Genomic DNA, 55605 nt, shown 5'->3' on the forward strand with positions numbered 1-55605 from the left:
GCCCAATTCACCGCAGCCGACGTCCACATGGAGGTCCTGCGCTAATGGAAGTCCTGACAAGTTTCTTCGCCAACATCGACTGGTTCGAAATCTGGCTGGCCACCGGCGATACCTTGCTGATGCTCTTCGGTTCGCTGTTGTTTACCGTGCTGCTGGGCCTGCCGCTGGGCGTATTGCTGTTCCTCTGCAGCCCGCGCCAATTGCTGGAAGCCAAGGGCGTCTATGCGATGTTGTCGCTGGTGGTGAACATCCTGCGTTCGCTGCCGTTCATCATTCTGTTGATCGTGATGATTCCGTTCACGGTGTTGATCACCGGTACTTCGCTGGGGGTCGCCGGTGCGATTCCACCCTTGGTGATAGGCGCCACGCCATTCTTCGCGCGACTGGTGGAAACCGCTTTGCGTGAAGTGGATCGCGGCATCATCGAGGCGACCCAGGCCATGGGCGCGACGACGCGACAGATCATCACCAATGCCTTGCTGCCGGAAGCTCGCCCAGGCATCTTCGCCGCGATTACCGTGACCGCCATTACCCTGGTGTCCTACACGGCGATGGCCGGTGTGGTCGGCGCCGGCGGCCTGGGTGACCTGGCGATCCGTTTCGGTTACCAGCGTTTCCAGACCGATGTGATGGTGGTCACCGTGGTGTTACTGCTGGTGCTGGTGCAAGTGCTGCAAACCGTTGGTGACAAATTGGTTGTCCACTTTTCTCGTAAATGAGCTTTTTAATGCATGAGCCGGCCATTCGCTGGCAGGCGCCGAAGACAGGCGTCTCACATGGAGTTAGCTGAATGAAAAAACTACTCGTCGCATTCGCTGCCGTTGCAGCCTTTTCCGCCCACGCTGCCGACACCCTGACCGTCGCTGCCACCCCGGTCCCGCACGCGGAAATCCTCGAATTCGTCAAGCCGGCCCTGGCCAAGGAAGGCGTGGACCTGAGGGTCAAAGTGTTCACCGACTACATCCAGCCGAACGTGCAGGTGGCCGAGAAGCGTCTGGACGCCAACTTCTTCCAGCACCAGCCGTACCTCGATGAATTCAACAAGGCCAAGACCACCAATCTGGTGGCCGTGACCGGCGTACACCTCGAGCCGCTGGGTGCTTACTCCAGCAAGTACAAGGCGCTGACCGAACTGCCAGGCGGTGCCAACGTCGTGATCCCGAACGATGCCACCAACGGCGGCCGTGCGCTGTTGCTGCTGGCGAAGGCCGGCCTGATCAAGTTGAAGGATTCGAACAACATCCTGTCGACCGTGAAGGACATCACCGAAAACACCAAGGACCTGAAATTCCGCGAACTGGAAGCCGCGACCATCCCCCGCGTGCTGACCCAGGTCGACCTGGCGCTGATCAACACCAACTATGCGCTGGAAGCCAAGCTTGATCCGGCCAAGGATGCGCTGGTCATCGAAGGCAGCGATTCGCCTTACGTGAACATCCTGGTAGCCCGTCCGGACGACAAGGACAGTGTTGCCATGCAGAAACTGGTGACCGCACTGCACAGCCCGGAAGTGAAGGCGTTCATTCTCGAGAAGTACAAAGGCGCGGTAGTGCCGGCGTTCTGATCTGAGGCTGTAACGAAAAATGGGGCGCATTCAATGCGCCCCATTTTTTTATGCCTGAAACACCAACCCTGTAGGAGCCGGCTTGCCGGCGAAGGCGATCTCAACGGGCGCCTTCGCCGGCAAGCCTGGCTCCTACAGGGGGCCGTGTCGTGTTTATTTGCGGTTAAGCATCACCGGCAACTGCGCCACCAACTTCACATTATTCAACGGCGCCCGAATAAACCCGCGCTGCGTCCCGTCCGGCCCGATCACCGCCAGGTTGCCACTATGATCGACCGTGTAATTCGGCTTGCTGGTGTCCGCCGGAATGAACGGAATGCTCACCGCATTGGCCAGTTTCTGAATGTCTTCGACCGAAGACGCGGTCAGCCCTATGAACTGCGGATCGAAGTAGCCCAGGTACTGCTTGAGCTGCTTGGGCGTATCGCGGTTCGGGTCGACGCTGACCAGCACGATTTGCAACTTGTCCACCGCCTCGGGTGGCAGCTCGCTTTTGATCTGGCGCAGCTGGGCGAGGGTGGTCGGGCAGATGTCCGGGCAGAAGGTGTAGCCGAAGAACAGCAGCGACCATTTGCCTTTCAACTCGTTGACCGTGACCGGCTTGCCGTCCTGATCGGTCATCGTCACATCCGGCAGGTTGCGGCTCTGCGGCAGCAGGATGATGCCGGCGTCGATCAACGCGGTCGGATCGCCCTGGCCTTTTCCGGACAGGACTTTGTTGATGGTCAGGCCCAGGACCAGCGCGATCAGGGCGACGAGGATGAAGACGGTTTTCTGGGTTCGAGTCATAGGTTCAACAGTAAGTAGTGGTCTACGAGCAGCGCGATAAACAGCAGGAACAAGTAGTAGATAGAGTACTTGAAGGTGTTGATCGCCGCGTGCGGCCGAGTGCCACGGTACAGCACCACGGCCCATTGCAGAAACCTCGCGCCCAGGCCCAGTGCGCAAATCAGGTAGAGGATGCCGCTCATGTGGATCACATACGGCATCAGGCTCACGGCCAGCAGCGCAAAGGTGTAAAGCAGGATGTGAACCTTGGTGTAGTGCTCGCCATGGGTCACCGGCAGCATCGGAATGTCGGCCTTGGCGTATTCCTCTTTGCGGTGAATGGCCAGGGCCCAGAAGTGCGGCGGAGTCCAGGCGAAGATGATCAGCACCAGCAACAGGGGTTCGGCGCTGACGTGACCGGTGGCGGCGGTCCAGCCGAGCAGTGGCGGGGCGGCGCCGGCCAGTCCGCCGATGACGATGTTCTGCGGCGTCGCGCGTTTCAGGAAACCTGTGTAGACCACCGCGTAGCCGAGCAGCGAGGCAAGAGTCAGCCACGCGGTCAATGGGTTAGTGAAGGCCAGCAACAAGGCCTGGCCGAGCAGTGCCAGCACGAGGGCGAAGGTCAGCGCGGCGGCAGGTGTTACCCGGCCCTCGGCCAGCGGTCGTTTATGCGTGCGCGCCATGACCGCGTCTATCCGCCGGTCCACCACATGATTGACCGCCGCCGCGCCGCCGGCGCACAGGGCGATCCCGAGGTTGCCGAACACCAGCACCGTCCATGGCACCCCGGCGCGGGTCGCGAGGAACATGCCGACCAGCGAGGTGATCAGCATCAGCACCACCACTTTCGGCTTGGTCAGCTCCAGATAGTCGCGCCAGATGGCCTGGCTGTGACGTTCGCCGATCAGAGTCGCCATGGCATCTCTCCTTTTATTGTTATGGGCCCGGCCGAATGTTTACGCGGGCTGAAGCGCCAGCGTGCAGGGGTTTGCTGCTTGACCCGAACCAGACTGGTTCGCGCGTGATAATTGACCAGCACCATCGTCAGCAAGAGTGCTGCGCCGCCGGCGTTGTGGGCGACAGCCACCGGCAATGGCAGATGAAACAGCACGTTGCTGATGCCGAGGGTGATTTGTGCGGCGAGGGCGATCAGCACCAGCCCGGCCAGGCGCGTCATGCCGACCACCTTCAGTTGCCAGGCCAGGCCGAGCAACGCCAGGGTCACCAGCAGGGCACCGATACGGTGAGTCAGGTGAATCGCGGTGCGGGCATCGCTGTCCAGTTGCCCGCCGAGGTAATTCGGGCCGATGTGCTGGGTCAGGTGAAAGCCGTTGGCGAAGTCGGCAGGCGGCAGCCATTGCCCGTGGCAAGTGGGAAAGTCGATGCAGGCCACCGCCGCGTAGTTGGAACTGACCCAACCGCCAAGAGCGATCTGCCCGATGACCAGCAGCAACCCGGCGGTCGCCCAGTGCTGTAATCGACGCGGTACCGTCAGTGCTGGCAATACGCCGGACAGGCGCAAGGTCAGGAGAAACAACAGGCTCAAGGTCGCGAAGCCGCCGAGCAAATGCCCGGTCACCACTTGCGGCCAGAGCTTGAGCGTCACCGTCCACATACCGAATGCCGCCTGGGCGATTACCACGGCCAACAGAAACAGCGGCAACTTCACCGGTTGTCCCGGCTGGCGCCGATGCACCCAGGCACGGCCGGCCAAGACCGAGATCAACAGCCCGAGAGTGCCGGCGAAGTAGCGATGGACCATCTCGTTCCAGCCCTTGTGGGCTTCGACGGGCGCATCGGGAAAGTGCAGCTCGGCATGGGCCAGTTGGGCTTCGCTGTTCGGCACGCTGATAAATCCGTAGCACCCCGGCCAGTCCGGGCAGCCGAGGCCGGCGTGGGTCAGGCGGGTGTAGGCGCCGAGCAACACCACAATCAGTGCCAGCAAGGTGGCAAACAGCGCGAGGCGAAATCCAGGTTTGGCCATGACGATGCCCTTATCCGATGTTCGACAGTTTCAGCAAATGGCGCAGGTCGTTGAGCAGGTCCTTGCCTTTGACCGACGGGTCGTAGCGCAGCACCAGATTGCCGTGAGGGTCGATGATCCACAGCTGCGGCACGGTGGCGTCCCCGGTCGTCTTGCTGAAGGTCGTCAGGTCCATGGGGTAACGTTGCAGTTGGGGGTACTCGTGCGTCAGCCTGGCGTCGTAATCGCTGTTCAGCGGTTGCGCCGCGGCCAGGGCGTGACTGGCGCGCCCCGCATCACGGCCGAGGCCGATCTGGACTTGCCGCGCCAGGTACACCAGCTGCTGGCAATCGACCGAACACTCCTTGGGGGCGGTGACCAGCAACTGCCAACGGTCCTCCTGCGCTTGCACACCAATGTCCGCGCGGGTCTGGCCGTTGCCGATCAATTCGCCGTGATAACTGCGGCCTTCCGGCACCCAGAACTGAAATTTGTACATGCCGGTGGCAAGGATCATCGGGCCGATCACCCCCAGCAGGATCAGCAATAACTGCACGCGACCCTTGCGCCGACTCGCCGGGGTTTTCGCCTCAGACATGTTGGGTGGATTCATGGCCGCTCCCATGGTGTTTCTCCTTTGCGTTGTGCCAGCCGAGATAAAGGTAAAGGCCGAACAGGGCGATCGACATCGCGAACCACTGCACGGCATAAGCCAGGTGTTTTTCCGGGCCCATGGCCACCACCGGCCAATCGGCCTGGTAAGTCGCGGGGCCGCTTTCTGCGCGTAATTCGTAGGCGAAGCCGTCACGGTCCAGCGTGGTCCAGAGCCTGGCCGGTTCGACGGCGGTCACCAGCTGTGGCCAGGTCGTGGTGTTCGGGTCGGCGTGCAGTTGAAAAGTGGCGCCGGGGGAGACGTAGACCCAGGCGTCGAGACTCAATGCCTCTTTGGGTGTGGTGAATTGCGGCGGGGTGCGTCGGTCCGGCCATGGCAGCCAGCCGCGATTGACCAGCAACCACAGTCCGGTCGCCTGATCCTGAAAGGGTTGCAGCAGCTCGACGCCGACCTTGCCGTCGCGCTGGCGGTTATCCAGCAGCAGGCTGTGCGCGGCATCGAACTGGCCGTGCAAGCGAACGCGGCGGAACGCCGGATCCTCGGTGCGTTGCAATTCAGTACTGGCCATCGGTTCGGCGACCCGGCGTTCGGCATAGGTTTGCAGCAGCGCGCTTTTCTCCGCGCCCCGGCTCAACTGCCAGAACCCGAGTGAAACCAGCAGGGGCAGCAACAGCGCGACCACCAGGGTCGGCACGATGCCCGGCCGGAAGCGCTTCATGGCATCGCCAGAAAGTCATGCGTCGCGATAGCTATACTCAAGTGCATCGCCTTACCCCCGGAGTTCCACCATGCTCAAAGCAGCCATCGTCCTGATGCTGATTGCCACGGTTGTCAGCCTGTTCAGCGGCCTGTTTTTTCTGGTCAAGGACGACAGCAGCTCGAACCGCCTCGTCATTGCCTTGAGTGTCCGTGTCGCTCTGGCCGCCATCACCGTCGGCTTGATTGCCTGGGGTTTCTTCAGCGGCCAGCTGGTGTCCCACGTTCCGTGGTAGCTGTAGGAGCAAGCTCGCTCCTACAACACATAGACGAAAACGAACAGCCCGATCCACACCACGTCCACGAAGTGCCAGTACCAACTCGCGGCTTCAAACCCGAACTGGTGCTCGTTATCGAAGTGCCCACGCATGATGCGCATCAGCATCACAAACAGGATGATGGTGCCGATGGTCACGTGGGCGCCGTGGAAACCGGTGAGCATGAAGAAGGTGGCGCCATAGATGCCTGAACCCAGGGTCAGGCCCAGTTCATGGTAGGCGTGGATGTATTCTTCGGCCTGAAAGCCGAGGAACGCGCAGCCCAGTAGCACGGTGATCGCCAGCCAGATTTTAAGCGCGCCGCGATGGCCCTTTTTCAAGGCGTGGTGGGCGATGGTCACGGTGACACTGGAGCTCACCAGCAGCACGGTATTGAGCAGCGGCAGGCCCCAGGGGCTGATTACGTCCTTGGGGGCAGGGAAGAGTTTCGGGTCAGGGTTATTCAGCAACGGCCAGGTGAATTCGAACGCCGGCCACAGCATGTGGGCGATGCCTTTGACGCCTTCACCGCCCAGCGCCGGGCCAGTGACGTTGCGCACATAAAACAATGCCCCGAAGAACGCGATGAAGAACATCACCTCCGAGAAGATGAACCAGCTCATGCCCCAGCGAAACGAGCGATCCATCTGCGGGCTGTACAACCCTTGGCGACTTTCCTTGATCACCGTCCCGAACCAGCCGAACAACATGTACGCCAGCAACAGGCTCCCGACGAAAAAGATCAGCGGGCCATGGGAGTCCGGCCGCGCTGCTTTCAGGTCGTTGAACCAGGTGGCCAGGCCGAACACCGTGATGAACATGCCGACCGTGGCGATGATCGGCCATTTGCTCTGGGCCGGAACGTAATAATGCTCATGAGTTGCCATTTATTGTTCTCCTTATCGGGCACGCTCAGCCGCCAGTATTTACAGCCACCGGTGGATGTCGGGCGGTGATGTCGAACAGCGTGTAGGACAGCGTGAGGTGCTTCACATCCTTGGGCATGTCGCGATCAACGATGAACCGTACCGGCATCTCGATCCGTTGACCTGGCTGTAGCACCTGCTGGGTAAAGCAGAAGCATTCGGTCTTGTGGAAATACGCCGCCGCTGCACTGGGCGCGATGCTCGGTACCGCCTGGGCACTCATCGGGCGATCGGTCGGGTTGTGGGCGATGAAGATCATCTCGTTCACCGCCCCCGGGTTGGCCGTCAATTCATCGCTCTTGGGATAGAAATCCCAGGACATGTCGGCGGAGTTGGTCGACAGAAACTGCACGCGCACTTGCCGCGAGGTGTCGACCGTTTGTTCACCCTCATACTGCCCGGCAGTCTTGCCGTTGATGCCGAACGCCTGGCACATCACGTCGTAGATCGGCACCAGGGCAAAGCCGAAGACAAACATCGTCACCACCACCAACAGCAGGCGCGTGACCAACTTCTTCGTCGAAATCGAGTCAGCCATGATTTTTAACCCTTACGCATAACCCTGTAGGAGCTGGCTTGCCAGCGAAAGCGGTATGTCTGACACACCGGGTTGAATCCTTCGCTGGCAAGCCAGCTCCTACAGGATCGAGGCGTTTCATTTCACTTCCGGCGGCGTGGTGAAGGTGTGATACGGCGCCGGTGATGGAATGCTCCATTCCAGGCCTTCGGCCCCATCCCACGGTTTGGCCGGTGCCGGCGTGCCGCCGCGAATGGTCTTGATCACAATGAACAGGAAGAAGATCTGCGTGGCACCGAACATGAACGCACCGATCGACGACACCATGTTGAAGTCGGCGAACTGCAGGTTGTAGTCCGGAATCCGCCGCGGCATTCCCGCCAGTCCGACGAAGTGCATCGGGAAGAAAGCCATGTTCATGCCGATGAACGACAGCCAGAAATGCAGCTTGCCGAGGGTTTCGTCGTACATGTGGCCGGTCCATTTCGGCAGCCAGTAGTAGGCCGAGGCGAAGATCCCGAAGATCGCTCCCGGCACCAGCACGTAGTGGAAGTGCGCGACCACGAAGTAGGTGTCCTGATACTGGAAGTCTGCCGGGGCGATGGCCAGCATCAGGCCGGAGAAGCCACCGATGGAAAACAGGATCACAAACGCCACCGCGAACAGCATCGGCGTCTCGAAGGTCAGCGAGCCTTGCCACATGGTGCTGGCCCAGTTGAACACCTTGACCCCGGTGGGCACCGCGATCAGCAGCGTGGCGTACATGAAGAACAGCTCGCCCACCAGCGGAATGCCGACCACGAACATGTGGTGCGCCCAGACGATGAACGACAGGAACGCAATACTGGCGGTGGCGTAGACCATCGAGGTGTAGCCGAACAGCGGCTTGCGCGAGAAGGCCGGAATGATCGAGCTGACGGCACCGAAGGCCGGCAGGATCATGATGTACACCTCGGGGTGGCCGAAGAACCAGAACACGTGCTGGAACAGCACCGGATCACCGCCACCGGCGGCACTGAAGAAGCTGGTACCGAAGTGGATGTCCATCAGCATCATGGTCACGCACCCGGCCAGCACCGGCATCACTGCAATCAGCAGGAAGGCGGTGATCAGCCAGGTCCAGACGAACAGCGGCATTTTCATCAATGTCATGCCGGGGGCGCGCAGGTTGAGGATGGTGGCGATCACGTTGATCGCACCCATGATCGAACTGATCCCCATCAGGTGGATGGCAAAGATGAAGAAGGTCACGCTTTCCGGCGCGTAGGTCGTCGATAGCGGGGCATAGAAGGTCCAGCCGAAGTTGGGTCCGCCGCCGGGGGTGAACAGGGTCGATACCAGCAGGATGAACGCCGCCGGCAGCAGCCAGAAGCTGAAGTTGTTCATCCGCGGCAGCGCCATGTCCGGCGCGCCGATCATCAACGGGATCATCCAGTTGGCGAGGCCGACGAACGCCGGCATCACCGCACCGAACACCATCACCAGCCCATGCATGGTGGTCATCTGGTTGAAGAATTCCGGTTGGACGATTTGCAGCCCCGGCTGAAACAGTTCGGCGCGGATTACCATCGCGAACGAACCGCCGAGCAAGAACATGGAGAACGCAAACCACAGGTACAGCGTGCCGATATCCTTGTGGTTGGTGGTCAGCACCCAGCGCATCAGGCCTTTGGCGGGGCCGTGGGCATGGTCGGTGGCATGACCGTGGTCATCGATAACGGCGCTCATGGCCTGTCTCCTGCAAACAGATGGGCTGGGCAGGCCGGGGCGCGATGCCCCGACCGGTTCCTTGGATGCGCAATAGACCGGGTCATTTGCTTTCCGCCTGTTTCAGCTCCAGCACTTCTTTTGGCGTGACCATGTCGCCCTTGTTGTTGCCCCAGGCGTTACGTTCATAGGTCACGACCGCCGCGATATCGACTTCCGAGAGTTGCTTGCCGAACGCCGCCATGGACGTGCCGGGCTTGCCGTGGAAGACAATGCTCAGGTGATCCTTGATCGGGCCGGTGGCGATTTTCGAGCCTTTGAGTGCCGGGAACATCGGCGGCAGGCCCTGGCCTTCAGCCTGGTGACAGGCCACGCACGTGGTGTGATAGACCTTGTCGCCGCGCTCTTTGAGCTCATCGAGGGTCCATTCCTTGCTGGTCAGCTCTTTGAGTTGTGCCGCTTCAGCCTTGCGTTCACCCAGCCATTTTTCGTAATCGGCCTTTTCCTTGACCTCGACCACGATCGGCATGAAGCCATGGTCCTTGCCGCACAGCTCCGCGCACTGGCCGCGGTAGAGGCCGGGCTTCTCGACCCGGGTCCAGGCTTCGTTGACGAACCCCGGAATCGCATCGCGCTTGACCGCGAAGGCCGGCACCCACCAGGAGTGAATGACGTCGGCAGACGTCACCAGGAAGCGCACCTTGGCGCCGATCGGCAGCACCAGTGGCTTGTCGACCTCAAGCAGGTAGTGCTCGCCCTTGGCTTCCTTGTTGTGGATCTGATCGGCGGGCGTGGCCAGGTTGCTGAAGAACTCGACGTCCTGGCCCAGGTACTTGTAATGCCACTTCCACTGATAGCCCGTGACCTGGATATCGATATCCGGCTCGGTGGCGTCGTACATCTTGATCAGGGTTGCGGTCGCCGGGATCGCCATCGCCACCAATATCAGGAAGGGCACGATGGTCCAGAGGATTTCGACGGTGGTGCTTTCATGAAATTTTGCGGCCACCTGCCCGGTCGAGCGGCGGTGGAGAATCATCGACCAGAACATGGCGCCGAAGACGATGATGCCGATCACTACACAAATCCAGAAAATGGTCATGTGCAGGTCAAATACTGCGTGACTGATTTCAGTCGCTCCAGGCGCCATATTTACAGTCCATGCGGCGTGTGCCGGACTGAAAATCGACCACAACAGGAGGCCCATCCAGACATGTGGATGTCGCATCATTGCGGGTTCCCCTTATCGTTCTTTTTATCCCGCCGGCTTTCACCTGCGGCAAGGGAGCGGCTTTTTCAGACTACGAACTTGAATCGCCAAGCCTTGCTGCGCGTGCAGTCGGGCGTCATCAGCTAACTCCATTCCCACCCGAGTATAGACAGCGACTGGCACCTCGCAACGTGGCGGCGTAAATCGTGTGAAACAGCTGGGACTTGCGTTCCAGGGTACGAATGGAGAAGGATGCAGACCAGTGGTCACCATTCGATATAACGGAGGTGTCTCAAGGATGGAACACTTATGAAGAATGCGTCTTAGCATTGTTCATAAGGCAGCTAAGTTATGTCTTCCCTATTTCATTGCCTTTGTTTCCTGGAGTTTTCATGAACACCGCCGCATTGCGCGAGCAGATCCAAAAAGCCCAACAACATGAAGCCGAAACCGGCCTGCTGACGCGTCAGCTGGAAACCCAACTGCCACACCTTCACTCCGCCATCCAATTGCCGGAGGTCGACGCCAACGGCGTGATGACGCGTTTTGTGGCCGCGTATATCGAACAAGTACCGGACCTGCTGGATGCAGCCAATGAAGTCGCCAGGGAAGCGGGCATCGAATCACAGATCAAGCCGGTGCTGAAAATCGCCGAGCAGTTCTTCCTCCAGCCCCCGGCGATCATGGCCGGTCACGTCGGTCTGGATAGCCTGCTGGACGAAGCCTATCTGGCGCACCGCCTGGTCGAAGAGGTCAATGACCTGTACATCAAGCATTTTGGCCAGCCACTGATCCCATTGGACATGACTGTGGCCAACCTGATTGCGCACCATCTGATCGGTGAGGCATTCGCTAACCAACTGGATGAGGCGGTACATCACGCCGTCGACGAGATGCTCAACGAAGAGAGTTTCGCGCTGGAATCGGTGGAAGCCTACCGCGAGAAACTCAACAGCCCGGACACCGGTGCTGCGTGGAAACGCTGGCCATGCCTGTCGCGCCAACTGGGCGTGGGCCTGGAGCTGGATCAACCGGCAGCCTGACGCAATATCTTCATGCCCCTGTAGGAGCGAGCTTGCTCGCGATGGTCGTTAACGATAACGCGTTTTTTACTGGATAAACGCGGCGCTCTTGAATCCATCGCGAGCAAGCTCGCTCCTACAAAGGGCGATTTATGTAGCTGAGCCTACACCGGACGTAGTGCGCAACCGTCCCTCCAGCCTGCGCTTCAACCCCCGCGCCTCAATCAGCAGTTTCGAGCCCTTGGCCGCATTGGCCCGTCCCCATTCCTCAAGCAACTCCAGACACGAGTGATCGATGTAGCTCAGGTTGTTGAGCGGCACATGCACCGTTGCACCCGCGGGAATGGTCCCCAGCACTTGTGTCAGCGCCGGCACCTTGAGAAAGGTGGCTGCACCGGTCAATCGCAATTCCATTTCGCCGTCCCTTGGCAGGTCGACCAGGCTGATTTTCAGGCGTGATGCCTTCCAGGCAAGCTTGGCCAGGGTCAGGCCGAAGCCGATCAGCACGCCGGTCAGCAAGTCAGTGAAGATGATTGCCAAGGCAGTCGCCGCATAAGTGAACATCGGCATCCGGCCATAACGGCCCAGACCGCGGAAAGCCTTGAGGTCGACCAGTTTGAAGCCGGTATAAACCAGAACCCCCGCCAGACTCGCCACCGGAATGCTTTGCAACACGCTCGACAGCAGCAGCACGAAGGCCAGCAACCACAGGCCATGGAATATCGCTGAAAAACGCGTGGTGGCGCCGGCCTGAACGTTGGCCGAGCTGCGCACGATCACACCGGTCATTGGCAGCGCCCCGAGCAAACCGCAGAGCATGTTGCCGACACCCTGTGCTGATAATTCCCGGTCGAAGTCCGAACGTTGTCCACTGTGCATGCGGTCCACAGCAGCGGCCGAGAGCAGGGTTTCGGCGCTGGCGATGAAGGCCACCGCAAATGCCGCGACCAGCAGCGTGGGATCCGCCAGGTTGAGCAGGTCCGCGGGTTTCAACCAGTCGATGGCTTCTGCCAGGTTGGCCGGGACTTCAACGCGTTTGACCTGCAGTGCCAGTACCAGGCTGGCTACTGTCGCAAGGCCGACACCGAGCAAGGCACCGGGAACGAAGCGCAGGGAGTGCGGGCGGAATTTTTCCCACAGGTACATCACGGCAATAGTCGCCAGGCCGAGTACCCCCGCCTGCCATCCAAACGATGGCAACGCCTGGGCCACAGCGGCCGGAAAGGCTGCCAGGTTATCCAGCCCGGAAGGCTTGGGCACGGCGTCGAGCATCACATGCACCTGTGAGAGCACGATCAACACGCCAATCCCGGCGAGCATGCCGTAGACCACCGCCGGCGCCGTCACCCGAAACCAGCAACCCAGTTTCAACCGCCCGGCCACCAATTGCAGAAAGCCGGCCAGCAGTAGAATCGGCCCGAGCATGGCGATTCCATGCTGGCGCACCAGTTCGAACACCAGAACGGCCAAACCTGCCGCTGGACCGCTGACTTGCAATGGCGAACCGGCGAGCCAGCCCACCACCAGCCCACCGATGATGCCCGTGATCAAGCCTTTGGCGGGCGGTAGCCCCGAAGCAATGGCGATACCCATGCACAAAGGTAAAGCGACAAGAAACACGACCACCGAAGCCAACAGCTCCCGTGGCAGAACAGTTTTTAGTTGCGCTGCACGCATGGTGATTCTCCTGAAGTTTTTTTCAGGCATGGCAAAGCCAGGTTGCTCGGTCGGCAACCTCGGCTAAACCATACTTAGGAGGATTTAGAAGCGCGCTTTGGGCGTCGCCACGGGAATTGGATGGCTGCCATCTAGCGGCAGGAAACAACCCTGATCGGCGTCGTAAGCCTTGATTTCACTGGTTTCGATGCTGTAGACCCAGCCATGGATAAACAGCTGGCCGTTGGCCATGCGCGAGGCCACCGACGGATGAGTGCGCAGATGCTGCAACTGAGCGATCACATTCTCCTCGGTGAGGACGTGCATGCTTTCGTTTTCGTCAGCGCAATGGCAGTTTTCCTGGACCATGGTTTTTGCCACTTCGGCATGACGCAACCAGGCTTTGACCGTCGGCATTTTTTCCAGGCTTTGCGGGTTGAGTACCGCACGCATGGCGCCGCAGTCGGAGTGTCCGCAAATGATGATGTGCTGAACGCCGAGGGCCAGTACCGCGTATTCGATCGCAGTGGAAACACCGCCGTTCATTTGCCCGTACGGTGGAACCACATTGCCGACGTTACGGGTCACGAACAGATCGCCAGGGGCGCTTTGGGTGATCAGCTCGGGAACGATGCGTGAATCGGCGCAGGCAATGAACATCGCCCTGGGGCTCTGGGCCGTGGCGAGTTTCTTGAACAGTTCTTCCTGCTGTGGAAAAACTTCGTGATGAAAATGCAAAAAGCCGTCAACGATATGCTGCAGCGCTGCATCGGCGGTTTCCGCCTCCAGTGGGGCTGAAGCCGACGCAGCCAACGGCTGTTTATCCTTGTCACTCATGATTCATCCTCTTTGGCGGAGTCAGTCAGGGAATTTTCCCGTTTTATCCGATGTGAAGCCAGTGGCTGTTTAAAAAACATCCAGGTCGAAGCGCCCGACCCGTCAGTCACTCGATGAACAAGGTAGCTGCCGAAACTTAATTGAAACTGAATGAAACGCTCTAGTACCTGTGTTCCAGGTCACAAAAAACGTGACCAGACTCAATATGATGCCTGTTTCGTTCTACTCAACCATAGATCAATTACCCTCAAATCAATGACATCTGACGCCCCGGCGGACAGAAGGCTGTGCAGTCCAGATTAAAACCTTCCCGACGATTGAGCCCCAGGCGTTTGATGGTTTTGGCAAAGCGTTGCGCCAGCAGGTCGGCAAATGGACCTTCGCCGCGCATCCGGCTGCCAAACCGGCTGTCGTAGAGCTCACCGCCACGACTCTGGCGGATCAGGCTCAATACATGGGCCGCACGCTGAGGATAATGGGCCGCCAGCCATTCTTCGAACAGCGGCGCCACTTCCAGGGGCAGGCGCAGCATCATGTAGGCCGCACTTTGTGCGCCAGCGCCATGGGCTTCGGTGAGCAGGCTTTCGAGTTCGCTGTCGTTGATCATTGGAATCATCGGCGAGCACAGCACCCCCACTGGGATTCCCGCTTCACGCATCACCCTGATCGCTCGCAATCGGGCCTTGGGCGCAGCCGCGCGGGGTTCGAGGATGCGCTTGAGCTCGTCGTCCAGGGTGGTCAGGCTGATCATGACGGCCACCAGCCTTTGCTCAGCGAGTTCGGCCAGCAGGTCCAGATCGCGCAGGATCAGCGAGCCTTTGGTAATGATGGTCACCGGATGGCGGTAACGCAGCAGTACCTCAAGGGTTTTGCGAGTGATCTTGTGTTCACGCTCGATGGGCTGGTAAGGATCGGTGTTGGAGCCCAGGTTGATCGGCGCGCATTGATAGCCGCGCCTGGAGAGTTGCTCCTCCAACACCTGCGCGGCGTTGGTCTTGGCGATCAGCTTGGTTTCGAAATCCAGCCCCGGCGACAGGTCCCAATAGGCATGGCTGGGCCGTGCGTAACAATAAATGCAGCTATAATCTGTGATTCGTACAGATACCGTAGGAGAGCCCGAATGACTGGCGTCTATTCATACATGAGATGGTCCACCGTGATCCAGGGCGAGAAATCGACAGAGGAACGTCAGCGCGAGGCACAGGAAGCGTTCTGCCGTCACTACGGTTTCCAGCTGGTGGAGGAAATCACTGATCCAGGCGTGACCAGCTTCCGAGGTAAGAACGCCCACGAGGGTCAGCTACGCAAGGTGATCAACCGTGCAAAGTCTGGCGACATTCCTAAGGATTCAATCCTCCTTTTTGAGAACATCGATCGGATGACCAGAATGGGGTTGTCAGATGCCTTGGACCTCTTCCTTGAGATCCGGCGTGCAGGATTACAGATAGGCATCGCGGACAAGCTGCAATTGTTCAAGTCTGGCCCGCTCGACATGAGCGACCTATTGCCAGTGATCGTGGAGCTGGACCGGGCCAACAAGGAATCCGAACGCAAGAGCACCTTCGCCAGCAAGGGCTGGAGGACAAACCACGAGGCCATGGAGGCAACCGGCGCCATCACGACGGACAAGGTAGCTCAGTGGCTCAAGGTTGAACGTGTGGGAGACGTTCGGACGAAGTTTGTAGTAATAGACGCCATCGCCGACCAGATTCGAGCGCTGTTCACGCTGGCGCTGCAATATGGCCTGTCTGAGACGTGCAGGAGAGTGAATAGCCAGTTTGGTTCGAGCTGGAAGATTCACCAGCTGCAATACCTCCTGAAGAATCGTCGCTTGATCGGTGAACACACGATAACCAACTTCAGCGAAGCAGCAGGCAAGAACATGCCGACTGACAGAGTGCTGTCCAACTATTACCCGATTGTTGTAGACAAGAATCTATTCGCCGAAGTACAGGCAGTCATTAGCCAGCGGAAACCATTCGCAGGGAGGCAGGATGCTTCCAACTTAAACATCTATCGTGGTTTGGTGAAGTGCAAGTCTTGCGGTGGAAGTGTCCGTTTCCAGTTCAAGAGTGGGAAGGAATACTTCATGTGCACCAACAGCATGACCAACAGTTGCACAGTGCCGGGAATTCGAAGTATTCGAGGTGAGCATCTTCGCCGCCTACTGTTCAAGTTCGAGCACTGGACGAATCTAAAGAGCTACTTCATGGCAGGCAGTGAAGACTTGAAGACCCTTCGCCGGGAACGTGACGCTCTCCAGGCGTTGATAACCAAGATCGCTACGCGGACAGAACAGAATCAACAGCGCCTCATGGACGAAGACAACCACGACAAGCAATCCGCTCTACTGGACATGCTCACCAAGGCCAAGAAGGACGACCGGGAGGCGAGAGCCAAGCTAGCAACGGCTGAAACGCAACTGGCCGAGCTAGAAGACGCCTTCAGCATCGCTGGACTGGACGTCGGTGGGCGTGTGGATTGGATGTTGAACGACAAGACCGAGGCCGCCGCGCTGGAGAGGGCGAGAATCAACCGCTACCTGACCAGCATCTTTGCAAAGCTGGTGATCGACTTCGATGCCAAGACCCTCACGACAGTGGTCAAGGACGCGCTCAAGGGCAGGGTGGTCGAGTTCCAAGCCACCATCACCGTTCCGCACGACAACCGGTTCAAGGCGCCAGCAACGTCTACCCGGATCGCTGGTAAGGTGGCCCGTGTTCCTGGGAGCAAGGTGGAGACGTTCACGCCGGACGAGCTGGAATCGCTCAAGGAGATCACCCTAGATAGCCCAGTGCCACTAGTGCTGGCCAAGCCGGAACGGTGAATCCGGCAGCCGATCATGGGGTGATTACGCCATTCATCAGCATCAGGCGGCCAAATCGTCAGAAACCGCTTGACTTCATGAGAAATAACTTGACTTTTGGCCGTTTCGTGGTAAGATGGTTACACAGTAGAAGAGCAAACAAATTTGCTCCTGCCGAGGTGCTGCGACCCAGCAGGAACGACCCTTTCAAACGCTTGTTTGCCGAAAGATATGCAAATGTCGTGCCAAGCTATAGACAGGGACCAAATATCGTGGTAAGATAGAGTGAGGAATGGGAGTTTGTATTTCATTCCAGTACCGCCCACCGCGTCACCGTTCCACAAACCCAAATTTCATAGAACATCTGCACCGGACCTGACGTGAATCAGAGTTCGTTTTCGTCGTTCCTGCGAATTAAGATTTCAACGAACATCTACACCGGACCAAGCGGTAACTTGCGTCGGGTGTTGCTGTAGGCCGAAGGTTTTCAGAATGCCTTTGACTCTCCAGCCGCAAGTCTGGAGGCCAGCTACTTGCACGACAGGACTGGATTACCTGTCACCCTGGCCAAACTTCCATAAACGAAGTCCTTTTCCATGCGAACAGCCGCATGGGCCATTTGCTGAGAGGGAACAGTCTCTGAACAAGTCCTGTTAACTCGACCCAATTTCAAACGCAACAAGCCATCGTGGGCAACACTTAGGCCAAGACCTAAACCATCTTGGCCTTCATTTTGTTCTCGATCCTAACTGTGACATCCCAACCCATCCCCAACTTTCCGTGACAACTCTATTCCAGGAGGTGGCCCCCTATGGCCCTAGTATTTCAATTCTGTGAGACATGTGGCACTCGCTACAGTAGTCGCACCGTCCGTAGTAAACATTGCTCAAGTGCATGTCGCCAAAGGTCGTGCAGAGCTGCCAAGCAACAAACCGCAACACCAACACAACAACATAAGATCCAATCCCACGAAGGAAATAATGAAATGAAAGAAACACAAACACCGATGCAATTCGTCTTCAGCGAATCTGAATACCAACTCTTGTGCGAAAACGCCAAGTTTGCCTATGAGCGTCATATCGAGCTTCCACATATCAACCTGTCCGGCGCTATCGTCGAGTTCGTTATCAAGGACACCGTAGAACTTCTACACAAGCACCATGAGTTAGCCTCGGCTGGATGGTCGCTGATGGAAGACACGCCGTCCCTTCGCGCTGTGCAAGTGTTTGATGGTCTCCAGGTGCACTTCACTCGCCTATACATGGTGAAGCCAGCTAAAGACCAGCAGAAGGACTTGGAAGCCATCTACGCCAAACTCCGCACCGACTTGGAAGCCAAGTTGGAAGCAGACTTGGATGCTGAAGTAGAACGCCAGGTGCAAATGGTAGTCGCGGCTAAAGCTCGCTCCGAGAAAGAAGCAGCCGAACAAGCTCGCCAGGCGCTGGAACAAACTACACGTAACGAACTCGCCGCTTCAAGAGCTGCATTGAAAGCGAAGCTCATCGAAGACGGTCGTCTAACTGCCGAAGGAAAATCACTGTGATCGACCTCGCAAAGACTGAAGAAACTATCACTCTCGCAGCACATCAGTATCTTCACGACCATCCTGAACAGACAGTGCCAACAGCCATCGCTCTCAGGCTCCGTGTCAAACAGCTTGTTCTTCAGGAGCTGGATAACGCTCCACAGGGTATTGATGTCAACGAGCAACGCGGCCAGCTATTGGCTGATATCGTCAAACTCATGGCCATCCGACTCCAAGAGAAAGCAATGAAACGATTCGCCAAGTATGAGGCTGCACAATGAACACCGAAGAAATCCTGAAACAAAAATACTCACCGAAAGTAGCTGTGCCTACTCCACAACTCGACTCGGCCACACTGTCGGGTACGGAACTGCTACTTCGCGAGAAATACGCCAGAGACACTATTGCAAAAGACACTATCGCTACAAGCCCCTCTGAGGCTGCTGTAGAGGCTGTAACTAAAGAGGCGCTACCAGTAGACGAGGAAGCGTCAGAAGGGGCTGTGGCGGCATTTAAAGCAGCCATGGAGCTACTTGAACTAAAGGCCGCTGGTGAGCGTGCCAAGAAGTTGGTGGAAACAATCAAAAGAGCCAGAGAAGGGCTGTAAATGTCAGAGACAGCAACATCGCAACAAACCCTGAATAAAGGGTCGATTGAATACTTCACAGTTTACAAAGTTGCACACCCCGCAAGCGTTACAGCCTTCTTGGGCCTGGCCCATGCTTATGTAACCCGTCGCAGCGAACACGCTTCAGACTTCTCACACCGTTGGTTTGCCTTCACCAGTGATAGCACCATCTTGACTGTTCGAGGTAGTCGTAACGTCTTGAGTCTTCTGAGTGAATATATCACTTCACACAACCAATATCTCTCTGGTGTCGAAGTCGTATACCACGGACGTGGGCTAAAACGATTTGAATCGATTGTCGATGATCTTTATGCACGCCGCTTGAGCCTTCGTGAAGGGGCGAGCCGAACATGAGTCTTACCGAAAACGTAGCAACTTTAACGGGTACGTTGAAGTTCAAAGCGGACTACCGTACCCTAATCACATTTGAGAAGAAGTTATCAGCTGTAGAAGCGAAGCTACGCGCCTTCTCCGATCTTGCTAACCGCAAGTTCAACATCAAGGTGACACTCGACGGCAAGGCTCTTCGTGCACAACTTGATAAGGCGATGAATGCCAAGATCACCTTCAAGAACTTCCATGTTGATCTAGCAGCCCTCGACCTTGTCAAAGGTAAGCTTGCAATGGCCTTGGATCGTACACCGATCCGTTTGAACAACATCAAGATCAACATTTCTGAAGTATTGGCTCAACGTGCGCTACTTCGTACACAGCTGGGCAATGTAACAGTAATCACCAAGGTGGGGCTAAACTTCAAAGGTGCTGAAGCCAGTCTACGTGGCTGGAAGGCCAAGACAGAACAGCGCTTCAAGCTGCACTTGAACGCCGATATCAGTCAAGCCAAGTTGCTTCGCAATGCCGCTCGTACATTGAAAGCGGTGAGTGCCCGTCTCGGTACAGTGACAATCAAAACACCGAAACTGAAACTCTCCATCGACCGTCAACACCTACGTGCAGAGATTGCCTCAGTATTGGCACAGATCAAACGCGAAGTAAGAATCAAGCTCGACCTTAACAGTCGTGTGTCTGGACGTCCTCGCCCAGCTGGACCATCAGGGTTTGGCGGTGGCTACAGTTTGCCAATGGGTGCACTCGGTGGCGTAGGGGCCTTGGCTGGCGCTACATACCTCAACCGTACCAACCAGCAACAACAAGGCAACCAAATGGCCCTGATGTCTGTGACAGGCTCACCAGAGGCCGGACAGGCTACATCAAAACGCCTGGCAGCTATGGCCGAAGACATCGGATTCAACGCGCTGGAATTGTCTCCTGCACTCACCAAAATGATTGCAGCCGGTAACGGGAGTGGATTCAGCCAAGATCAATCGGAACATATCTTCAAGTCTATGACTGAGTATGGTCGTGTAATGGGTCTCGGCACTGACGATATGAAAGGTTCATTACGCGCTGTAGAGCAAATGATGAACAAGGGACAGATCATGTCTGAAGAATTGAAAGGGCAACTTGGCGAACGCTTCCCAGCGGCCATTGCTCTCTTCGCCAAATCGCAGAAGATGTCCACAGCTGAACTCTTCAAGGCGATGGAGAAGGGGCTAATCAAATCTGACGCGCTCAAAGCTTTCGCTGAGACACTCGCAGAAGAGGCACGCAAAGGTGGAGCCCTTGACGCTGCTAAACGCTCTACAGCGGCTCAACAGGCCCGTGCAGAGAATAGCCGCAACAGTGCCATTGCAAGTTTCAGCCAGGGTGGATTCGACAAGATTTCAAGTGATTTCTTTGGTGCTATTGCTAACGCGTTCAACCGTAACCAACCGGCATTCCAGTCTATGGGCGGTGCTTTCGAGATGCTTTCTCGTCCAATCCTCGCACTGGTTACTGTTAGCGGGAAGCTTCTGAGTGTCATGCCTAACCTGGCTGCACAGTTCGGTCTCACCGGAACTCAGTTGTTTACACTCGCAGCGGCTGCACGACTTGCAGCGTTCCCATTCGGCCTGGTGGCATTGGCTATTGGTGGCGTAGCGTTGGCTATCGAAGATCTAATTGGATTCACCGAAGGCAAAGATAGCCTATTCGGACGTTTCCTCAAAGGCTCTACCGAGGCTCAAGGTGTATTCGATAAACTTTCCAAGTCTAGCAATACTTTGAAAGAAAACCTGGATGGCATCTTCTTGCCACTCGGTCAGTTGAATATCGCACTCAAAGAGTTGAGTTTTGGCGAGTTCCTAACAAACACCATGCGCGAGCTAGACACATTGATTCGTGGATTCAATACATTGGTTGATCGCTTCACCAGTGCTGGCATGTTCTCAAGACAAGCCTCTGGCACAGATGGAAACGTTTTAGACAAAACTTGGAACTTCATGAAGGGCGTGTACCAGGGCACAGACGAAAACACCGCCTGGATGAGTGGGGATGCTGAGGCTAAACGAGCACAGGCTCAATCAGAGTTGAGAACTCAACCTGATCAACTTGATCGTGCACTTGGAACTCGCCAGTCTGTTACAGATCCTACCGGTGAGAATAGCCCTGCTCAAAGAGCAATGTGGCAACAAGCTATGTTGAATCCGGTAACCATCGACAAGATCGAGATCAATGTTACCGGCACCGGTGTGATGACCAGTGATGATTTGGTCGGAAGTCTACGCGATCCAGTGAAGAAACTTGCCAGAGAAGCATTTCAAGATTCATTCCGTGAAGCCGCTGCTGCACAAGGGAGCGATCACGAGTGAACGGAATCATCAAGGCAATCGCTATTGGTGCAATGCTACAGATTGCGGTGGGGAGTTTCCTCACCGTGTATTTGTTTCAGCACACAAACGATGCTGCACTACGGTATAGCGAACTTTCAGAACTGTCTGCCAATAGCTACACCGATGAAATCACCCGCGCCCAATACAACACCATCCAACAGCAATTCGCCGATGAGAGATCCAGTATGAAAGATTACGTCGAGAAGCGCATTGATTTGAAAATCGATAAGGCTATGAGGAATAGACAATGATTCAAAAGGACCGAGTATATCAACTCACCATCGGCGACACCAACACAGGAACGGGATTCATCATTGATTCATCCTTGCAAATCCGTGTGCGGATCACCAAAAACGCGGACAACAAGCGTAGTGGCGCTAACACCGCAACAATCGAGATTTACAACCTGAACCCCGATCACATTAACATGCTGGAGAGCGAATACCTCTACTGCAAATTCAGTGCTGGGTATAAGGGCGTAGCTGGTGCTCTCGTTCTTGTAGAGGGTAACATCGTGGAATGCTCGACCGTCAAGAGAGGGACTGACTTCGTCACTGAACTTACTATGGGCGAAGGTTATACCGACCTGAATCATGTCCGATTGAAACAGATGGTAGCCCCTGGCAAAACCAACCTCGATGTTATTGAAGAGATTCGCAGCAAGTGCCCTGGTCTCGCAAGAGGTGCATACACTGGTGAGGGATTGAACAAGACTACGATGTTTGGATATCCACTCACCGGCTCACCGCTTCGAGCACTCAAGGAAATTTGCGAAGCCAATAACATGGAGTTCAATGTCTCAGGCGGTGTACTCAATGTATCAGACGTGAACGGCTTGCTATCTAAAAACCAGACTCTCGCCCCTATTGTGAGTGAAGAGACTGGATTGATCGATGTGCCATTCTTCACCTCTGCTGATGGTCGAATGCTACCCAAGGACAAGAGACGTCGTAGAGGTGTCCAGTTCAAAGCGTTGCTTAATGCCGAGTACAACCCTGGATACATCGTCAAGATTGAATCCCAATTCATCACTGGCATTTATCGTATCAACTCTTCGCTCTATACGTGCGACTTCAGGGGTAACGATTGGTATGTCGAGTGCTTCTGTTCTGAAATCATGGCCGAGGAATTGTGACACCTCTCTATGCTATTCGGCAACGCCGTAATACATCGCTACAGGCCAAGTAACACAAGGGCTGGAACCATATTTTAGTGGACAGCCCACCGTGTGCGAGAGCACACAAACGTATCCCATTTCCAAGAGGATTCACCGATGAAAGTATGCACATGCCGCTATTGCGGACGGATATACACCCTGGCGGAGCCAACGCCATATTGCTCCGCTACGTGTCAGGCCCTGCATCAGCACTACCAGGCACATAAACCAACCGTTCCACCACAGGAGTTCAACGCATGAAACAGCTCATCTGTCGTAACTGCTCTACCAAGTTCCAACGAATCAAGATTGAAGGCTTCTGCTGCGGCAAATGCCGCCATGAATTCGCCCTAACCAATCCAAAACCAACCGCTTGCCGAGACGGAGCATTTAATGAAAGCAGCAGTACCCGTAAAGAATAAGGCCGAGCGCCGTCCAACTTGCCCACATTGCAAGAAACGCTTCCGCACCACCAGTACCAAAGCCATCTTCTGTAGTCGTCCGTGCAAGGACAAGGCTACCGCTGATAAGCGCCGTATCAAATACGTAGAGAAGGCAGCCGATAGCGCTTTCATGAAGCAACTAGCTTTCGAAGCCTCCCGTGCCGGTACATACGAGATCTTCACAGGCTTACAGAACGCTCCTGAATCCCTTGCCGAGCTATACCGTCTCTACGCGTTCAAGCTCAAGGCTTGCCAATACGGAGAATCCCGCACCTACGAGCTATCCCACATTTGCCCAGCTCAAGGCGAGGACAATATCGGCCTCTACCACCCACAAAATCTAGTCGTCGCACCGATGGCCATGAACAGAGCCCATGGAAACGCTCACTACGGTGCAGGCTTGAGCATCGACCGCAACAAGCTCCAGTCTCGATACCTGATCGAGAAGGGCACCAAGCAATCAGCCATCATCGCCGGTATCATCCGTTTCATTGGTGCAGACGTAGTGGCCCAAGCTGTCAAGATCGCCGGAATCAAGCCTAGAGAACGTGTAATAACATTGGCTTGGCTACGGGATCACCTTGACCCAGCCATTGAGCAACATCGCCTCTGGCTCGAAGGTATGGATGACATGCAAACTCCAGCCTTGAAAGCGCTCAAGCTTGTTGTGCAAGGAAAGGAAGAGAGCGGATTCAAGATCGAGACCCGCAAGTGGTCTCAGTTCGAAGTGCTGTATCAGGAGTTGTCTCGCCACGCTCAACACCGTCCTGACCTGATCCCGGTAATGAACGCAGTTCAATCTTTCATCAGTGACCGTCTCGATGCTACTGGCTGTTACGACTGGCTATCCGTTCACACTATGGACGAGGTGATCCAATACTTGCCGGACAACTTCGTGACACCGGTGCAACTACAAGGTCTGTTCGATGTGTTGCATGGCGCTTCTGCTGAAGCCTTCCTCCAGGCCGTAGGCACTGTTCCCGCCCGTAGCCCTGTAGTCATCTTGGCAACTCTGCCAATGCCTACACGCTCCAGTCCGTCCCTTAGCTTCCTCGCTGACGCTCGCTCATTCGCCGATGAGCTGGACACTGACTACGTGCCGGACATCCCTCCGACGCTTCTCCCAGGCCATACGCTGGCGTATGAGCAATGTGACCCGCTCCCCTGGTGAGTCACATCGCTTTCGCTCGCGGAGCTACCCAGCGAAGCCAACGAAGATCGTCACCGCCATCAGCACCAACGCAATCCCCACCAGCACGCTAACCCCCAGCGCCACCATCCAGTCATCACCGTCCATGGGCATCTCTCCTTTAGGCAAACCCCGTCCAGACTACCACCGTCCACACCGCGACCAACCAAATCGCCCCAATCAAGATGAGCAGTGCAACGAAGGATTTGACGCTCATGTTGGTAGCCTCAAGGGAGAGCGAACCCCTCAGTTTAGTTCCTCGCACACTTCGCGCTACGCTGGGTGCTCCGCTCCCGATTGAGCCTGCGAAATAACCTCGTTGGAAACCTCGAATAACCATATGTAAAGTAGGTGAATACCTATCCTCCCAGGACATCCATGGAAGCGCCGCTTCAGGCTACCTTCTCTACAACCCAGTGTTTACGGGGCTTGGGCTGACGCGCTGACAAGCTGGAGACTGTTGGAATTCCAGTTTTCGCCCGAACACGGTCTGTGAAGTTGTCTCACCCTCAGCCAAACGCTAGTTTTCAACAGTGCAGCCCCACCCAGGTCCATCGAAAATGGCTCCACCGCTGGAAACTACCCAGAACAGTGCAAGCGAGCCCGGTGCTTTCACCCGTTGAGAGTTAATCCCAGTTGAGGTTGATTCTCATACATACACCCAGACAGAAAATGCTCTTGCTCCTGTTTCACCTGTGCCAGTTGGGTGTCATCAAACGACCGATAAATGATACCTTCCAGACAGGCGGTATTCGGTATCATTTAAATAGGCTTCTTGTAGTTGTTGATACTTGTTATGCTGATACCACGTTAAACGATCCCAAGGAGTAGCCGCCATGTCCCGCACCTTCCTGTACTGCCGTGTCAGCACCGCCCTGCAATTCACTGAGAACCAAGTGCAGGAAGTGAAGGCCGCTGGCTTCGATGTGCAAGCCAGCCGGGTAGTTGAAGAAACTATCTCAGGGAGCGTTGCCGCCAAGGAGCGCCCCGGCTTCCAGAAGCTCCTGGAGCGCATGGAGAGCGGGGACGTGCTGATCGTCACCAAACTTGACCGTCTTGGACGTAACGCGATGGATGTCCGTCAGACCGTCGAGCATCTAGCCACCGTAGGCGTTCGTGTTCACTGTCTCGCCCTTGGCGGTGTAGACCTGACCTCAGCAGCAGGCAAGATGACCATGCAGGTGCTGGGGGCCGTAGCTGAGTTTGAACGTGACTTGCTGATCGAACGCACCCAGGCTGGATTGGCCCGTGCTAAGTCTGAAGGGAAGGTGCTGGGTAGACCTGAAGCCATCGCCACAACTAAGGATGTACTCCGTTGCAAGGCTGAAGACATGACACAGGCACAGACTGCTAAGGCGCTCTCGCTGGGTATTGCCACTGTCAAGCGTCACTGGAACAAGGGTTGATTACTCCCATCGGTGCATTCAATAGCCCGCCTAGAGTGGGCTTTGTCACATCTATAGCATTAGACTCGTCATATTACACTTGTAATATAGCCTGCGAGCTTCCCTAGGCCACATAGGAGGCGCTGTAGCATTGCAAGAGCCACCCCTGTAGCGGGAAGGGGCTAGCACAGCCTCAGATGGCCTTGTGGGGCTTCGCACTCTGGAGAGGTGCAGGTTATTTCCACGAATATCGACGTTCCATAGACCCCAGTCTCACGCCGTTCAATACCTCCAGTAGAACCGAGTCCAGTTTCCAGATGATTGCCAAGGTGCCTAAAAAAATTTGAGACGGGCATGGGTTGCCAGATTATGTTCCTGGGTCAGCTCATAGACTCGCCCAACGGTGCAAGCCTGCTGGCGGCGGGGGGCTTGAAACCTGGAAATCGGCCTTGGTTACATTGCTACGCTCGTAGCGTCACTCCACTTTGTTAATGGGGACACCGGGCTGAACCAGTTTGGCGACTGCCATCACCAACCCTTCAAGCGTCCATGGTTTTTTCAGGAAGTCGGTATTGGCGGGTAACCCGATGAAACTCTCAGTCCAGCCGCTTGTGATGACTATCGGTATCTCAGGCCACCTACCACGGACAAGCGCCGCCAGTTCAGCCCCTTGAATACTTCCCGGTAGGCCATGATCAACAATAACGAGTGCACATCGGGTGTCCGACGTAAGCATGTGGGTCAGTGCATCATCAGCGGTGCCGAACGCTACACAATGAGCGCCAACCTCCACCAGGATTTCCAGCATCAAGCTACGTAGAAGCGGGTCGTCCTCAATCACTACGATTTCGCCGTCCACGGGCTGTAGCTGAAAATTCACGTCCATGCAGTGCCTGTCTGAGTGTGTGATATGAATTCCGAGTCTTTCACCTTCGGTGTGCTGGGTCTACGGTGAGCGCGAGCAACGCGGTACGACAGGTAGCACCCTGATATGCACGGATCGAATAAGCGTAGGCGTTTGTTAGATCAGGATCGAATTGAGACGTATGATATAGGAGAGGGTCAATCGCACCGATGGATCTGCTTTTACGTGGCAAGCGGAGCTTGCGGGTAGTTCCCGTTGAAGAAGATCAGCGTTGAAGTTCCTTCAACAAATACCGCCCCAAAGAAAAGCCCTTCGCTCTTGCCCTGGATCTTGATCACCTTCGGTGACGTGCATCCTATCGTCAGCTCACGCTGACAAGTGATTACCTGACAGCGTCCGCTGTCGTCGTCACCTCAACCAGAGATCAAGGTCACAAGCCAGGAGCAGATTTTTGTTGATGGTGTATTGGTCCGAGGCTCGACCGGTAGGGCGAGGGTGATGCTCCCACCGCCGATGAGAATCATCAGTGCGAGGCTCTACGGTGCGGTTGTCCGCCCGGTGAGGCCAGCGACTGGGAAGCCGTTTCCAGTAAATGTACCAATCACCCAACACACTCAACCGTGCTCGCACCCGCGATAGGGATTGATCGAGCGATCGAAGGGCAAATCCGGCGAGTTATTGCGGGTGATGATGGTTTTCGCCGTCTCGATCCGCACCTCCGTGCCTTGGGTCATCGGCGCTTCCTGATACCAGCCGTCATCTTCGGCCACCGAACGGCTCGGGGCGAAGCGGTTGTGCGGGTTGGTGGCGGTGCCGCGACCGCGCGGGGGAAGAGGGATGGACATGAAAACGCCTCTATACTGTTTTTATATACAGTATAGAGGCGCTGTTGATCTGGCTAGTGCCGCTGGGCAGTCAGTTCTTTTGGGTCGCTTGCCCCAGGTCGTCGCCCGACGTGGTCTTCATATCATTCGAGCGCCGGTCCGCCACTTCGCTCGCCTTGACCGGTGAGCCACCGTTGCCCCAGCTGCTGCGGATGAAACTGACCACGTCCGCCACTTCCTGATCCGACAAGCGCCAGGCGAACCCGGGCATCGTAAAGGTCGAGGGTGCGCCATGGGTTGCAGGCACCGTGTCGCCCTTGAGCACGATGTGAATCAGCGACGTGGCATCGTCCGACTGCAATACCGGGTTGCCCGCCAACGCCGGGAATACGCGGGTGTAGCCATGGCCATCGGTACGATGGCAGGCCGCGCAGTTGTCGATGTACACCGCCGCGCCAGGCTTGCTGTCGTCACCGTTCCACAGCGCCTGGGCGACCTGCTTGTCGTACTGATGCGGCTGATCGTCAGGGTCTTTTGCCGGCAAGGACTTGAGATAGCGGGCTATCGCGGTCAGATCGTTATCGGTCATGTACTGCATGCTGTGTGTCACCACATCGCTCATGCCGCCAAACACCGCGCTGCGATCGCTGCGACCGGTCTTGAGGAACTGCACCAGTTGCTCTTCGCTCCAACTGCCGAGACCGTCTTTGTGATCGCCCCGCAGACTTTTCGCGATCCAGCCTTCAAGGGGCGCACTGCCTGCAAGAAACGCGCTGCCTTGCCCGGCATCCAGGGCTTTTTCCTGCATGGTCAGGGCACGCGGCGTATGGCACGCGCCGCAATGTCCGAGGCCTTCCACCAGATACGCCCCGCGACTGACCACGGCATCTGCGCCAGGGGTGGCGTTATGCTCCTCGACGGCCGGGGCAAACATCCAGCGCCAGCCGGCAAGCGGCCAGCGCATGCTCAAGGGCCAGGGGATGTCGCTGTCCTTGTTTTCCTGGGCCACGGGCACTACGCCTTTCATGAAATAGGCGTACAACGCCTGCATGTCGGTTTCGCTGACGCGTGCGTAGGACGGATACGGCATGGCCGGGTACAGCGTACTGCCGTTTTTGACGACGCCATGGCGGACTGCTTTATCGAAGTCCTCGAAGCTATAGTCACCGAGTCCGGTTTTATCCGGGGTGATATTGGTGGAATAGATCGTCCCGATCGGTGTTTCCATCGGCAGGCCGCCGGCGAAGGGTTTGCCGTCCTTGGCGGTGTGGCAGGCCACGCAGTCGCCGGCACGGGCAAGGTACTCGCCCTGCTTGATCAGGTTTTGATCAGCGTCTGCAGCGTTGATCGAGCCGCAAACGAGCAGCGCCAGCGTAGCGATAACTACTGATTTCATGGTCATCGCTCCTTAAGCCTGAACCAACGGGCCGGGGTTTTTCAGGTACTGCTCGCGGATCGCCCGGGCCGACCAGTAGGTCAATGCAGCCACCAGGCCAGTTGGGTTGTAGCCCAGACCTTGGGGGAAAGCTGAGGCGCCAGGCACGAACACGTTGTGCACGTCCCAACTCTGCAAGTAACGGTTCAGGGCGCTGGTTTTCGGGTCGGTGCCCATGATCGCGCCACCGTTGAGGTGGGTGGTCTGGTAAGACGCGGTGTTGAAATGGTCGCCGACTTTTTTACCGATCACGGCAATGGCCTTGGGCCCCATCGCTTCGGCGATCTTGCCCATTTTCTCGACCATGAAGCGGTTCATCTTGATGTCGTTTTCCTGCCAGTCGAAGGTCATCCGTAGCAGCGGCAAGCCGTAGGCATCGCGGTACACCGGGTCCAGATCGAGGTAGTTGCCGCGGTAGGACTGGTGCGCACCGTGGGCGTCCATCGACACTTGATGGGTGTAGTAATCGGCGGTGGCGCGTTTCCAGGCACTGCCCCAGGCCGGGGTACCCGGCGGATTGGAGGTCCCGGCGATCGGTCGGCTGCCGGCCTGGTTGACCCACATCGGTGAGCCGCCGACGAAGCCGTGAGGTCCGTGATCGAAGTTGTCGGCGTTGAAGTCGTCCACCGCCACGCCATTACCACCGGCGCCGATAAAATTGTTGGTGTGGGTGTCCTTGTCGAAGAACGCCTTGATCGTGGCCATGTTCTGGTAGGCGAAGTTCTTGCCGATGACCCCTTCGCCGCTGATGGGGTCGTAGGGCTTGCCGATGCCGGAAAGCAACATCAGCCGCACGTTATGGAACTGGAAGGCGCCGAGGATCACCAGGTCCGCCGGCTGTTCGATCTCCCGGCCCTGACCGTCGACATAGGTCACGCCGGTGGCTTTGGTCTTGGTGCTGTCGAGGTTGACCCGCAGCACGTGGGAATTGGGCCGCAACTCGAAATTCGGCAACGGCTTGAGGGCCGGCAAAATATTCACGTTCGGCGATGCCTTGGAGTACATGTAGCAAACGTAACCGCTGCAAAAACCGCAGAAGTTGCACGGCCCCATTTGCGCGCCGTAAGGGTTGGTGTAGGGGCCCGAAGTATTCGCTGACGGCAGGTTGTAGGGTTTGTAGCCCACTGCGGTGGCCGCTTTCTGGAACAGCTGTGCGGAAACAGTGTTCTTCTGCGATTCCAGCGGGAAATGATTGGAGCGATCCGGGGCATACGGATTACCGCCCTTGCCTTCACCGACCCGTTGACCGTTCACCGTCCAGGCCTGACCCGAGGTGCCGAAGACTTTCTCGGCATAATCGAAAAATGGTTCCAGCTCTTCATAGCTGACGCCGAAGTCCTGGATGGTCATGTCCTTGGGAATGAAGTTTTTGCCGTAGCGTTCTTCATAGTGGCTGCGCATACGCAACTCGATCGGGTCGACCCGAAAGTGCACGCCGGACCAGTGCAGACCGGCACCGCCCACACCGTTACCGGGCAGGAAGGCGCCCAGTTGGCGGTTCGGCAGCGCAATGTCGTTCACGCTGTGGCGAATGGTGACGGTTTCCTTGGAAATGTCCTGGAAGAGTTTTTTACGAACGCTGTAGGTAAGTTCGTCGATCACCTGTGGATAATTACCGTCGGGATAGGTGTCCTGCATGGGGCCGCGCTCCAGTGCCAGCACATTGAGGCCGGCTTCCGTCAGCTCCTTGGCCATGATCGCGCCTGTCCAGCCAAAACCGACGATCACTGCGTCGACCTTCTTCATTACCGTTGCCATGCTCACGCCCTCTCGCCGCGAATTGAAACTGCCGGAAAGGGGTATTGCTCGTTGCGTTCCACCCAATCCATGAAATCGGCGCGGGCGCCTGGAAAACCAATCATGGTCCAGCCGACCATGCCTTTATTGCCGCCATGGATCGGGTCGCAGAAGAACCCTTCCTTGGTGTTTTGCAGCAGCAGGTTGAAAAATATCTTGGCCGGGACACTGTCGAACTGAGGTTTGCCTGCCTCCAATTGCTTGAGCAAATCCTCTCGGGTAGCGCTGTCTTGCTCGGCAAATACTTTACCGTTGAGCGCTTTCGACCAGGCATCCGTCGCGGCGATGCCCAAGCGATAGATGTCTTTGGGCACCAGTTTGCTCTGCCAGCCCATTTCCGGCGCGGCGTCTGCATTGAACGGCCCTTGCATGAACCACAACGCGCCTGCGGCGTAGGGAGTGTTCATCTGGCGGTCGATGTATTCAGGCACTCCGGCTTCCAGCGCACCGGGGCCTTGGGCATCGTTCGGGATCAAGTGAGCAACGGCAGACTTGATGAATGCCCACTCTTCAACGGTGAAATACCCGGGTTCATACGCCGTGGTGCTGGCGGGCGGCTTGGCGGGGCTGGCGGGCGCCGCTTCAGGCGCAGCCATCAGGACCGTGCTGCCCAAACCGGTGCTGGCAACGGTGACCACCGGGATCAAGGTCAGGGATTTGCGTAAAAATTCACGCCGCGGGTTGTCTCGATCTTGATCAGACATGGGGGGCACCTCATCAGGCAATAATGGTTGTCAGCCGTTTCGTGGAACGACTTTGGTTTTGGCAGCAATGCGGGTCGTGGAAGACCGGGGACAGGCGACTGCAAAATCTGGAAACAAATGATAGCAGGCTAAGTATCAAGTTGAATCGATTCAGCAAAAAACTTGGGCGTGCAGCGCGGGGAGAGGGTGGTTGCTGGAGGCCACCTTCCACCCCGTAAAAGGCTGGAAGGGGGCTTTTTCTCAGTGTTGCTCGTCAGGCTTTTTCTTCAGCTTGGGGTTCGGAAAAAACTGCACGGCCTGAACCTTGGCGTCCGGCACCTTCAGCGCCGAGGTGTTGACCCTTGTGCCCAATTCCTTGGGCACTGACAGGCCCTGTTCATTCAGCGTGTCCGAATAACCGCAGGCCACGCACTCGCGATGCGGGACCTGGTCTTCGGTCCACATCATCAACTTGTCCGGCTCGCTGCAAGCCGGGCAGACCGCCCCGGCGATAAAGCGTCTTTTGGTAATCACAGGTCCCTCACTCATGCGGCCGCGACCTCACTCAGGCCGCTATGGCGCAAGAGTGCGTCAATCGACGGTGGCCGTCCCCGGAAGTCGACGAACAGCACCATCGGTTCCTGGGAACCGCCGCGCGCCAGGATCGCCTCGCGGAACGCGCGACCGGTGGCGGCATTGAGCACGCCGTCTTCTTCGAATTTCGAGAAAGCATCCGCCGACAGCACTTCCGCCCATTTGTAGCTGTAGTAGCCCGCCGCGTAACCGCCGGCGAAGATATGCGCAAAGCTGTTGGGGAACCGGTTGTAGGCCGGCGGCCGCATGACCGAGACCTCGTCGCGCACGCCTTCGAGCACTTGCAGCACGCTGCGGCCGTCGCCGTGGGTGGCATGCAGTTCGAAGTCGAACAGCGAGAATTCCAGCTGGCGAACCATCATCAGGCCGGACTGGAAGTTCTTAGCCGCGAGCATCTTTTCCAGCAGGTCCTGAGGCAGCGGCTCGCCGGTTTCGTAATGACCGGAGATCAGCGCCAGGCCTTCCGGCTCCCAGCACCAGTTCTCCATGAACTGGCTTGGCAACTCGACCGCATCCCAGGCTACGCCGTTGATGCCGGATACGCCGGCATGCTCGACGCGGGTCAGCAGGTGATGCAGGCCGTGACCGAATTCGTGGAACAGCGTCGTCACCTCATCGTGGGTCAGCAGCGCTGGCTTGCCGCTGTCGGCCGGGGTGAAGTTGCACACCAGGTTGGCCACCGGGCTCTGGAGGATGCCTTGGGCGGTGCGGCGACGATCACGGGCGCCGTCCATCCAGGCACCGCCGCGCTTGTTGGCGCGGGCGTAGAGGTCAAAGAAGAAGCGACCGACGTGCTGGCCGTTTTCCTTGATTTCGAACAGGCGAACATCCGGGTGCCAGGTGTCGAAGCCTTTCTGCTCGGCGATTTCGATGCCATACAGACGCTGGACGATGGCGAACAGACCGCCCAGCACCTTGTCGATCGGGAAGTAGGCACGAAGGGCTTCCTGGGCAACGCTGTAGCGCTGCTCGCGAAGTTTTTCACCGTAGAAACCGCTGTCCCAGCTTTGCAGGTCCGGGCAGCCTTGTTCGGCGGCATAAGCTTTGAGCTGTTGCAGATCCTGGGCGGCGAACGGCTTGCTGCGCTTGGCCAGATCGCGCAGGAAACTGATGACCTGGTCGCTGGATTCGGCCATTTTGGTGGCCAGGCTCAACTCCGAAAAGCTGGCGAAACCCAGGAGTCTGGCCAGTTCCTGGCGCAGGTCGAGGATTTCTTCCATGACCGGGCCGTTATCGTTCTGACCGGCATTCGGGCCTTGGTCCGACGCACGGGTGCAGTAGGCGGCGTAGACTTCTTCGCGCAGGGCACGGTCCTTGGCGTAGGTCATCACTGCGTAGTAGCTTGGGAATTCCAGGGTGATCAACCAGCCATCCAGGTCTTTGGCCTGGGCTGCTGCGGCCATTTGCGCCTTGGCCGAATCGGTCAGGCCGTCGAGGGTGGCTTCGTCAGTGACGTGCCTGGTCCAGGCCTGTGTGGCGTCGAGCAACTGGTTGGAGAAGCGGCTGCCCAGCTCCGACAATTTGCTCTGCACTTCGGCATAACGCTTTTGTTCGGCTTCCGGCAGGTCGATACCCGACAGGCGGAAGTCACGCAGGGAGTGTTCCAGAATGGTTTTCTGCGCCACATCGAAACCGGCGGCTGCCGGGCTGTTGGCGAGCGCTTCGAAGGCCTCGAACAACTCGCGATTCTGGCCCAGCTCGGTGGAGTAGGCGCTCAAGGCGGGCAGGCAGGACTCGTAGGCTTCACGCAGTTCGGCGCTGTTGCACACCGCATTCAGGTGGCTGACCGGGCTCCAGGCCGCGCCGAGGCGATCGTTGAGTTCGTCCATGGCCAGCACCAGGCCGGCCCAGGTCGGTTGTTTGCCCTCGGCTTTGAGGATCTCGACAATGGCGGCGCGGTTGTCAGCCAGGATCTGTTCAATGGCCGGTTGCACGTGCTCGGCACGGATCGCCGAGAACGGCGGCAGGTCGTAGGACTGCAAAAGAGGGTTGTTCACGCTCACGGTTGGCACCTTGGCTGGAAGAAACGCTGGAAGAAACATTGGCCCATCTTAATTACAATCGACGTCGACCGCAGCTATCGGCAAAAGAGAGAGAGCCTATCGTGACCCTTCGCAAGTATCAGAACCACGCACCGCTGCTCGGCAAAGGCGCTTTTGTCGACTGTTCGGCAGTGGTGATCGGCGACGTTGAAATCGGCGACGACAGCTCGGTCTGGCCGCTGACGGTGATCCGTGGCGACATGCAGCGCATCCGTGTGGGCGCGCGCACCAGCGTCCAGGATGGCTGCGTGCTGCACATCACCCATGCCGGCCCGTTCAATCCCGATGGCTTCCCGTTGCTGATCGGCGATGACGTGACCATCGCGCATAAAGTCATGCTGCACGGCTGCACCGTGGGCAGCCGGGTTCTGATCGGCATGGGCAGCATCGTGATGGATGGCGCGGTGGTGGAAGATGACGTGATCATCGGCGCCGGCAGCCTGGTACCGCCCGGCAAGCGCCTGGAAAGCGGTTTCCTCTACGTGGGCAGCCCGGTCAAACAGATCCGTACGCTGACCGACAAGGAAAAAGCCTTTTTCACCTACAGCGCGGCGAATTACGTAAAGCTCAAGGATTTGCATCTGGCCGAAGGCTACGACCAGATCTAGGCGCCTGTTAACGGAAAGCGTCCCGCTATTGCTCAGGAATTTTCATGCATTATCAAACCGTTTTATTCGACCTCGATGGCACCCTGACCGATCCGCGCGAGGGCATTACCCGTTCGATCCAGTTTGCCCTGAGCAAATTGGGGGTCGATGAACCCGATCTGACCAAGCTCGAACACTTTATCGGCCCGCCGTTGTTGCAGGCGTTCATGCAGTTCTACGACTTCGACGAGCCCAGAGCCTGGGAAGCGGTCAACTTCTACCGCGAGCGTTTCAAGGTCACCGGCCTTTACGAGAACCGTGTCTTCGACGGCGTCACGCCGTTGTTGGAAACCCTCGGCGGGCAAGGGCGACAGCTGTACATCGCGACTTCCAAACCCTGGATCTTCGCCCGGGAAATCGCCAGGCACTTCGACTTTGCAAAACACTTCAAGGTGATCTACGGCAGCGAACTGGACGGGACCCGTACCAATAAAGTCGAGCTGATCGCCCATCTGATGGCCGAAGAAGGCCTGGACCCGAGCACCACCTTGATGATCGGCGATCGTAAACACGACCTGATCGGCGCTCGGAGCAATGGGCTGGATGCCGCGGCGGTGGGCTACGGTTTTGGTAGCCGTGAAGAGCTGAGCGCAGAAGCGCCGACCTATCACTTTGAGACGCTGGATGAGTTGCATCAGGCGTTTTTGCAGCGGTAGTTAAATTGCCTTCGCCGGCAAGCCGGCTCCCACAGGGTTTGGTCCGGGCGGCGTTCCGACGAAGAGGCCCTATCAGTCACCAGGATTCCTGGGGCCCGCCAAACCTTCCAAAGCCGCCTTACGCTGTTCAACCGGCAGAGCCCCCAACTTCTCGGCTGCCGCATAAAACTTCACCCAGTCCCCGCCTTCCTGCCGGAACAATCCGGCAAACGCCGCCACCCATTGGTCATACAACCCAAACGGTAACAGCCGGGCATTGTTCATCGGCGCATTGATCCAGGCATCGTAGCGATGGTCCCCAGCCCATTGGGTGTCACGCAGCAGTCGATAATCACCGCGTAGACGCTCGAACGTTGCCGCCTTGCGATGACGCATCTGGTCAGCGGGCAGCGGCAGGGCGTACAGCCATTCGAGCTGCCGGCGGGTGTCCAGGATCAACTGAAGGAATTGCTCGCGTCGCTGCGCCTGCGCCTCATCGTCCGGCGCCAGGCCACGGAATGCGCGCCATTGGCGAGTGCCTTCCTTTTCGACGAAAGAGGCGAAAGACTCGTTGAACTCAGTGTCGTCCTTCACATACAGGCGCTGGTGCGCCAGTTCGTGAAAGATCAATGTCGCCAGCCGTTCGTCGCCCCAACCCATCATCGAACTGATGATCGGATCGTTGAACCAGCCGAGCGTCGAATAGGCCTCGACACCGCCGATCGACACGTCCATACCTTGCAGTCGTTGCAAGGCCGCTTCACCGCGGGCTGCGCTCTGGCTGTAGTAACCGCGATAGGCGACGCAGCCGGCAATGGGGAAACAATGGTTCTGCGGCGTCAGGGAAAACTCCGGCGTGGCAAACACATTCCAGACGACGAATGGCCGGCCAATGTCGGCGTAAAGGCGATAGCTCTGATTGTCCGGCAGATGCAGATGCTGGCTGGCGAACGTCCGGGCCTTTTGTGATTGAGCCAGGCGCGCACGCAATTGCTGATCGCGACCGGGATCGGCAATCACGCTGGAAACCGGCTCCCGTGCCCGCAGCAATTGCAGCTGACCACTGGCCAATTGGCCGTAATAGCTGACGCTCGTGCAACCATTGAGCAACAAAAACAACATGCCTGGAAACAAAATGCGTAAAACGCGATCAAGTAACCCAAGGCTTGGAAGCGGCCTGATCAAAATGAATCATCCCTGGAAAGTCTGCCCGCAAGACTATCCCGCCTGACTGGAGCTCCGCTATGCGCACGTTGATGCTGACAGGAAGCCTGTTGTTGCTGACAGGTTGTGCCGGTTTCGGATTACCTCGCCATGATCCCTCCCAAGCGTGGATCGACCTGGATTCGCAGCAAGAAGATACAGCGCTGCAAGCGCTGGAAGTCGATGACAAGGTCGCCACCGACAAGCGCTACTTCGAGGTCCACCCCGGTAGCCATGAGCTGACGGTGCGTTACCAGTTCGCTGTCGCGCCTACCAATATCGGTCCCGATGCCGAGCCGCTATGGCGTGATTGTCAATTGAACGTGAAATTCAAGGATTTCAACGCTGGCCAGCGGTATCAGCTGCAAGCCGGGAATATCGGTTTCCGGCCGTGGGCAAAGCTCTATGATCAACAGCGAAAAGTGATTGGCCAAGGGACACCGGCTGGCTGCCAACGCACCTGATCGGCGTTATCCTGAAGGACCCTCACCCTTGGGAATTCATCATGCGCAGGTCAATGCTATTACTGGCTGCAAGTGTCGTTGCCGGCTGCCAGAGCCCATTGCCGGCGGTTAATCCGCAGATGGCCTGGGTGGAGTTTTCTACACCCTTCCCCAACGACAAATTGTTGATGGCCGAACGATTGGATAAGCAGCGATTGCGCGACGGGCGTTTTTTCCAGGTCACCCCCGGTAGCCATGAGCTGATCGTCAGATTCGACTTCGAAGTGCCCGGAGGGGGCGGTGGCATGAGCATGATGAACGGTCCCACGGAACGATTGTGTTACCTGACCATCCACTATGATCATTTCGAAGCCGGCCAGCGTTATGTGCTGGAAGGCCGTTCGATCGCTTTCACTCCTGGCGCTCGCCTGTACAACGCCAAGCGTGAAATCGTCGCAGAAGACCGAGAGTCCTATTGCCTCATGTGAGGTGAATCAGCGGTCGTTTTTCTGGTAGATGATTTTCTTTGTGCCGCCTGCGCACGAGCCAACGACCATGTTCTGATCGTGCACTTCATCGTTGGTGACAATTTCCAGGGTGTAGGAAGAGACGTTGTTGGCCTGGATCTTGGCTTCGATTTCGGCCTTGAGTTCTTCACAGGATTTCGGTGCCGCCAGGGCCGATGTGGCCAGCGCGCTACAGATAATCGCCAAGGCAAAACGTTTCATGGTTGAAGCTCCTTTGAGGGCAGCGCGCACGTGGATGCGTTTTTGCTGCTGTCATTTATTCGACCACAGTCTAATCAGTCAAGTTTGGTGCAGCCCAAAAAAGATCGCAGCCTTCGGCAGCTCTTGCAGGGTCACTCAACCCATGTAGGAGCTGCCGAAGGCTGCGATCTTTTAACGTGCAACAGAAGATCTAGCTGACCAGCGTCGCATCCAGGCTGATTTTCGCATTCAGCACCTTGGACACCGGACAGCCTTCTTTGGCCTTGTTGCTCAATTCCTCGAACTGCGCCTGACTCGCCCCGGGGATTTTAGCCTTGAGGATCAATTTCACCGCCGTGATCGCAAAGCCACCCTCCACTTGGTCCAGAGTGACCTCGGCTTGGGTATCGATGCTGTCAGCCTTGAGACCGGCATCGCCGAGAATCATTGAAAACGCCATGGAAAAGCAGCCCGCATGTGCCGCACCGATCAGCTCTTCCGGATTGGTGCCTTTGCCGCCTTCGAAACGCGCCTTGAAGCCGTAGGGTGCTTCTTTGAGTACACCGGTTTCCGTGGAGATCGAGCCGATGCCGGTTTTCAGGTCACCTTCCCAATGAGCCGATGCTTTCTTCGTGATAGCCATGTCTGCCTCCTCAAGATCCGGCGCGAATCGTCGCGCCTTCGTGGTTTTCGGTTGCTAGGGTTCTGAGGATAGATGGTGCTGCAAAGTTCACCGCATTCTAATTGATGCCTCATTTTGCCGGAATTTCGCCTGAGCTATTGAAACTCGGGTATATGCCCTCATTGCATGAAGCACGCTTATGGATTCGGCAGGTTTTCGTTTGTAAGAAAAAACCTGCGCCCTCAATTGGAGAAGCAGGCTTATGAAACGACTGTCCGATATCAAATTCTCGACCCTCGATCTGGTGCCCGTGCGGGAGAACGGCAGCGCGGCCCAGTCGCTGCGCAATTCCCTGGACCTGGCGCAGCACGTCGAGCAGTTCGGCTACAACCGCTTCTGGGTCGCCGAGCACCACAATATGGATGGCATTGCCAGTTCGGCGACCTCGGTGCTGCTGGGTTATCTGGCCGGCGGCACGTCGACCATTCGCGTCGGCTCGGGCGGTGTGATGTTGCCCAACCACGCCCCGCTGGTCATCGCGGAGCAGTTCGGCACGCTTGAAAGTCTGTACCCGGGCCGAATCGATCTGGGCCTGGGTCGCGCTCCCGGTTCCGATCAAATGACTGCTCGCGCGTTGCGTCGTGAGCGCTCCGGGAGTGCCGACGAGTTTCCCGAAGACGTGACCGAGCTGATGCGCTACCTCGGCCCGCGCACCCCCGACCAGCGGATTATTGCGATGCCGGGCACCGGCACCAACGTCCCTGTCTGGTTGCTGGGTTCGAGCCTGTTCAGTGCCCAACTGGCCGGTGAGCGCGGTTTGCCCTATGCCTTCGCTTCCCATTTCGCACCGCGCTTCATGCATGAGGCGATTCGCGTCTACCGCAACCACTTCAAGCCTTCTGCAGTATTGGATAAGCCCTACGTGATGCTCGGCGTACCTTTGGTAGCCGCCGACACCGACGAGCAGGCCGACTATCTGGCGACCTCGGTCTATCAGCGGATTCTCGCATTGATGCGTGGCCAGAGCCTGGTGCAACGGCCGCCAGTGAAAACCATGGACGGCCTGTGGCTGCCTCATGAGAAGGAAGCGGTTGCAGATTTCCTCGGCCTGGCCATGGTCGGCAGCCCGCAGAAGATCCGCGCCAAACTGGAAGTGCTGATTGAGCAGACCCAGGCCGATGAGCTGATTTTTACCTGTGACCTCTACGAACATGCCGATCGGGTGCATTCCTATGAGCTGTTGGCGCAGGTCATGAAAGGCTGACGCTCGAGCGGCGCCCACAAAAAAGCCGACGTCATTGTGTCGGCTTTCCTATTTTTCGTGGGCATCAGCTATCTCTTGTAGACAATTTCCTTGGTACCCTTCTCACACGTGCCGACGACTTTCCCATCAGCACCAGTGCCTTTATCGACGATTTCCAGGGAATAACCAGCAACACCCTTGGCATCAAGTTTTGCGGCGATCTCGGCTTTCAGCTCTTCACATGACTTGCCATGAGCGAAGGCTGTACTCCCAAGGGTCAGCAAAACTACCGCTAAAATAAGCTTCTTCATCTATCGTATTCTCTGGTCGGATCAATAGGGGGCATCCGGCTATCAGCCGGATGTTCTTGTGTAGCGTATTGCCAATCCCTATGGCACTCGGCCAGCAAGCCAGTTCGGAAGACTAGCTCAAACTCAGCTGCTCGCAATTCGGAATCCGACCTTGAGCGTCACCTGGAAATGGGCAGCCTTACCGTCCTTGATATGCCCACGTGTTTCGGTCACCTCGAACCATTCCATGTACTTGAGGCTTTTATTGGCTTCGGCCAAGGCGTTGTTGATGGCGTCTTCAATGCTGCTGGCGGATGAGCCGACCAGCTCGACTTTCTTGTAGGTGTGATGATCTGTCATGGCGTTCTCCTCAGGGTTTGATTACAGCCTAGCAGTGATTTTCTTATTACTTCTGTCGGCTAATCTGACGTTGAAGTTCAGATTTACTGCACTTTCTCGAACCTCTGAAGTCCCAACCAACACACGCAACTCAACCAATGCAGGAGAGCCACCATGGCCACCACTTCTTTACGTAAAGCCTCATTGCAAAGCATGGAAGCCGAGATCGAGAGTTTGCTCAAGTCTCTGGAAAGCCTTAAGGACGACGCCTCGGACGAGTCGCGTAAAACCCTTAAAGTATTGAAAACAAACGCCGAAAACGCACTGAAGCATTCGCGCCACCTGCTCAGCGACGCGTACGAAGAAGTCAAAGTCAAAACCCGCGAAACCGGGATCGCCACACGGGACTACGCCCAGGAACACCCTTGGACTACAGCGGGTGTCGCTGTGGGTGCGCTGGGTTTGCTCGCTGCTTATCTGTTGTTCAAGCGCGGCGAATGATCGGTTTGGCGCAGTTCGTTCTTGAGCCACTGCGCCAACTGCCGGGCGCGCCCGTCCGCGGCGCGCTTGGGTAGCCACAACGCCAGTTGCGCCGGGGTTTCACTGAAGCCCCAGGGCGCGACCAGGCGGCCGGCCTTCAAGTCCTCGGCCACCAGCGGTTCAGGGGCAATTGCCACGCCCAGCCCCGCCACTGCCGCTTCCAGCAAGTAATACAAATGCTCGAACCCCTGACCTGATTTCAGTGCTCTGGCGTCGATTCCATTTTGTTGTGCCCAGCTGGGCCATGCTTGTGGGCGAGAGGTCGTATGCAGCAATGGCACGTCCAGCAGCGCTGTGGCCGGTGCTTCTCGCAATCTTTCATAGCCGGCAAATAGCGGACTCATTACCGGGCCAATCCGCTCGCTCGCCAATTCGTAGACCTGCATGTCCGTCGGCCAAGGTGGCTCGGCAAACACCAGCAGGGCATCCAGCCCCGGCCGACGAGGATCGAGATCGCCTTCACCGGCCGATAGATGCAGGCGCAAGTCCGGCAGGTCCGAATTCAGCCTTCCCAAGCGCGGAATGAACCAGCGTGCCAGCAAGCTGCCTGAGCAGCCGAGTACAAACGGCGCGTCGGCGGCGCTTTGGGTCAGCTCTGCGCACACCGTACGCAAACGCTCGAACGCTTCGGCGCTGGCATCGCGCAATCGAACCCCGGCATCTGTGAGTTTAAGGCCGCGTCCATCCTTGATGAAAAGACTCACCCCAAGGTGTTCTTCAAGCACCTTGAGTTGCCGGCTGACTGCGCCATGGGTAACGTGCAATTGTTCGGCGGCCTGACTGACGCTGTTCAGGCGGGCGGTTGCTTCAAAGGCACGCAATGCGTTCAGCGGGGGAAGGTCATGGCTCATGGGATCTGTGAGTTTTCCTGACAGGTTGTGGCAATCTTATCGGTTTTCAGCCCGAGGCGTCAGGGGTAGAGTTAAGTCCATTGTCATCTCACGCATTCAACTGGAGCGACCCATGACCCAGACTAATCTGCGCAACGGCCCCGACGCCAACGGCCTGTTTGGCGCGTTCGGTGGCCGTTACGTCGCTGAAACCCTGATGCCTTTGATTCTCGAGCTGGCCCGCGAATACGAAGCGGCCAAGGAAGATCCTGCATTCAAAGAGGAATTGGCCTACTTTCAGCGCGACTATGTCGGTCGTCCAAGCCCGCTTTATTTCGCCGAGCGGCTGACCGAGTTCTGCGGCGGCGCGAAGATTTACCTGAAGCGCGAAGAGTTGAACCACACCGGCGCGCACAAGATCAACAACTGCATCGGCCAGATCCTGCTGGCGCGGCGCATGGGCAAAAAACGCATCATCGCCGAAACCGGCGCTGGCATGCACGGCGTGGCGACGGCCACCGTGGCCGCGCGTTTCGGCCTCGATTGCGTGATCTACATGGGCACTACCGACATCGAACGCCAGCAAGCCAACGTTTTCCGCATGAAGCTGTTGGGCGCCGAAGTGATCCCGGTGGTGGCCGGGACTGGCACCCTGAAGGATGCGATGAACGAAGCGTTGCGTGACTGGGTCACCAACGTCGACAGCACCTTCTACCTGATCGGTACCGTGGCCGGTCCGCATCCGTACCCGGCCATGGTTCGCGACTTCCAGGCCGTCATCGGCAAGGAAACCCGTGACCAGATGCAAGCCCAGGAAGGCCGCCTGCCGGACAGCCTGGTGGCGTGCATCGGCGGCGGGTCCAATGCCATGGGCCTGTTCCATCCGTTCCTCGACGACACAAGCGTCGACATCATTGGCGTTGAAGCCGCCGGTCACGGCATCGACACCGGCAAGCACGCCGCCAGCCTGAACGGCGGCGTACCGGGCGTGCTGCACGGTAACCGGACGTTCCTGTTGCAGGACGACGATGGCCAGATCATCGACGCTCACTCGATTTCCGCCGGCCTCGACTATCCAGGCATCGGCCCGGAACACGCCTGGTTGCATGACATCGGCCGTGTCCAGTACACCTCGGTAACCGACGACGAAGCCCTCGACGCGTTCCACAAATGCTGCCGCCTGGAAGGGATCATCCCTGCACTGGAAAGCGCCCATGCCCTGGCCGAAGTGTTCAAGCGCGCTCCGACCTTGCCGAAAGATCACCTGATGGTGGTCAACCTGTCCGGTCGTGGCGACAAAGACATGCAAACCGTGATGCACCACATGGAACATTCTCAACAAGAGCAGTCCAAGCAGGAGAAACACTGATGAGCCGCCTGCAAACACGTTTTGCCGAACTCAAGGAACAGAACCGTGCCGCGCTGGTGACTTTTGTTACCGCTGGCGACCCGAGCTACGACACGTCCCTGGCGATCCTCAAAGGCTTGCCCGGTGCTGGCGCCGACGTGATCGAGTTGGGCATGCCTTTCACTGACCCGATGGCCGATGGCCCGGCGATCCAGCTGGCCAACATTCGTGCCTTGGGTGCCAAGCAAAACCTGGCGAAAACCCTGCAGATGGTTCGCGAGTTCCGCGAAGGCAATACCGACACGCCGCTGGTGTTGATGGGCTATTTCAACCCGATTCATATGTATGGCGTGCCACGTTTCATTGCCGACGCCAAAGAGGCCGGCGTGGACGGCCTGATCGTGGTCGACCTGCCACCCGAGCATAACGGCGAGTTGTGCGATCCGGCCCAGGCCGCGGGTATCGACTTCATTCGCCTGACCACGCCGACGACCGACGACGTGCGCTTGCCAACCGTACTGAACGGCAGTTCCGGCTTCGTTTACTACGTGTCTGTTGCCGGTGTGACCGGTGCGGGCGCGGCAACGCTGGACCACGTTGAAGAAGCGGTTGCCCGTCTGCGTCGCCACACCGATCTGCCGATCAGCATCGGTTTCGGCATCCGTACACCGGAGCAAGCGGCTGCCATCGCTCGCCTGGCGGATGGTGTGGTGGTGGGGTCGGCGTTGATCGATCACATCGCCAATGCTTCGACGCCGGCCCAGGCGGTCGACGGTGTGTTGAGCCTGTGCGCGGCGCTGGCCGACGGTGTACGAAAAGCCCGCGTCAGCTGAAGCCTGCGATCTTTCGCTTTCAGGGCAACTCCAGCCCGCCCGCGGCTTTGTGCAACTTTCTCAAATGTTCGCCAACCTGCTTCAGGTTGGCTTCATTGGCGGCCATCTCGGCCGCCCGGCTCGGTTCGAGCAGCGCCCTCACTTCCTTGTCCAGATCGCCGGTCAGCGCTTGAAGCTGTTTCTGCCGCAGGCTGCTTTCCGATTCCAGGCGTTGCCATTCATTCGGCTGCGGCAAGCCATAACCTCCGGTACCGAGCAACTCCGCCGGACGGCTGAGAAAGCCACTGTTGGCGAGAATCTGCTGCAAGGTCGCGTTGGCCTTGTCCATGCCGCCGTTCTTCAATTCACGTGCGCCCAGATAGCGCTGTTTCACTTCGTCCTGGGCCAGTACCAACTGTTGGCGAAAGGCGGCCTGCTCCAATAACAGCAATGCCGCACTGGTGCGCAAGTCGGCCCGGTCAATCCATTGCCGGCGTTCGTCGGCTTTCAATGCCAGCCAGTCTTCGACCTTTTCCTGCTTGATCGGCAGGTGCTTCTTCAGCACGTCGAACATCGCTTGATAACGATCGCGGAAGGAGTCGAAGCGATAACCCAGGCGCAGCGCTTCGCGAGGATCGTCCAGCACGCTGGTATCCGCCAGCCCGCGACCCTTGAGCACTTCCAGCAAACCATTGGGCATGATGCTGTCCAGCCCGACCAGCTGCGAATTGTTGGTGCCGCTGCGCAACAGTTTCAATCCTTCTACCGCGCAGTTATTGGACAGGAAGAAATAATTGCCGTCGTAGCTCCAGTGCATCTCGGCGGCATGCTCCACCACGTCTTCGATTTCGTTGCGCGACAGGTTCAGCGGCACCGAGGCCAGGCTGCGCAGTTCGGTCTTGGTGTATTCGTCGATCACCTGAGCCAGCGGCAGGACAAACAGGCGCGACGGGTATTTACCCACCAGGCCGTCCCAGCTCGACAGCTGTACATCACCGACGAAGGCGCGGTAGGACAGCACCAGATGCTGATCCAGATCCAGCCGGCAATCCGGCCCGCGTGGCCGACCGGGTGCACAGATCACCAGGCGCAACATACTGTGGCCCCAGCGGCTGACCCAATTCTGGTTGGCTTCGGCCAGCAGATAGTCGACGGCGTACACCCGTTCCGGGTCGACCTGGCCCAGGGGTTGTTTGGCGAAGTCGTTGCCGGCATTGAGAAACGCAAAGGATTTGCCGCAGGTGTCTTTGGCGGCAGGCGCCCAGCCGAAATGGTCCTGGTAGTAGCGGTACAGCGCAGGACGGCGACAGGCGTAGCTCGGGTCGAGCAGGAAATACTCCATGTTGACCGCGACGAACTCCTTGGGGCTGCTCGTCTCGTAGATGTCCGGGCTGCGGGCAATTTGTCGATTGTACTGTTCGCGCTCGCCCCGGCGGCCGACGTACTGCGGCCAGCCGGCAAGGTCGAGCAGGCGTGGGTCGTCGCTGAGGGTAAAGCGTCGATCGGCCTGACCGCGACATTCGTCGGGCATGCCGATCAGCCCTGAGCTGCTGTTACGCCGGGTGCAGCGCTGAATCAGCGTGCGCTCCGCGCCTGGCCACAGCCGCGAGCGGTCATAGATGTGAGTGAGTTCGTGCAGCACCGTCGCCAGCATTTCCCTGCGCACAGTGCCGTGGGGGCGATACGTTTTCTTGGTCGCAGCGCTGCCGTCGGTGAGGCTGGCGAGCAGGTTGCGGTTCAGGTCGAGTTCGGACACCAGCGACGCCTGCCCGTAGGCATCGGCGGGCATCTTATCGATCCAGCCGACGTCGATCCTGCGGTCGAGTTGCTCGATGAAGCGCGGCGGCAATGCCAGCATGGCCTCATCGAGCAGCGCCTGACTGGCCTGCTGTTGTGCAGGGCTCAGCCCTTGGGTCTTGAGCTGTAATTGCAGGCCAGCCTGGGCCGTGTTGCCAAGCAGCAACAGGACCCCGGCCAACAGCCAGGCGACAGGCGACATCACAGTGCGAGGATGGCTTCGGCGAGAACCTGATCACTGGCATCCCGGGCTTCGGGGACGCGGGTGCGCAATGTGTCGAAGGCAGCTTCCAGTTGTGCACCGCGAATTTCACCTTCGCTGGCAACGAAGCTGGCCGCATCGTCGTGGGCTTCGCGGATGATTTTCGAATCGCGAATGGACGTGGTGGTGTCGGATGTGAAATCAATGGTGCGCCGGGAGGCATCGATGATGATGTTACTGGTGGCGACCAGGGTGTGCGCCTGGGTCACATCGGCCAGCAACAACAGGCCAAGGGCAGCAGCAATCAGGGGGCTACGCATGGAACGACTCCGCAGATAAGGATAACTATTGGACGAGAATTGCCTGCGCCAGTTCAAGGTCGCTTGCATGAAGTTTTGGTCGGGTGTCGCGCAGATAGGCCAGGGCAGCCTCCAGTTGCGCGCCCCGCAGTTCGCCGTCACTGGCGATGAACGCCGCAGCGTCATCCTGTGCGGCGAGTAGCAGCTTACGGTCAAAGGGGGCGGCGGACACCATGGTGGTGGCGTAGCCGGTGGCGACGATGCCTTGTGTCGACAGGTTGAAGGCGTCGTAGGCATGTGCCGAACCCACCCAGCAGGCTGTTGCGAAAAACGGAATGATCAACAAATTTGAAAGAAAACGCATGAGACTCGATAGCTGGAAGCGAGTCTCAAGGCTAGCGCAACGCCCGGTCTAGAGCCAGCGTTGAAACATTGGGACACTACGCGCGAGTCCCAATGTTTCAACGCTGAACGGTGTCGCTTAGATCGTCAGGATGGCCTGGGCCAGTTGCGCATCCGTGGCGCTCAGCTGAGGAGCCTGCTGACGGATGTGGTCAAGGGCGCTTTCCAGTTTCACGCCACGGATGGCGCCTTCGCTGGCGACGAAGCTGGCAGCGTCGTCTCGGGCAGCGCGCACGATCTTGTCATCGCGAAAGGACGACGTGACATCGGAGGTCGCATCGGAGGTGGCCTTGAGTGCGCCCACGACGGCATCGGTGGTCACGATGAAGCTGGTGGCGTGGGCATTGGCTGCCACGGCAAGCAGGGCTGCAGCGCTGAGCAGGCGAAGACGGGACATGATGTAACTCCTTTGGTGAACCGATTGGGGGTGGCGCAGTGTCTGGATATCAGACGCCTGTGATACCGCGTTCGCCACGTTCTGGTTAGATTTTAGGCCGGCAGTGATGGATTCGAACAGTCATTTGGAGAAACGATATATGTAGCTGTCGAAGTGTACTGGTTAAAACTAATGTGCGAGAAACTGTACTGGTATGGATTTTCCAAGCCCTGAAACGACAAAACCCATCGTGGTTTCCCACGACGGGTTTTGTTTATTCAATTCGGGTTGCTGGCGGTGGACCCTGCAGGTCAGAGCCAGCGACGCTACTTAGCGCCAGAACGGCTTGCTCAGCTCTTCGTAGCGTTGTGCTTCGCTAATCCCGGCATCAGCCAGCAGACGCGAATCCAGACGAGCCAGTTGATGGCGGCTGGAGATGCGGCGCTGCCACAACATCAGGTTGGCGAGAACGCGCAGAGGCATGGAAGCCTGGGTTTTTGCAGTGGTGTCTTCGAAGAACAGTTCGGAACTGAGTGTACGTTCCATGGTTAGCATCCTTCCGCTTGTGGCGGGATTAGGTAGTGGTTTAACTGATGCCAATGATCCTCTTGTTTGGCCAGTCCCTGTAGATACAGTTCACCTGTATTGTGAGGGACCAGTTAACTGTTAATAGGCGGTGTACTGGTCAAAATTGAGGCAACTGTACCTATCCGCACCTATATGGTGCGAAATTGATCCTTTGACTGGGAAAGGTAGGGAAATCTTGTAGGAAAAGACCGGTACAGCAGTACAGTTTTAAACACATTTCTGCTTGGCAATAGCAGGCTGACGAAACTGTGTTTGCGTCAGCCGCTATCTGTATTCCCTCACACGGCAAGCATGCGCCCGGTTTCTTCGAGGTTCATGTGCCAGCTCAGTGCGTCGCGCAAGATATGCGGGGTATGACCACCGATTGCGCAGGCCGCTGTGAAGTAGTCATCCAGCGCCTGGCGATAGTCCGGGTGCACACAATTGTCGATGACGACGCGAGCCCGCTCCCGCGGTGCCAGGCCGCGCAGGTCGGCCAGGCCGATCTCGGTGACGAGGATGTCCACATCATGCTCGGTGTGGTCGACGTGGCTGACCATGGGCACGACGCTGGAGATCGCGCCGCCCTTGGCGATCGACTTGGTCACAAAGATCGCCAGGTGCGCGTTGCGCGCGAAGTCGCCCGAACCGCCGATCCCGTTCATCATCCGCGTGCCGCAGACATGGGTGGAGTTGACGTTGCCGTACAGGTCGAATTCCAGTGCGGTGTTAATGCCGATGATGCCCAGTCGGCGCACCACTTCCGGGTGGTTGGATATTTCCTGTGGACGCAGGACCAGTTTGTCCTTGTAGCGCTCCAGGTTGCCGAACACATCGGTATTGCGACGAGCCGACAAAGTGATCGAACTGCCCGATGCAAAAGTCAGCTTGCCAGCATCGATCAGGTCGAAGGTCGAGTCCTGCAGCACTTCGGAGTACATGGTGAGGTCTTCGAAGGGGGAATCGATCAGGCCGCACATCACCGAGTTGGCGATGGTGCCGATCCCGGCTTGCAGCGGGCCCAGCTTGTTGGTCATGCGTCCGGCCGCCACTTCCTGCTTGAAGAAGTCGATCAGATGGTCGGCGATGGCCTGGGTGTCCATGTCCGGTGGCAGTACTGTAGAAGGCGAGTCGGGCTGATTGGTGATCACGATGGCGACGATCTTTTCCGCCGGGATCGGGATGGCGGTACTGCCAATCCGGTCGTCAACCTTCACCAGCGGGATCGGCGTGCGAGTCGGGCGATAAGTCGGGATATAGATGTCGTGCAGACCTTCCAGGTTCGGATTGTGCGCCAGGTTGATCTCAACGATCACCTGTTTGGCGAAAATCGCAAAGCTGGCCGAGTTGCCGACCGAAGTGGTCGGTACGATGTGGCCCTGTTCGGTGATCGCCACGGCCTCGATCACCGCGATGTCCGGCAGCTTGAGCTGCTGGTTGCGCAGCTGTTCCACGGTTTCTGAAAGGTGCTGGTCGATGAACATCACTTCGCCGGCGTTAATCGCCTTGCGCAGCGTGCTATCGACCTGGAATGGCATGCGTCGTGATAATACGCCGGCTTCGGTGAGCTGTTTGTCGAGGTCGTTGCCCAGGCTCGCGCCGGTCATCAGGGTGATTTTCAGCGGAGTCAGTTTGGCGCGTTCGGCCAATGCGTGCGGCACGGCCTTGGCTTCGCCGGCGCGAGTGAAACCACTCATCCCGACGGTCATGCCGTCCTCAATCAGAGCGGCAGCGTCAGCGGCGCTCATCACTTTATCCAACAACGAAGGCAAGCGAATACGATCACGGTACATGGAGGTTTATCTCGGGTAACGAAAGCAAGGTGTGCAGTCTAGTGATTTGAAAAAAATCCGTCCCGCTACCATGGTCGAATGCCGAGCCCTGATTTAGAGCCTTTGGTCGGGTTAGCGGGGCATTTTACGGGCAATAAAAAACCCCAGCCTGCTAAAGGCCGGGGTTTGGGGTATTGCGTTGGAGCAGGTTTTACTCGACGGCTTTAACCATGTCTTCGATGACTTTCTTGGCGTCGCCGAAGACCATCATGGTTTTGTCGAGGTAGAACAGTTCGTTGTCCAGACCGGCATAGCCGCTGGCCATCGAGCGCTTGTTGACGATGATGGTCTTGGCCTTGAACGCCTCGAGAATCGGCATGCCGGCAATCGGCGACTTCGGATCGTTCTTCGCCGCCGGGTTGACCACGTCGTTGGCACCCAACACCAGCACCACGTCGGCCTGGCCGAACTCGGAGTTGATGTCTTCCATCTCGAACACCTGGTCGTAAGGCACTTCAGCCTCGGCCAACAACACGTTCATGTGGCCGGGCATGCGCCCGGCAACCGGGTGGATCGCGTACTTCACGGTCACGCCGCGATGAGTCAGCTTCTCGGTCAGCTCTTTCAGCGCGTGCTGCGCCCGTGCTACGGCCAGGCCGTAGCCCGGAACGATGATCACGGTATCGGCGTTGGTCAGCAGGAAGGTCGCGTCGTCAGCCGAACCGGATTTCACCGGGCGGGCTTCTTTCGAGCCGGCCGGGCCAGCCGCATCTGCGGTGTTGCCGAAGCCGCCGAGCAGTACGTTGAAGAATGAACGGTTCATCGCCTTGCACATGATGTACGACAGGATCGCACCGGACGAACCCACGAGCGAGCCGGCAATGATCAGCATCGAGTTGTTCAGCGAGAAACCGATACCTGCCGCTGCCCAGCCGGAGTAGCTGTTGAGCATGGACACCACCACCGGCATGTCCGCGCCGCCGATCGGGATGATGATCAGCACGCCGAGCACGAAGGCCAGGGCCAGCATCAGGGCGAAAGCGCTGAGACTGCCAGTGAGCATGAAGGTGATACCCAGCGCCAGCGTCGCCAGGCCTAGCACCAGGTTGAGCTTGTGCTGGCCGCTGAATTGCACCGGCGCGCCCTGGAACAGGCGGAACTTGTATTTGCCCGAGAGCTTGCCGAAGGCGATCACCGAGCCGGAGAAGGTGATTGCACCGATGGCGGCGCCGAGGAACAGCTCCAGACGGTTGCCCGCCGGGATCGAATCACCCAGCTGTTTAACGATACCCAGCGATTGCGGCTCAACGACAGCGGCGATGGCAATGAACACGGCGGCCATACCGATCATGCTGTGCATGAAAGCGACCAGTTCCGGCATCTTGGTCATTTCAACGCGCTTGGCCATGATCGAACCGGCGGTGCCGCCGACCAACAGGCCGACGATGACGTAACCGATCCCGGCAGTCGCGAGCTCAGCGCCCAGCTTATAGATGAGGCCCACGGTGGTGAGGATTGCCAGCGCCATGCCGAGCATGCCGTAAAAATTGCCGCGTCGGGACGTGGTCGGGTGCGACAGACCTTTGAGGGCCTGGATGAAGCAGATCGACGCGATCAAGTAGAGCGTCGTGACGAGGTTCATGCTCATTACTTGGACGCCTCTTCTTTAACCGCTTTCGGGGCTTTTTTCTTGAACATTTCAAGCATCCTGCGGGTGACCAGGAAGCCACCAAACACGTTCACCGCCGCCAGCGCTACCGCCAGGGTGCCCATGGTCTTGCCCAGTGGCGTCACGGTCAGCGCCGCCGCCAGCATGGCGCCGACGATCACGATGGCCGAAATGGCGTTGGTCACCGCCATCAACGGCGTGTGCAGAGCAGGTGTAACGTTCCAGACCACGTGATAACCGACATAAATCGCCAGCACGAAGATGATCAGGTTGTAGATACCGGGGGAGATAAGCTCTTCCATCGTCTGAATCCCTGCTTAGGCGTTTTTGCGGATGACTTGGCCGTCGCGGCACATCAGGCACGCGGCGACGATATCGTCTTCGAGGTTGATCTCGAACTGGCCTTCTTTGTTGAAGACCAGCTTCAGGAAGTCCAGCAGGTTGCGCGCGTACAACGCCGAAGCATCGGCCGCGACGGCGCCGGCCAGGTTGGTCGGGCCGCAAATGGTCACGCCATTTTCGACCACGACCTGGTCGGCTACGGTCAGCGGGCAGTTGCCGCCCTGGGCTGCCGCGAGGTCGATGACCACCGAGCCCGGCTTCATCTGTGCCACGGTTTCCGCGCTGAGCAGCGTCGGCGCCTTGCGGCCCGGGATCAGTGCGGTGGTGATGACAATGTCAGCCTGCTTGGCGCGCTCGTGCACGGCCAAGGCTTGGCGCTGCATCCAGCTGGCGGGCATGGGACGCGCGTAACCGCCGACACCGACGGCGCATTCGCGCTCTTCATCGGTCTCATAAGGCACGTCGACGAACTTGGCGCCGAGGGATTCGATCTGCTCTTTTACTGCAGGACGCACGTCAGACGCTTCGATGACTGCACCCAGGCGTTTTGCCGTGGCAATGGCCTGCAAACCGGCGACGCCGGCACCCAGAATCAGTACACGCGCCGCTTTCACGGTGCCCGCAGCGGTCATCAGCATCGGCATGAAGCGCGGATAATGGTGAGCCGCCAGCAGCACGGCTTTATAGCCGGCGATGTTGGCCTGGGAAGACAGCACGTCCAGGCTCTGGGCGCGGGAGGTGCGTGGCGCGGCTTCCAGCGCGAACGCGGTAATGCCGCACTCGGCCAGCTTGGCAATGGTTTCATTGCTGAACGGGTTGAGCATGCCCACCACAACGGTGCCGCTCTTGATCAGCGCGAGTTCGCTGTCGCTGGGAGCGACCACCTTGAGAATCAGCTCGGCGCCAAACGCATCGTTGGCGCTGCCAATGGTTGCGCCTGCCGCTTCATAAGCACTGTCGACAACACTGGCACTAATGCCGGCGCCGCTTTGGACCGTGACCTTATGACCCTGGCCGATCAGCTTCTTGATGGTTTCCGGGGTTGCAGCAACCCGCGTTTCACCCGTCTGGGTTTCGAGAGGAACACCAATGTGCACGTCAAATCTCCTGCGTGATCTTATTGAGTAAACCCATGCACTACGGATGGTGCGGCTGGGGCGGCCGATCAGCACGATCCCGCCAAACAAGGGCGGGGCGCGGCATTTTGCAGGCGAACTTTGTGCCCATCAAGGGATTATGACGGGTGACGGAAAATTAACTACAAGTCACCCCGTGACCGAATGTCGCAACCTGATGGATCAATCCCTTGCAGGCCGTGCCTTGCAAGGACTTCGCTAAAAAATGATCTATTTGCACATCGGTGAGGTGAATGAGGGGTAATTGTTGCGTAATGGATGCTCAAGGCCAGGTTTCAGGCGCTTATGGGACGTTTGTACAGCCTCACGGTACAGTTTGCGAATTTGCGACAAATATTTATATCTGTAGGGTTTTGAGTTTATTGACTACGGGGTCAGCTAATTGCGCCGAGCCTTCAAGCGCGAAGGTTGTAGCTGTGTGCCTGATTAACCAGCCAATCGCGAAAAGCCCTTAAAGAGGCCGATTCGACCTTTCGCTCTGGAATCATCAGGTAATAAGCCTTGATGCTCGACAGTGCCTGGGGGTTGGCGATCACCAGGCGCTTCTCCGCCAACTCCCGCTGAATCAGGAACGGCGGGATCAGCGCAATCCCCATATCGTGCATGGCCGCTTGGGCCAGCATGGAGAATAGCTCGTAACGCGGTCCTGTCATGTCTCGCGGGATATTTAGGTTCTGCGAGTTGAACCACTGGCGCCAGGCATAGGGGCGAGTGGTCTGCTGCAGCAGGGGCAGGTCGGCGATTGCACCGGGTGTCAGATGGGTCTTTTTCCCCAGCAGGTCAGGGCTGCATACGGGCATCGGGCTTTCGCCCATCAGCCTGTGGGATTCGGTGCCCGACCAGTCAGCGTCGCCAAAATAGATCGCCGCGTCGAAGTCGGTGTCGGCAAACAGGAAGGGTCGCGTTCGGTTGGTGAGGTTGACCGTCACTTCCGGGTGTTGTTGCTGGAAGTCCTTGAGCCTTGGCAGCAGCCATTGAGTACCAAAGGTCGGTACTACGGCCAGCTCGATCACATTGGTGCCCTGCTGGCCCATCACCGACAAGGTGTCCCGTTCAACCGCATCGAGCTGGGTGGCTACCCGTCGGCTATAGGACAGTCCGGCTTCTGTCAGCTTGACCCCACGGCGCGAGCGGCGGAACAGTTCGACGCCCAGAAACTCTTCCAGGCTGGCGATCTGCCGGCAAATCGCGCCCTGGGTCAGCGAAAGCTCCTGGGCGGCCTTGGTAAAGCTTTCGTGGCGCGCTGCCGCCTCGAAGCTGATCAGGGCGGTCGTGCTGGGTATTTTCCTTCGCATGTACGGCAACCTCACTAATACAGCGCATAAAAGCCATTTCGCGACCTTTCGGAGTGAGAAATTAGCACAACAGTATGCAAAATCCTCGTTTGCCCTGACGCCGAACCCGGCCTAGGATCAATCCACGATATTTGACCCGATTCGAGAGGACACACTCATGGGCGGTAAAGCTAGCTTCAACTGGATCGATCCCCTGCTGCTGGATCAACAGCTCACCGAAGAAGAGCGCATGATCCGCGATACTGCCGAGCAATTCGCTCAGCAGAAACTCGCGCCGCGCGTTCTCGAAGCTTTCCGCCATGAAAAGACCGACCCGGCGATCTTTCGCGAGATGGGCGAAGTGGGCCTTTTGGGGGCGACCATCCCTGAGCAGTACGGTGGCAGCGGCTTGAACTATGTCAGCTACGGCTTGATCGCTCGTGAAGTCGAGCGTGTCGACTCCGGTTATCGCTCGATGATGAGCGTGCAGTCTTCGCTGGTGATGGTGCCGATCAACGAGTTTGGTACTGAAGCCCAGAAGCAGAAGTACCTGCCGAAACTGGCTTCCGGCGAATGGATCGGCTGCTTCGGTCTGACCGAGCCGAACCATGGTTCCGACCCGGGTGCGATGCTTACCCGTGCGCGTAAAGTGGAAGGCGGTTACAGCCTGACCGGCAGCAAGATGTGGATCACCAACAGCCCGATCGCCGATGTATTCGTGGTCTGGGGCAAGGATGACGCCGGCGATATCCGTGGCTTCGTGCTGGAGAAAGGCTGGAAAGGCTTGAGCGCCCCGGTGATTCACGGCAAGGTCGGCCTGCGCGCATCCATCACCGGCGAGATCGTCATGGATAACGTGTTTGTCCCTGAAGAGAACATCTTCCCGGATGTCCGTGGTTTGAAAGGTCCTTTTACCTGCCTCAACTCGGCGCGTTACGGTATTTCCTGGGGCGCACTCGGTGCCGCCGAATTCTGCTGGCACACCGCGCGCCAATACACCCTGGATCGCCAGCAGTTCGGTCGTCCATTGGCCGCCACTCAGCTGATCCAGAAGAAGCTGGCCGACATGCAGACGGAAATCACCCTGGCACTGCAAGGTTGCTTGCGTCTGGGCCGCATGAAGGATGAAGGCACGGCTGCGGTCGAGATCACCTCGATGATGAAGCGCAACTCCTGCGGCAAGTCGTTGGATATTGCGCGCATGGCGCGCGACATGTTGGGCGGCAATGGCATCTCCGATGAATTCGGCGTTGCTCGCCATCTGGTCAACCTGGAAGTGGTGAATACCTATGAAGGTACGCATGACGTCCACGCGCTGATCCTCGGACGTGCGCAGACCGGCCTCCAGGCGTTCTATTAACAGGAGAACGTCCATGGGCGCGCTATCGCATCTACGGGTACTGGATTTATCACGGGTGCTGGCCGGGCCGTGGGCCGGGCAGATCCTTGCCGACCTTGGTGCTGATGTAATCAAGGTCGAGCGGCCGGGCAATGGTGATGATACGCGCGCCTGGGGGCCTCCTTTCCTGAAAGACGCCAATGGCGAGAACACCAGCGAAGCGGCCTATTACTTGTCGGCCAATCGCAACAAGCAATCCGTCACCATCGACTTCACGCGCCCGGAGGGGCAGAAGCTGGTGCGTGAGCTGGCAGCCAGGTCGGACATCCTGATCGAGAACTTCAAAGTGGGAGGTCTGGCGGCTTATGGGTTGGACTATGAATCGCTCAAGGCCCTCAATCCGAACCTGATCTATTGCTCGATTACCGGGTTTGGCCAGACGGGGCCTTACGCCAAGCGCGCGGGTTATGACTTCATGATCCAGGGGCTGGGCGGGCTGATGAGTCTGACCGGGCGACCGGAAGGCGAGGAAGGGGCCGGGCCGGTGAAAGTCGGCGTGGCGCTGACTGACATCCTGACCGGACTCTACTCGACAGTGGCGATCCTGGCGGCATTGGCTCACCGCAATCAGGACGGCGGCGGTCAGCATATCGATATGGCGCTGCTGGACGTTCAGGTGGCTTGTCTGGCGAACCAGGCGATGAATTACCTGACGACAGGCCATGCTCCGAAGCGCCTGGGTAATGCTCATCCGAACATCGTGCCTTATCAGGACTTTCCTACGGCGGATGGCGACTTCATCCTCACCGTGGGTAATGACGGGCAGTTCCGCAAGTTTGCCGAAGTCGCGGGTCAGCCGCAGTGGGCGGATGACCCACGCTTTGCGACCAAC

Annotated in this window: 59 protein-coding genes and 2 pseudogenes (2 of these 61 running past the window's edge); 26 read left to right on the plus strand and 35 right to left on the minus strand. The window is 57.9% G+C overall.

Annotation, left to right across the window (positions count from 1 at the left end):
- The 3 genes from BZ163_RS34355 to BZ163_RS34365 all read left to right on the plus strand — a co-directional run.
- On the plus strand, window positions 1-45 hold the final stretch of the coding sequence (locus BZ163_RS34355; RefSeq protein ID WP_128874661.1) for a methionine ABC transporter ATP-binding protein. The gene continues 963 nt to the left of window position 1, outside the view; the window shows 45 of its 1008 coding nt (coding positions 964-1008); its start codon lies beyond the left edge, outside the window; its stop codon occupies window positions 43-45.
- On the plus strand, window positions 45-719 hold the full coding sequence (locus BZ163_RS34360; RefSeq protein ID WP_128874662.1) for a methionine ABC transporter permease: 675 nt from the start codon (window positions 45-47) through the stop codon (window positions 717-719). Before BZ163_RS34355 ends, BZ163_RS34360 begins: the two co-directional genes overlap by 1 nt.
- A gap of 71 nt (window positions 720-790) precedes the next feature.
- The gene (locus tag BZ163_RS34365) at window positions 791-1564 is read left to right on the plus strand and encodes a MetQ/NlpA family ABC transporter substrate-binding protein (RefSeq protein ID WP_128874663.1); all 774 of its coding nucleotides are present in this window, start codon (window positions 791-793) and stop codon (window positions 1562-1564) included.
- Between the two features lie 153 nt (window positions 1565-1717).
- Here BZ163_RS34365 and BZ163_RS34370 read toward each other — a convergent pair whose 3' ends face one another.
- The 5 genes from BZ163_RS34370 to BZ163_RS34390 are packed head-to-tail and all read right to left on the minus strand — an operon-like array spanning window position 1718 to window position 5626.
- Window positions 1718-2353 carry an SCO family protein gene (locus tag BZ163_RS34370; protein ID WP_064675256.1) on the minus strand — a complete coding sequence of 212 codons (636 nt, stop codon included), beginning with the start codon at window positions 2351-2353 and terminating at the stop codon, window positions 1718-1720.
- Window positions 2350-3249, minus strand: a complete 900-nt coding sequence (cyoE, locus tag BZ163_RS34375) for a heme o synthase (RefSeq protein ID WP_128874664.1) — start codon at window positions 3247-3249, stop codon at window positions 2350-2352. Before cyoE ends, BZ163_RS34370 begins: the two co-directional genes overlap by 4 nt.
- Window positions 3237-4316 carry a heme A synthase gene (locus BZ163_RS34380; protein WP_128874665.1) on the minus strand — a complete coding sequence of 360 codons (1080 nt, stop codon included), beginning with the start codon at window positions 4314-4316 and terminating at the stop codon, window positions 3237-3239. Before BZ163_RS34380 ends, cyoE begins: the two co-directional genes overlap by 13 nt.
- Window positions 4317-4326: 10 nt before the next feature.
- Window positions 4327-4920 carry a hypothetical protein gene (locus tag BZ163_RS34385; protein ID WP_128874666.1) on the minus strand — a complete coding sequence of 198 codons (594 nt, stop codon included), beginning with the start codon at window positions 4918-4920 and terminating at the stop codon, window positions 4327-4329.
- Window positions 4886-5626 (minus strand): SURF1 family protein, encoded by a 741-nt coding sequence (locus BZ163_RS34390; RefSeq protein ID WP_128874667.1) that lies wholly within the window; start codon window positions 5624-5626, stop codon window positions 4886-4888. Before BZ163_RS34390 ends, BZ163_RS34385 begins: the two co-directional genes overlap by 35 nt.
- A 70-nt stretch (window positions 5627-5696) precedes the next feature.
- Here BZ163_RS34390 and BZ163_RS34395 point away from each other — a divergent pair, with 70 nt between their 5' ends.
- Complete coding sequence (locus BZ163_RS34395) at window positions 5697-5900, plus strand: twin transmembrane helix small protein (protein WP_008152470.1); 204 nt, start codon at window positions 5697-5699, stop codon at window positions 5898-5900.
- Between the two features lie 20 nt (window positions 5901-5920).
- Here BZ163_RS34395 and BZ163_RS34400 read toward each other — a convergent pair whose 3' ends face one another.
- The 4 genes from BZ163_RS34400 to coxB all read right to left on the minus strand — a co-directional run bounded on the left by BZ163_RS34400 (window position 5921) and on the right by coxB (window position 10302).
- On the minus strand, window positions 5921-6808 hold the full coding sequence (locus BZ163_RS34400) for a cytochrome c oxidase subunit 3 (RefSeq protein ID WP_128874668.1): 888 nt from the start codon (window positions 6806-6808) through the stop codon (window positions 5921-5923).
- Between the two features lie 25 nt (window positions 6809-6833).
- Window positions 6834-7385, minus strand: a complete 552-nt coding sequence (locus BZ163_RS34405; RefSeq protein ID WP_128874669.1) for a cytochrome c oxidase assembly protein — start codon at window positions 7383-7385, stop codon at window positions 6834-6836.
- Between the two features lie 117 nt (window positions 7386-7502).
- The gene (gene ctaD / locus BZ163_RS34410; protein WP_128874670.1) at window positions 7503-9092 is read right to left on the minus strand and encodes a cytochrome c oxidase subunit I; all 1590 of its coding nucleotides are present in this window, start codon (window positions 9090-9092) and stop codon (window positions 7503-7505) included.
- 82 nt (window positions 9093-9174) lie between these two features.
- Window positions 9175-10302: a cytochrome c oxidase subunit II gene (gene coxB, locus BZ163_RS34415; RefSeq protein WP_128874671.1), complete on the minus strand. Its 1128-nt coding sequence runs from the start codon at window positions 10300-10302 to the stop codon at window positions 9175-9177.
- A gap of 371 nt (window positions 10303-10673) precedes the next feature.
- On the opposite strand from coxB, the gene BZ163_RS34420 reads away from it, so the two are divergent.
- On the plus strand, window positions 10674-11324 hold the full coding sequence (locus BZ163_RS34420; protein WP_128874672.1) for a hypothetical protein: 651 nt from the start codon (window positions 10674-10676) through the stop codon (window positions 11322-11324).
- Between the two features lie 129 nt (window positions 11325-11453).
- Here the strand turns inward: BZ163_RS34420 and BZ163_RS34425 are convergent, their stop codons facing one another.
- From BZ163_RS34425 to BZ163_RS34435, 3 genes and pseudogenes are all read right to left on the minus strand, one after another.
- The gene (locus BZ163_RS34425; RefSeq protein ID WP_128874673.1) at window positions 11454-12980 is read right to left on the minus strand and encodes a SulP family inorganic anion transporter; all 1527 of its coding nucleotides are present in this window, start codon (window positions 12978-12980) and stop codon (window positions 11454-11456) included.
- A gap of 84 nt (window positions 12981-13064) precedes the next feature.
- Window positions 13065-13796, minus strand: coding sequence for a carbonic anhydrase (locus BZ163_RS34430; protein ID WP_128874674.1), 732 nt, complete (start codon window positions 13794-13796; stop codon window positions 13065-13067).
- 247 nt (window positions 13797-14043) lie between these two features.
- A pseudogene (locus BZ163_RS34435) lies at window positions 14044-14883 on the minus strand (PA0069 family radical SAM protein); the annotation flags it as partial.
- A 33-nt stretch (window positions 14884-14916) separates the two neighbouring features.
- Here BZ163_RS34435 and BZ163_RS34440 point away from each other — a divergent pair.
- From BZ163_RS34440 to BZ163_RS34485, 11 genes are all read left to right on the plus strand, one after another.
- On the plus strand, window positions 14917-16623 hold the full coding sequence (locus BZ163_RS34440) for a recombinase family protein (protein WP_168187442.1): 1707 nt from the start codon (window positions 14917-14919) through the stop codon (window positions 16621-16623).
- 964 nt (window positions 16624-17587) lie between these two features.
- Window positions 17588-18145, plus strand: coding sequence for a hypothetical protein (locus BZ163_RS34445; protein ID WP_128874676.1), 558 nt, complete (start codon window positions 17588-17590; stop codon window positions 18143-18145).
- Window positions 18142-18408 carry a hypothetical protein gene (locus BZ163_RS34450; RefSeq protein WP_128874677.1) on the plus strand — a complete coding sequence of 89 codons (267 nt, stop codon included), beginning with the start codon at window positions 18142-18144 and terminating at the stop codon, window positions 18406-18408. The genes BZ163_RS34445 and BZ163_RS34450 overlap by 4 nt, the downstream gene beginning before the upstream one ends.
- Entirely contained in the window at window positions 18405-18734 is a 330-nt protein-coding gene (locus BZ163_RS34455) for a hypothetical protein (RefSeq protein WP_128874678.1), read from the plus strand. The genes BZ163_RS34450 and BZ163_RS34455 overlap by 4 nt, the downstream gene beginning before the upstream one ends.
- The gene (locus BZ163_RS34460) at window positions 18735-19109 is read left to right on the plus strand and encodes a hypothetical protein (RefSeq protein ID WP_128874679.1); all 375 of its coding nucleotides are present in this window, start codon (window positions 18735-18737) and stop codon (window positions 19107-19109) included.
- Complete coding sequence (locus BZ163_RS34465) at window positions 19106-21445, plus strand: tape measure protein (protein ID WP_128874680.1); 2340 nt, start codon at window positions 19106-19108, stop codon at window positions 21443-21445. Before BZ163_RS34460 ends, BZ163_RS34465 begins: the two co-directional genes overlap by 4 nt.
- Complete coding sequence (locus BZ163_RS34470; RefSeq protein ID WP_128874681.1) at window positions 21442-21717, plus strand: hypothetical protein; 276 nt, start codon at window positions 21442-21444, stop codon at window positions 21715-21717. Before BZ163_RS34465 ends, BZ163_RS34470 begins: the two co-directional genes overlap by 4 nt.
- The gene (locus BZ163_RS34475) at window positions 21714-22601 is read left to right on the plus strand and encodes a hypothetical protein (RefSeq protein ID WP_128874682.1); all 888 of its coding nucleotides are present in this window, start codon (window positions 21714-21716) and stop codon (window positions 22599-22601) included. The genes BZ163_RS34470 and BZ163_RS34475 overlap by 4 nt, the downstream gene beginning before the upstream one ends.
- 278 nt (window positions 22602-22879) lie before the next feature.
- The gene (locus BZ163_RS35010; protein WP_168187443.1) at window positions 22880-23044 is read left to right on the plus strand and encodes a hypothetical protein; all 165 of its coding nucleotides are present in this window, start codon (window positions 22880-22882) and stop codon (window positions 23042-23044) included.
- Window positions 23016-24236 (plus strand): hypothetical protein, encoded by a 1221-nt coding sequence (locus BZ163_RS34480; RefSeq protein WP_128874683.1) that lies wholly within the window; start codon window positions 23016-23018, stop codon window positions 24234-24236. Before BZ163_RS35010 ends, BZ163_RS34480 begins: the two co-directional genes overlap by 29 nt.
- 854 nt (window positions 24237-25090) lie before the next feature.
- Window positions 25091-25660: a recombinase family protein gene (locus BZ163_RS34485; RefSeq protein WP_128874684.1), complete on the plus strand. Its 570-nt coding sequence runs from the start codon at window positions 25091-25093 to the stop codon at window positions 25658-25660.
- Between the two features lie 454 nt (window positions 25661-26114).
- Here BZ163_RS34485 and BZ163_RS34490 read toward each other — a convergent pair whose 3' ends face one another.
- The 7 genes and pseudogenes from BZ163_RS34490 to prlC all read right to left on the minus strand — a co-directional run bounded on the left by BZ163_RS34490 (window position 26115) and on the right by prlC (window position 33840).
- The gene (locus BZ163_RS34490; protein ID WP_128874685.1) at window positions 26115-26525 is read right to left on the minus strand and encodes a response regulator; all 411 of its coding nucleotides are present in this window, start codon (window positions 26523-26525) and stop codon (window positions 26115-26117) included.
- A 596-nt stretch (window positions 26526-27121) separates the two neighbouring features.
- Window positions 27122-27349, minus strand: a pseudogene (locus tag BZ163_RS34495) (radical SAM protein); the annotation flags it as partial.
- 70 nt (window positions 27350-27419) lie between these two features.
- Window positions 27420-28724, minus strand: a complete 1305-nt coding sequence (locus BZ163_RS34500) for a cytochrome c (protein ID WP_128874686.1) — start codon at window positions 28722-28724, stop codon at window positions 27420-27422.
- A gap of 12 nt (window positions 28725-28736) precedes the next feature.
- On the minus strand, window positions 28737-30521 hold the full coding sequence (locus BZ163_RS34505; protein WP_128874687.1) for a GMC family oxidoreductase: 1785 nt from the start codon (window positions 30519-30521) through the stop codon (window positions 28737-28739).
- A 2-nt stretch (window positions 30522-30523) separates the two neighbouring features.
- Window positions 30524-31264 carry a gluconate 2-dehydrogenase subunit 3 family protein gene (locus BZ163_RS34510; RefSeq protein ID WP_128874688.1) on the minus strand — a complete coding sequence of 247 codons (741 nt, stop codon included), beginning with the start codon at window positions 31262-31264 and terminating at the stop codon, window positions 30524-30526.
- Window positions 31265-31504: 240 nt separating this feature from the next.
- The gene (locus BZ163_RS34515) at window positions 31505-31792 is read right to left on the minus strand and encodes a YheV family putative zinc ribbon protein (RefSeq protein ID WP_128874689.1); all 288 of its coding nucleotides are present in this window, start codon (window positions 31790-31792) and stop codon (window positions 31505-31507) included.
- A complete protein-coding gene (prlC, locus tag BZ163_RS34520) occupies window positions 31789-33840 on the minus strand; it encodes an oligopeptidase A (RefSeq protein ID WP_128874690.1) in 2052 nt (683 codons plus the stop codon). Before prlC ends, BZ163_RS34515 begins: the two co-directional genes overlap by 4 nt.
- 101 nt (window positions 33841-33941) lie before the next feature.
- On the opposite strand from prlC, the gene BZ163_RS34525 reads away from it, so the two are divergent.
- Window positions 33942-34487 carry a gamma carbonic anhydrase family protein gene (locus BZ163_RS34525; protein WP_128874691.1) on the plus strand — a complete coding sequence of 182 codons (546 nt, stop codon included), beginning with the start codon at window positions 33942-33944 and terminating at the stop codon, window positions 34485-34487.
- A 44-nt stretch (window positions 34488-34531) separates the two neighbouring features.
- Window positions 34532-35182, plus strand: a complete 651-nt coding sequence (locus tag BZ163_RS34530; protein WP_128874692.1) for an HAD family hydrolase — start codon at window positions 34532-34534, stop codon at window positions 35180-35182.
- Window positions 35183-35254: 72 nt separating this feature from the next.
- Here the strand turns inward: BZ163_RS34530 and BZ163_RS34535 are convergent, their stop codons facing one another.
- A complete protein-coding gene (locus BZ163_RS34535) occupies window positions 35255-36346 on the minus strand; it encodes an aminopeptidase (RefSeq protein WP_128874693.1) in 1092 nt (363 codons plus the stop codon).
- 59 nt (window positions 36347-36405) lie between these two features.
- Between BZ163_RS34535 and BZ163_RS34540 the strand changes: the two genes are divergently transcribed.
- Entirely contained in the window at window positions 36406-36828 is a 423-nt protein-coding gene (locus BZ163_RS34540) for a hypothetical protein (protein WP_128874694.1), read from the plus strand.
- A 41-nt stretch (window positions 36829-36869) separates the two neighbouring features.
- Window positions 36870-37295, plus strand: coding sequence for a hypothetical protein (locus tag BZ163_RS34545; protein WP_128874695.1), 426 nt, complete (start codon window positions 36870-36872; stop codon window positions 37293-37295).
- 6 nt (window positions 37296-37301) lie between these two features.
- Here BZ163_RS34545 and BZ163_RS34550 read toward each other — a convergent pair whose 3' ends face one another.
- Window positions 37302-37535 (minus strand): DUF1161 domain-containing protein, encoded by a 234-nt coding sequence (locus BZ163_RS34550; RefSeq protein ID WP_064675277.1) that lies wholly within the window; start codon window positions 37533-37535, stop codon window positions 37302-37304.
- 190 nt (window positions 37536-37725) lie between these two features.
- Window positions 37726-38157: an OsmC family protein gene (locus BZ163_RS34555; protein WP_128874696.1), complete on the minus strand. Its 432-nt coding sequence runs from the start codon at window positions 38155-38157 to the stop codon at window positions 37726-37728.
- A 241-nt stretch (window positions 38158-38398) separates the two neighbouring features.
- Here BZ163_RS34555 and BZ163_RS34560 point away from each other — a divergent pair, with 241 nt between their 5' ends.
- Complete coding sequence (locus BZ163_RS34560) at window positions 38399-39400, plus strand: LLM class flavin-dependent oxidoreductase (RefSeq protein WP_128874697.1); 1002 nt, start codon at window positions 38399-38401, stop codon at window positions 39398-39400.
- 68 nt (window positions 39401-39468) lie between these two features.
- Here BZ163_RS34560 and BZ163_RS34565 read toward each other — a convergent pair whose 3' ends face one another.
- Both BZ163_RS34565 and BZ163_RS34570 read right to left on the minus strand, forming a co-directional pair.
- Complete coding sequence (locus BZ163_RS34565; protein ID WP_128874698.1) at window positions 39469-39690, minus strand: DUF1161 domain-containing protein; 222 nt, start codon at window positions 39688-39690, stop codon at window positions 39469-39471.
- Between the two features lie 123 nt (window positions 39691-39813).
- Window positions 39814-40029 (minus strand): dodecin, encoded by a 216-nt coding sequence (locus BZ163_RS34570; RefSeq protein ID WP_064675281.1) that lies wholly within the window; start codon window positions 40027-40029, stop codon window positions 39814-39816.
- A gap of 153 nt (window positions 40030-40182) precedes the next feature.
- Here BZ163_RS34570 and BZ163_RS34575 point away from each other — a divergent pair, with 153 nt between their 5' ends.
- Window positions 40183-40509, plus strand: a complete 327-nt coding sequence (locus BZ163_RS34575; RefSeq protein ID WP_064675282.1) for a YqjD family protein — start codon at window positions 40183-40185, stop codon at window positions 40507-40509.
- On the opposite strand, the gene BZ163_RS34580 is transcribed toward BZ163_RS34575, so the two are convergent.
- On the minus strand, window positions 40482-41399 hold the full coding sequence (locus BZ163_RS34580; protein WP_128874699.1) for a LysR family transcriptional regulator: 918 nt from the start codon (window positions 41397-41399) through the stop codon (window positions 40482-40484). The two genes, BZ163_RS34575 and BZ163_RS34580, sit on opposite strands and share 28 nt — an antisense overlap.
- A 112-nt stretch (window positions 41400-41511) precedes the next feature.
- Between BZ163_RS34580 and trpB the strand changes: the two genes are divergently transcribed.
- Together trpB and trpA are read left to right on the plus strand one after the other, a co-directional pair.
- Window positions 41512-42747, plus strand: coding sequence for a tryptophan synthase subunit beta (gene trpB / locus BZ163_RS34585; RefSeq protein WP_128874700.1), 1236 nt, complete (start codon window positions 41512-41514; stop codon window positions 42745-42747).
- On the plus strand, window positions 42747-43559 hold the full coding sequence (trpA, locus tag BZ163_RS34590) for a tryptophan synthase subunit alpha (RefSeq protein ID WP_128874701.1): 813 nt from the start codon (window positions 42747-42749) through the stop codon (window positions 43557-43559). The genes trpB and trpA overlap by 1 nt, the downstream gene beginning before the upstream one ends.
- Window positions 43560-43578: 19 nt before the next feature.
- Here trpA and BZ163_RS34595 read toward each other — a convergent pair whose 3' ends face one another.
- The 10 genes from BZ163_RS34595 to BZ163_RS34640 form a co-directional block, all read right to left on the minus strand.
- Window positions 43579-45537 (minus strand): DUF4105 domain-containing protein, encoded by a 1959-nt coding sequence (locus BZ163_RS34595; protein WP_128874702.1) that lies wholly within the window; start codon window positions 45535-45537, stop codon window positions 43579-43581.
- Window positions 45537-45857, minus strand: a complete 321-nt coding sequence (locus BZ163_RS34600; RefSeq protein ID WP_128874703.1) for a DUF2388 domain-containing protein — start codon at window positions 45855-45857, stop codon at window positions 45537-45539. Before BZ163_RS34600 ends, BZ163_RS34595 begins: the two co-directional genes overlap by 1 nt.
- A 25-nt stretch (window positions 45858-45882) precedes the next feature.
- Window positions 45883-46200, minus strand: a complete 318-nt coding sequence (locus BZ163_RS34605) for a DUF2388 domain-containing protein (protein ID WP_128874704.1) — start codon at window positions 46198-46200, stop codon at window positions 45883-45885.
- Window positions 46201-46317: 117 nt separating this feature from the next.
- Window positions 46318-46635: a DUF2388 domain-containing protein gene (locus BZ163_RS34610; RefSeq protein ID WP_064675289.1), complete on the minus strand. Its 318-nt coding sequence runs from the start codon at window positions 46633-46635 to the stop codon at window positions 46318-46320.
- A gap of 309 nt (window positions 46636-46944) precedes the next feature.
- A complete protein-coding gene (locus BZ163_RS34615; RefSeq protein ID WP_128874705.1) occupies window positions 46945-47160 on the minus strand; it encodes a DUF1127 domain-containing protein in 216 nt (71 codons plus the stop codon).
- A gap of 320 nt (window positions 47161-47480) precedes the next feature.
- Window positions 47481-48974, minus strand: coding sequence for an acetyl-CoA hydrolase/transferase family protein (locus BZ163_RS34620; RefSeq protein WP_128874706.1), 1494 nt, complete (start codon window positions 48972-48974; stop codon window positions 47481-47483).
- A gap of 190 nt (window positions 48975-49164) precedes the next feature.
- The gene (locus BZ163_RS34625) at window positions 49165-50601 is read right to left on the minus strand and encodes an NAD(P)(+) transhydrogenase (Re/Si-specific) subunit beta (protein WP_128874707.1); all 1437 of its coding nucleotides are present in this window, start codon (window positions 50599-50601) and stop codon (window positions 49165-49167) included.
- Window positions 50601-50924, minus strand: coding sequence for an NAD(P) transhydrogenase subunit alpha (locus BZ163_RS34630; RefSeq protein WP_017335806.1), 324 nt, complete (start codon window positions 50922-50924; stop codon window positions 50601-50603). Before BZ163_RS34630 ends, BZ163_RS34625 begins: the two co-directional genes overlap by 1 nt.
- A 15-nt stretch (window positions 50925-50939) precedes the next feature.
- Window positions 50940-52061 carry a Re/Si-specific NAD(P)(+) transhydrogenase subunit alpha gene (locus BZ163_RS34635; protein WP_128874708.1) on the minus strand — a complete coding sequence of 374 codons (1122 nt, stop codon included), beginning with the start codon at window positions 52059-52061 and terminating at the stop codon, window positions 50940-50942.
- Window positions 52062-52495: 434 nt separating this feature from the next.
- Window positions 52496-53395, minus strand: coding sequence for a LysR family transcriptional regulator (locus BZ163_RS34640; protein ID WP_128874709.1), 900 nt, complete (start codon window positions 53393-53395; stop codon window positions 52496-52498).
- Window positions 53396-53552: 157 nt separating this feature from the next.
- Between BZ163_RS34640 and BZ163_RS34645 the strand changes: the two genes are divergently transcribed.
- Together BZ163_RS34645 and BZ163_RS34650 are read left to right on the plus strand one after the other, a co-directional pair.
- A complete protein-coding gene (locus tag BZ163_RS34645; protein WP_128874710.1) occupies window positions 53553-54734 on the plus strand; it encodes an acyl-CoA dehydrogenase in 1182 nt (393 codons plus the stop codon).
- Window positions 54735-54747: 13 nt separating this feature from the next.
- Window positions 54748-55605 carry the 5' portion of a CaiB/BaiF CoA-transferase family protein gene (locus BZ163_RS34650; protein ID WP_128874711.1) on the plus strand. The gene runs 363 nt beyond the window's last position, so only the first 858 of its 1221 coding nucleotides appear in the window; its start codon is at window positions 54748-54750; the stop codon falls past the right edge of the window.

It is taken from the genome of Pseudomonas sp. VI4.1, assembly GCF_002029345.1.
Lineage (GTDB): Bacteria > Pseudomonadota > Gammaproteobacteria > Pseudomonadales > Pseudomonadaceae > Aquipseudomonas.

Bases quoted from the DNA above. Each gene is read 5' to 3' on its own strand.
- BZ163_RS34360 (WP_128874662.1), top strand. From the start codon at position 45: ATGGAAGTCCTGACAAGTTTCTTCGCCAACATCGACTGGTTCGAAATC.
- BZ163_RS34365 (WP_128874663.1), top strand. From the start codon at position 791: ATGAAAAAACTACTCGTCGCATTCGCTGCCGTTGCAGCCTTTTCCGCC.
- BZ163_RS34370 (WP_064675256.1), bottom strand. From the start codon at position 2,353: ATGACTCGAACCCAGAAAACCGTCTTCATCCTCGTCGCCCTGATCGCG.
- cyoE (WP_128874664.1), bottom strand. From the start codon at position 3,249: ATGGCGACTCTGATCGGCGAACGTCACAGCCAGGCCATCTGGCGCGAC.
- BZ163_RS34380 (WP_128874665.1), bottom strand. From the start codon at position 4,316: ATGGCCAAACCTGGATTTCGCCTCGCGCTGTTTGCCACCTTGCTGGCA.
- BZ163_RS34385 (WP_128874666.1), bottom strand. From the start codon at position 4,920: ATGGGAGCGGCCATGAATCCACCCAACATGTCTGAGGCGAAAACCCCG.
- BZ163_RS34390 (WP_128874667.1), bottom strand. From the start codon at position 5,626: ATGAAGCGCTTCCGGCCGGGCATCGTGCCGACCCTGGTGGTCGCGCTG.
- BZ163_RS34395 (WP_008152470.1), top strand. From the start codon at position 5,697: ATGCTCAAAGCAGCCATCGTCCTGATGCTGATTGCCACGGTTGTCAGC.
- BZ163_RS34400 (WP_128874668.1), bottom strand. From the start codon at position 6,808: ATGGCAACTCATGAGCATTATTACGTTCCGGCCCAGAGCAAATGGCCG.
- BZ163_RS34405 (WP_128874669.1), bottom strand. From the start codon at position 7,385: ATGGCTGACTCGATTTCGACGAAGAAGTTGGTCACGCGCCTGCTGTTG.
- ctaD (WP_128874670.1), bottom strand. From the start codon at position 9,092: ATGAGCGCCGTTATCGATGACCACGGTCATGCCACCGACCATGCCCAC.
- coxB (WP_128874671.1), bottom strand. From the start codon at position 10,302: ATGATGCGACATCCACATGTCTGGATGGGCCTCCTGTTGTGGTCGATT.
- BZ163_RS34420 (WP_128874672.1), top strand. From the start codon at position 10,674: ATGAACACCGCCGCATTGCGCGAGCAGATCCAAAAAGCCCAACAACAT.
- BZ163_RS34425 (WP_128874673.1), bottom strand. From the start codon at position 12,980: ATGCGTGCAGCGCAACTAAAAACTGTTCTGCCACGGGAGCTGTTGGCT.
- BZ163_RS34430 (WP_128874674.1), bottom strand. From the start codon at position 13,796: ATGAGTGACAAGGATAAACAGCCGTTGGCTGCGTCGGCTTCAGCCCCA.
- BZ163_RS34440 (WP_168187442.1), top strand. From the start codon at position 14,917: ATGACTGGCGTCTATTCATACATGAGATGGTCCACCGTGATCCAGGGC.
- BZ163_RS34445 (WP_128874676.1), top strand. From the start codon at position 17,588: ATGAAAGAAACACAAACACCGATGCAATTCGTCTTCAGCGAATCTGAA.
- BZ163_RS34455 (WP_128874678.1), top strand. From the start codon at position 18,405: ATGAACACCGAAGAAATCCTGAAACAAAAATACTCACCGAAAGTAGCT.
- BZ163_RS34460 (WP_128874679.1), top strand. From the start codon at position 18,735: ATGTCAGAGACAGCAACATCGCAACAAACCCTGAATAAAGGGTCGATT.
- BZ163_RS34465 (WP_128874680.1), top strand. From the start codon at position 19,106: ATGAGTCTTACCGAAAACGTAGCAACTTTAACGGGTACGTTGAAGTTC.
- BZ163_RS34475 (WP_128874682.1), top strand. From the start codon at position 21,714: ATGATTCAAAAGGACCGAGTATATCAACTCACCATCGGCGACACCAAC.
- BZ163_RS35010 (WP_168187443.1), top strand. From the start codon at position 22,880: ATGAAACAGCTCATCTGTCGTAACTGCTCTACCAAGTTCCAACGAATC.
- BZ163_RS34480 (WP_128874683.1), top strand. From the start codon at position 23,016: ATGAAAGCAGCAGTACCCGTAAAGAATAAGGCCGAGCGCCGTCCAACT.
- BZ163_RS34485 (WP_128874684.1), top strand. From the start codon at position 25,091: ATGTCCCGCACCTTCCTGTACTGCCGTGTCAGCACCGCCCTGCAATTC.
- BZ163_RS34490 (WP_128874685.1), bottom strand. From the start codon at position 26,525: ATGGACGTGAATTTTCAGCTACAGCCCGTGGACGGCGAAATCGTAGTG.
- BZ163_RS34500 (WP_128874686.1), bottom strand. From the start codon at position 28,724: ATGAAATCAGTAGTTATCGCTACGCTGGCGCTGCTCGTTTGCGGCTCG.
- BZ163_RS34505 (WP_128874687.1), bottom strand. From the start codon at position 30,521: ATGGCAACGGTAATGAAGAAGGTCGACGCAGTGATCGTCGGTTTTGGC.
- BZ163_RS34510 (WP_128874688.1), bottom strand. From the start codon at position 31,264: ATGTCTGATCAAGATCGAGACAACCCGCGGCGTGAATTTTTACGCAAA.
- BZ163_RS34515 (WP_128874689.1), bottom strand. From the start codon at position 31,792: ATGAGTGAGGGACCTGTGATTACCAAAAGACGCTTTATCGCCGGGGCG.
- BZ163_RS34530 (WP_128874692.1), top strand. From the start codon at position 34,532: ATGCATTATCAAACCGTTTTATTCGACCTCGATGGCACCCTGACCGAT.
- BZ163_RS34540 (WP_128874694.1), top strand. From the start codon at position 36,406: ATGCGCACGTTGATGCTGACAGGAAGCCTGTTGTTGCTGACAGGTTGT.
- BZ163_RS34545 (WP_128874695.1), top strand. From the start codon at position 36,870: ATGCGCAGGTCAATGCTATTACTGGCTGCAAGTGTCGTTGCCGGCTGC.
- BZ163_RS34550 (WP_064675277.1), bottom strand. From the start codon at position 37,535: ATGAAACGTTTTGCCTTGGCGATTATCTGTAGCGCGCTGGCCACATCG.
- BZ163_RS34555 (WP_128874696.1), bottom strand. From the start codon at position 38,157: ATGGCTATCACGAAGAAAGCATCGGCTCATTGGGAAGGTGACCTGAAA.
- BZ163_RS34560 (WP_128874697.1), top strand. From the start codon at position 38,399: ATGAAACGACTGTCCGATATCAAATTCTCGACCCTCGATCTGGTGCCC.
- BZ163_RS34565 (WP_128874698.1), bottom strand. From the start codon at position 39,690: ATGAAGAAGCTTATTTTAGCGGTAGTTTTGCTGACCCTTGGGAGTACA.
- BZ163_RS34570 (WP_064675281.1), bottom strand. From the start codon at position 40,029: ATGACAGATCATCACACCTACAAGAAAGTCGAGCTGGTCGGCTCATCC.
- BZ163_RS34575 (WP_064675282.1), top strand. From the start codon at position 40,183: ATGGCCACCACTTCTTTACGTAAAGCCTCATTGCAAAGCATGGAAGCC.
- BZ163_RS34580 (WP_128874699.1), bottom strand. From the start codon at position 41,399: ATGAGCCATGACCTTCCCCCGCTGAACGCATTGCGTGCCTTTGAAGCA.
- trpB (WP_128874700.1), top strand. From the start codon at position 41,512: ATGACCCAGACTAATCTGCGCAACGGCCCCGACGCCAACGGCCTGTTT.
- trpA (WP_128874701.1), top strand. From the start codon at position 42,747: ATGAGCCGCCTGCAAACACGTTTTGCCGAACTCAAGGAACAGAACCGT.
- BZ163_RS34595 (WP_128874702.1), bottom strand. From the start codon at position 45,537: ATGTCGCCTGTCGCCTGGCTGTTGGCCGGGGTCCTGTTGCTGCTTGGC.
- BZ163_RS34600 (WP_128874703.1), bottom strand. From the start codon at position 45,857: ATGCGTAGCCCCCTGATTGCTGCTGCCCTTGGCCTGTTGTTGCTGGCC.
- BZ163_RS34605 (WP_128874704.1), bottom strand. From the start codon at position 46,200: ATGCGTTTTCTTTCAAATTTGTTGATCATTCCGTTTTTCGCAACAGCC.
- BZ163_RS34610 (WP_064675289.1), bottom strand. From the start codon at position 46,635: ATGTCCCGTCTTCGCCTGCTCAGCGCTGCAGCCCTGCTTGCCGTGGCA.
- BZ163_RS34615 (WP_128874705.1), bottom strand. From the start codon at position 47,160: ATGGAACGTACACTCAGTTCCGAACTGTTCTTCGAAGACACCACTGCA.
- BZ163_RS34620 (WP_128874706.1), bottom strand. From the start codon at position 48,974: ATGTACCGTGATCGTATTCGCTTGCCTTCGTTGTTGGATAAAGTGATG.
- BZ163_RS34625 (WP_128874707.1), bottom strand. From the start codon at position 50,601: ATGAGCATGAACCTCGTCACGACGCTCTACTTGATCGCGTCGATCTGC.
- BZ163_RS34630 (WP_017335806.1), bottom strand. From the start codon at position 50,924: ATGGAAGAGCTTATCTCCCCCGGTATCTACAACCTGATCATCTTCGTG.
- BZ163_RS34640 (WP_128874709.1), bottom strand. From the start codon at position 53,395: ATGCGAAGGAAAATACCCAGCACGACCGCCCTGATCAGCTTCGAGGCG.
- BZ163_RS34645 (WP_128874710.1), top strand. From the start codon at position 53,553: ATGGGCGGTAAAGCTAGCTTCAACTGGATCGATCCCCTGCTGCTGGAT.